This window comes from Streptomyces sp. NPDC014764, assembly GCF_043082785.1.
Lineage (GTDB): Bacteria > Actinomycetota > Actinomycetes > Streptomycetales > Streptomycetaceae > Streptomyces > Streptomyces althioticus.
Map to the genome: position 1 here is coordinate 1 of NZ_JBIBXY010000021.1, position 57,671 is coordinate 57,671.

A 57,671-nucleotide genomic window follows, 5' to 3' on the forward strand; every position below is an offset into this window, starting at 1 on the left:
ATCGTCGGGAACATCGGTCACTTCGACAACGAGATCGACATGGCCGGCCTCGCGAAGGTCCCGGGCATCGTCAAGGACGAGATCAAGCCGCAGGTCCACACCTGGACGTTCCCCGACGGCAAGAAGATCATCGTGCTGTCCGAGGGCCGCCTGCTGAACCTGGGCAACGCCACCGGCCACCCCTCGTTCGTGATGTCCAACTCCTTCGCGGACCAGACCCTGGCCCAGATCGAGCTGTTCACCAAGCCCGACGAGTACCCCACCGGCGTCTACGTGCTGCCCAAGCACCTCGACGAGAAGGTCGCCCGCCTCCACCTGGACGCCCTCGGCGTCAAGCTCACCACGCTGCGCCAGGACCAGGCCGACTACATCGGCGTGAAGGCGGAAGGCCCGTACAAGCCCGACCACTACCGCTACTGACCCGCCCGGCCGCCCTCCCGGTCCACCGGCCCCTGGCCGATTCGAGTCGTGCTCCAGGCACGTCCGCGAGGCTCGGACGCAGCCGATGCGCTCCCACCCACGGCGGCCGAGGAGGTGCGACACACCATGCGGGACGGCACGCCGGTCACGCTCTACTGCTTCGCGCACGCCGGGGCGGGCGTCTCAGGGTTCGCGCACTGGCGTGACCTGACCGGCCCCGGCGTCGTCACGGCGCCGCTGCTGCTGCCCGGCCGTGAGAGCCGGCGGCGCGAACCGCGGGCCACCACCCGCGAGGAACTGCTCGCCGCGCTCCTCGGACCCCTGGCCGACGAGGTGGCCGACGGCCGCCCGTACGCGTTCTACGGGCACAGCCTGGGCGGCGTCGTCGCCCACACCCTCGCCCGCGCGCTCGCCGACCGGGGACTGCCGGCCCCCGAGTTCCTCGCCGTCGGCGCCAGCCCGGCGCCGCACACCGTGCCGGTCCGCCAGGACGACGACATCACCGACGAACGGCTGCTGCGGTTCGTCGCCGACCTGGGCGCGGCGCCCGGCGGCGCGCTCGCCGACCCCGGCAGCGTGTGGCACCGCTCCGTCCTGCCCGTGCTCCGGGACGACCTCGTACTCGCCGCCGCCCTGCGCACCGCCGCGCTCACCGATCCCGCGTCCGGCCCGCTGCCGGTGCCCGTCCTGGCCGTCGGCGGCCGCGACGACCCCGTCGTCCACGCCGCCGCGCTGGACGGCTGGGCGCGCTGGACCACCGGCCGGTTCGTCCGGCGCACCGTCCCCGGCGACCACTTCTTCGTCCGCGGTCCGCACGCACCACGACTGATCGGGCGCGCCTGCCGCGTGGTGCGGCGCACCCGGCTCGTACCTGGGCCCATATCTGGAGGACAACTGTGAGGGACAACCGATGAGACGGGTCGTCATCACCGGCATCGGGGTCGTCGCCCCGGGCGGCGTCGGGACCCGGGCGTTCTGGGACACCCTGACGGCGGGCCGCACCGCCACACGCGGCATCACGCTGTTCGACGCGTCCGCCTTCCGCTCGCGCATCGCCGCCGAGGCCGACTTCGACCCGGCCGCCCACGGGATCGCGCCGCAGCAGGCGGCCCGCCTCGACCGCGCCGCCCAGTTCGCCCTCGTCAGCGCCCGGGAGGCGGTCGAGGACAGCGGACTGGCCGGCGCCCTCGACCCGCTGCGCACCGGCGTCACCCTGGGCAGCGCCGTCGGCTGCACCACCGGCCTGGACACCGAGTACGGCGTGGTCAGCGAGAACGGCAGCACCTGGGAGGTCGACCACACCCGCGCGGTCGCCCACCTCTTCGACTACTTCGTGCCCAGCTCCATGGCCGCCGAAGTGGCCGGCGCGGTCGGCGCCCAGGGCCCGGTGTCGCTGGTGTCCACCGGCTGCACCTCCGGCCTGGACTCCGTCGGACACGCCGTCGACCTGATCCGCGAGGGCAGCGCCGACGTGATGGTGACCGGAGCCACCGAGGCGCCGATCTCCCCGATCACCGTGGCCTGCTTCGACGCCATCAAGGCGACCAGCCCGCGCAACGACGAGCCGGAGACCGCCTCGCGGCCCTTCGACCGCTCCCGCAACGGCTTCGTCCTCGGCGAAGGGTCGGCCGTGCTGGTCCTCGAGGAGTTCGGGCACGCCCGCCGGCGCGGCGCCCACGTCTACGCCGAGATCGCCGGCTTCGCCGGACGCAGCAACGCCTACCACATGACCGGACTGAAGTCCGACGGCGTGGAGATGGCCGAGGCGATCCGCGCGGCCCTCGACGAGGCCCGCCTCGACCCCACCGCAGTCGACTACATCAACGCCCACGGCTCGGGCACCAAGCAGAACGACCGGCACGAGACCGCCGCGTTCAAGCGCAGCCTCGGCGACCACGCCTACCGGGTGCCCGTCAGCTCCATCAAGTCCATGATCGGCCACTCGCTCGGCGCGATCGGCTCGCTGGAGGTCGCCGCCAGCGCCCTGGCCATCGAGCACGACACCGTGCCGCCGACGGCCAACCTGCACGAGGCCGACCCGGCCTGCGACCTCGACTACACCCCGCTCACCGCGCGGGAACAGCGCACCGACACCGTGCTCAGCGTCGGCAGCGGCTTCGGCGGCTTCCAGAGCGCCATCGTCCTGACCCGGCCGCGACTGCAGGAGGCGGCATGACCACCGCGACACAGGCCCGCCCCGCCGCCTGCGCGGACGCGCCCGCCGTCACCGGCTCCGTCGTCACCGGCATCGGCGTCACCGCCCCCAACGGGCTCGGCGCCGAGGCCTGGTGGGCGGCGACCCTGCGCGGCGAGAGCGGCATCCGCCCGGTGACCCGCTTCGACGCCTCCCGCTACCCGGTGCGCCTGGCCGGCGAGGTCCCCGGCTTCGTGGACGCCGCACACCTGCCCAGCCGGCTGCTGCCGCAGACCGACCGGGTCACCCGGCTGTCGCTGGCCGCCGCCAAGGAGGCCCTCGACGACAGCGGCACCGACCCCGCCGCACTGCCCGACTACGGCGCCGGCGTGGTCACCGCCTCCTCCGCGGGCGGCTTCGAGTTCGGACAGCGCGAACTGCAGGCCCTGTGGTCCAAGGGCGGCAGCCACGTCAGCGCCTACCAGTCCTTCGCCTGGTTCTACGCGGTGAACACCGGCCAGATCTCCATCCGGCACGGGCTGCGCGGCTCCAGCGGCGTCGTCGTCGCCGAGCAGGCCGGCGGCCTGGACGCCCTCGCCCACGCCCGCCGGCAGATCCGCAAGGGCGCCGCGCTGATGGTCACCGGCGGCGTCGACTCGGCGCTGTGCCCGTGGGGCTGGGCCGCCCACCTCGCCGCGGACGAGCTGAGCCGCGTCACCGACCCCGCCCGCGCCTACCTGCCGTTCGACGCCGCCGCGAGCGGCCACGTCGTCGGCGAGGGCGGCGCCCTGTTCGTCCTGGAGAGCGACACCGCCGCCCGCGAGCGCGGCGCCCGCGTCTACGGCGCGTTCACCGGCTACGCGGCCACCTTCGACGGCCCCGGCGCACCGCGCCTCGCGGACGCCGCCCGGCTGGCCCTCGCCGACGCCGGGGTGCACCCCCAGGACGTGGACGTGGTCTTCGCCGACGCCGCCGGTGCCCGCGCCGCCGACCGCGCCGAGGCCGAGGCGATCGCCGCCCTGTTCGGCCCCCGGGGCGTGCCGGTCACCGCGCCCAAGTCGATGACCGGCCGGCTGCTGGCCGGCGGCGCCTCGCTCGACGTCGCCGCGGCCCTGCTGTCCCTGCGCGACCAGGTGATCCCGCCGACCACCGGCACCGCCGCGCCCGCCGCCGACTGCCCCGTCGACCTCGTCACCGCGCCCCGCCGGACCACCCTCCGCCACGCCCTCGTCCTGGCCCGCGGCCGGGGCGGATTCAACTCCGCCGCCGTCCTCGGCGCGGTCTGACCCCGCCCGGGCCGGTCCGCCGCGGGCCCGAGCCACCGAGAAAGGTGAACGATGACCGTTCCCAGCCGCCGCCGCTTCGTCGCCGGCTCCCTCACCGCGGGCGCCGCCGCCGGCCTGACCGCCGCCGGCGTCGCGCCCGCCGCCGCCCAGGACACGGCGGCGTCCGTGACGGACGCCGCCACCGTCACCCCCGGCGACCCGCGCTACGCCGAACTGTCCACCCGCGGCAGCAACAAGCGCTTCACCGCCCGCCCGGAGACGTTCCGGCTCGCCGCCACCACCGCCGAGGTCGTCGCCGCCGTCGACGACGCCGTACGCGCCGGCAAGCGGATCGCCGTGCGCAGCGGCGGCCACTGCTTCGAGAACGTCGTCGGCGACCCCGCCGTCCGCGTGGTCCTCGACCTCGCCGCGATGGACGCCGTGACCTACGACCCGCGGCGGCGCGCCTTCATGGTGGAGGCCGGGGCCCGCCTGATGGACGTGTACCGCAAGCTCTACTACGGATGGGGCGTCACCCTGCCCGGCGGCGCCAGCGCCACCGTCGGCCTCGGCGGACACGTCACCGGCGGCGGCTACGGCGCGCTCTCCCGCGCCTTCGGCCTCGCCGCCGACCACCTGTACGCCGTCGAGGTCGTGGTCGTCGACGCCCGCGGACACGCCCGCGCCGTCGTCGCCACCCGCGACGACCAGGGCCCCCTGGGCGAGCTGTGGTGGGCCCACACCGGCGGTGGCGGCGGCAACTTCGGCATCGTCACCCGCTACTGGTTCCGCTCGCCCGGCGCCCCGCGCGGCTGCGACGATCCGTCCCGGCTGCTGCCCCGCCCGCCCGGCACCGTCCTGTCCGGCATGGTGTACGTCCCGCGCGAGGGCCTGGACCGGGCCTCCTTCCGCCGGCTGGTGCGCAACCACGGCCTGTGGCACGAGCGCAACAGCGACGCAGCCTCCCCCTACGCCGGGCTCTTCGGCGGCCTGGTGATGTACGGACGGCCCGCATCCCCCGACGCCGAACCCACCCCGGCCGCCGTCAGCTTCGCGCACATGGACGGCACCCGCCCGGACGCGGAGCGACTGCTGCGCGCCTACGCCGAGGCGGTCGCCGACGGCGTGGGCGGCTCTCCGCAGATCTCGGAGATCACCGCACAGCCCTGGCTCACCGCCACGCAGGACCTCGCCGCCTCCCAGGACTACGAGGTGGGCCGGCAGAAGATCAAGTCGGCGTACCTGCGCCGCAGCTGGCGCGAGGACCAGGCCGACGTGCTGTACACGTACCTCAACAGCACCGGCCACCGGCACGACGCCGCCTCGGTCTCCCTGCAGTCCTTCGGCGGCCGCGTCAACACCGTGCCGGAACGCGCGACCGCCTCCACCCACCGCGACTCCGTCCTCAAGGCCCTGTTCATGAACACCTGGCAGGACCCCGACGCCGACGGCGAGTCCGTCGACTGGCTGCGCCGGCTCTACCGGGACGTGTACGGCGCCACCGGCGGCGTCCCCGTCCCCGGCCGCGACAGCGACGGCTGCTACATCAACTACCCCGACATCGACACCGCCGACGCCCGCTGGAACACCTCCGGCGTGCCCTGGCACCGCCTCTACTACAAGGACGCCTACCCCAGGCTCCAGCGCGCCAAGGCCGTCTGGGACCCGCGCGACGTCTTCCGGCACACCCTGTCCGTCCGCCCGCCGCACGGACGGTGAGCGCGATGAAGGTCCTGTTCGTCTCCTTCCCGCACCACACCCACTACTTCTCGATGGTGCCGCTCGCCTCCGCGCTGCGCACCGCCGGGCACGAGGTGCGCGTCGCCTCCCACCCCGACCTCACCGAGCAGATCACCGGCGCCGGACTCACCGCCGTACCCGTCGGCACACCGGACTGGTACTTCAACGACCCGCACGCCCCCGAACTGCTCGGGCAGATCCTCGAGGACGGCTCCGCCCACGTCCAGGGATTCGACTTCACCCGCGACGACCCCGGGCAGTGGACCCACGAGTCCCTGCTCGCCCTGGAGAACATCGCCGTCGCCTCCCTGTACGCGTCGGTCAGCAACGACGCGATGCTCGACGACCTCGTCGCCTACGCCCGGCACTGGCGCCCCGACCTGGTCATCTGGGAGCAGCACACCTTCGCCGGCGCCGTCGCCGCCCACGCCGTCGGAGCCGCGCACGCCCGGCTGCTGCACGGCGTGGACATCACCGTCCGGGCCCGCCAGGAGTTCCTGCGCCTGACCGCGGCCCTCCCCGGACCCGTGCAGGACCCCACCGCCGAGTGGCTCGGCCGGGCCGTACGGCGCTACGCGCCCCACCTCGGCTTCACCGAGGACATGGTCACCGGCCGGTGGACGATCGACATCACCCCGCCCGGCTCCCGCCTCGACCTCGGCCTGCGCACCGTCGGCGTGCGCCACGTACCGCACAACGGGCCCTCCGTGGTCCCGGACTGGCTGCGGGAACCGGCAGGCCGGCCGCGGGTCTGCCTGACACTGGGCCTGTCCGGCGAACTCGACCACGCGCCGTTCTCCTTCGGCGCGCTGCTCGACGGCCTCGCCGGCCTCGACGCGGAGATCGTCGCGACGCTCGGCGCCGACGCCCGCGACCAGCTCGGCCCGGTACCGGAGAACGTACGGCTGGTGGAGTTCGTCCCGCTGAACGACCTGCTGCCGACCTGCGCGGCGGTCGTCCACCACGGCGGCATCGGCACCCGCGCCACCGCCGAACTCCACGGCGTGCCCCAGCTGATGCTGCCCTACGGCTGGGACACGGTCGCCAAGGCCCGGCGCGTGGCCGAACTCGGCCACGGACTGTACCTGCCGGCCGCCGGCCTCACCGTCGACGCCCTGCGCGCGGGGGTCGAGCGACTCCTCACCGAGGAGTCCTTCACCAAGGCCGCCGACCGGGTGCGGGCCGAGATCCTCGCCGAGCCGACGCCCAACGAGGCGGTGCGCGAACTGGAACGGCTCACCGCCGAACACGCCGGTCAGACCACCGACGCACCGCCGTCCACGGTCACCACCGCGCCGTTCGCATAGGCGCCCTCGGGCCGGGCCAGCCGGACGACCCACCAGGCGACGTCCTCCGGCCGGCCCACCCGGCCCGACGGCGTGCGCGCGGCGGCCTCCGCCTGGTGACGGGCGATGTCCGCCGGACTCCAGCCCATGCGCTCGCCGATCCCGGTGTCCGTCTCGCCGGGCGCCACCCCCACCGCGCGGACGCCCCACGGCGCCAGCTCCACCGCCCAGGTCCGCACCAGGAAGTCCAGCGCCGTCTTGGTCGCCCCGTACAGCGACATCCCCGCGAAGGCGCGGCGCCCCTGCACCGCCGCCGTGCCCACCGCCACCACCGTGCCCCGCGCCGCGGCGAGCGCGGGCAGCGCGGCACGGGTCAGCAGCACCGGCGCGAGCAGATTGGTCTCCACCTGGAGCCGGGCGTGCTCCCGCGTCACGGCGCCGAACGGCTCGGGCAGCACGACCGCCGCGTTGTGCACCAGCACGTCCAGCCGGCCGAAGGCGTCCAGCGCCGCCGACGTGATCCGCTCCGGAGCGTCCTCGTCCGTCAGATCCGCCACCAGCGTCCGCACACCCTGGTGGCCGGCGGCCGTCCGCTCCAGCGTCGCGGCCGTACGGCCCACCACCAGCACCCGCGCACCGTCCGCCGCCAGCGCCCTCGCCGTCGCACGCCCGATGCCCGTGCCGCCGCCGGTGACCACGGCCACACGCCCCTGTCCCGTCCCGTCCTGACGTCGCGTCATACGGCGGACGTTAGCCACCGTGGCTCGAAGACGGCTCTAGCGGCCGTTGGGACCGTGTCCGGGCGCCGTGCACATGCCGTGGACCGTCAGAGCCGGGGTCCGCGGCCGTCGGGCGCCCCGCAACCGGCACGTCCCGTCCGACCACGTCCCCTGGAGGCACGGCATGTCCGCGCACGTCACCGAACCACCGGCGCTCGGCACGGCGCCGCCGAAACCGGCCCCCGCGGCCCGCGCCGGACTCGCGCTCGGCCTGCTGGCCACCTGCAACGCGATGATCATGATCGACGAGTCGATGGTGAACATCGCCCTGCCCGGCATGGGACAGGACCTCGGGCTCGGCCCGGTCGGCCTGGGCTGGGTCCTCAACGCCTACCTGCTGACCTTCGGCGGGCTGCTGCTGCTCGGCGGACGCACCGGCGACCTGCTGGGCCGCCGGCGGGTGTTCCTCGCCGGCGTCGCCCTGTTCACCGCCGCCGCCGCGCTGCGCGCCCTCGCGCCCTCCGGGGAGTTCCTCATCGCCGTGCGCGCCGTCCAGGGCGTCGGCGCGGCCTTCGCCGCACCCAGCGCGCTCGCCCTCGTGCTGAGCCTGTTCCCCGAGGGCGCGGGACGCAAGAAGGCCATCGCGGTGTGCACCGCGGTGGGCGCGCTCAGCACCGCCGGCGGACTGCTGCTGTCCGGCGCGCTGACCTCCCTCAGCTCCTGGCGCTGGGTGCTCCTGCTCAACGTGCCCATCGGCGTGGCCATCCTGCTCCTCGCCCCGCTCGTCATCGCCGAAACCCCCCGCAGCCGCGGCCGGTTCGACCTCGCCGGCGCGGTGCTGTCCACCGCCGGCGCCGCCGCCCTCGTGTTCGGTCTCGCCCGCGTCGCGGAACACCCGTGGAGCGACCCGCTGGTGGTCGGCACCCTCACCGCCGGCGTCCTGCTGCTCGTGACCTTCTGGTTCGTCGAACGGCGCGCCGAGCAGCCCGTCGTGGTGCTGCGCCTGTTCGCCGACCGCGACCGGCTGACCGCCTACACCGGCACCTTCGCCGTGCAGGGCGCCCTCATCGGCACCATGTTCTTCCTCATCCAGTACTTCCAGTACGTCGCCGGCCACGACCCGCTGACGTCGGCGCTGGCGCTGACCCCGGTGGCGGTCGCGATGATCACCATGTCCGGGGCGGCCGTCCGCATCGAGCGGGCCGTCGGCCCCAAGCGGCTGATGCTCACCGGCGCCGCCCTGCTCGTCGTCGCCAACCTGTGGCTGTCACGGCTGGAGGCGGGCTCCGTCTACTGGAACACCGCCCTGCCCGCGCTGCTCGTGTTCGGCACCGGCATGGCCTTCTGCGTACTGCCCACCACCGTCCTGGGTACCTCGGGCCTGCGCCGTGACGAGGCCGGCGCCGCCTCCAGCGTGCACAACGCGCTGCAGACCGTCGGCGCCTCACTCGGACTGGCCGTCCTGGTCACCGTCGCCGCCCGTGCGGGCAGCGCCGCCGCCGAGAACCCGCCGGCCGGCCTGCCCGAAGAGGCGGTCCAGGGCCATGTGTTCCTGGAGAGCATGTCCGCCAGCTTCACCGCGGGCGCCTGCTTCGCCGTGGCCGCGTTCGCCGTCGCGCTCTTCATCCGACCGGCCGGTGCCGCGCGCACCTCGGGCCGCTGAGACACGGGAGGAAACGCCGTGCGTTTCGACTCCGCGGCGCGCTTCGCCGCCGTCGCCCTCATGTGGGGCTCCAGCTACTTCTGGATCAAGATCGTCTTCGGGGGACTGAACTCCGCCCAGTTCAGCTTCTTCCGCATCCTCGTCGGGGCCGTGGCGATGCTCGGCATCCTCGCGTTCGGACGGGAGAGACTGCCACGCGGGGCGGGCGTGTGGGCCCGCCTCGTGCTGATCGCCTTCCTCGCCAACGCCCTGCCGGTGCTGCTGGTCGAGCTGGTCGACGACGCCGTCGGCGCCGACGCGGACATGGTGTCGGTCTTCAACGCCAGCGTGCCGCTGTGCGTGGTCCTGCTCTGCCTGGCGGCCCGGCGCGCCGACCGCGTCCCGGCCAGGGTGACCGCGGGCCTCGTCGTCGGCTTCGCTGGCGTGCTCGTGCTGTACGCGCCCTGGGGCGCCGAATGGCTGTCGGCCGGAGCGGCCGTGAACGCCGTCGCCGCCGTCGCCTACGGCTGGTCCATGCTGCTCATGGAGAAGCTCATGGGCGCCGAGAAGGGCGAAAAGGCCATGACGCCGCTGGTCCTCGCCACCACCCAGGCCGTCATCGGCGTCGGCTGGGCCGGCATCAACATGCCCAACGGCGGCTTCGACTCCACCCCGCACTTCTCCGCCTCGATCATCGGCGCCCTGCTGGTGCTCGGCGTCCTCAACACCGGCCTGGTCTACATGTGCTTCGCCTGGCTGATCCGCGAGGAGGGCGCCGCCAAGGCGTCCGGCGTGCTGTACGCGGTGCCGGTGGTGCTCACCCTCGGCATGGTGCTGCTGGAGGACCACGTGCTGGGCGCCCGCGAGATCCTCGGCATGGCCGTCATCGTGGCCGGCCTGGTCCTGACCCGCCTGCCGCGCCGCGCCGCCCCCGCCGGCCGCGCGGAATCCGCCCCCCGGGCGGCCTCGGCCGCCAAGTCCCCCGCGGCGGCGCGCTGAGGTCCGCCGCCCGGCCCACCGGAAAGGAGCAGCCGTGATCGTCTTCGTCAACCGCTTCACCGTCACCGGCCCGCAGGCCGACTTCGAATCGGCCTTCGCCACGACGTCGGAGTTCTTCCGCGCCCAGCCCGGCTTCATCAGCCACCGCCTGCTCAAGCACGCGGACGAGCCGGGCGCGTACGTCAACGTCGCGGAGTGGGAGGACCGCGCCTCCTTCGAACGGGCCCTGGCCCAGCCGGAGTTCGCCGCGCACCGCGCGGCGCTGCGGGAACTGGGGACGGGGGAGCCCAATCTTTATACGGTGTCGCAGGAACGCGCTGCCTGAGTGAGGGCTTGAGGTCCGTGGTCGTACCGGCCCGTGAGGTGGGGATGTGGCTGGCGGGTGGTTGGCGCCCTGCCGGGACAGGCCGCGCGGAGTGGAGGGGGCCGTCGCCTACCTCTTGGTAGGGCGTACGGGCTCACCTCCTCTCGCGCGGAGAGGACTCCGTCACGGTCTCCTCGGAGAACAGCGACAACGGCTCACCTCCGCTTGCGCGGAGAGGACAGGAAGCCCGTCGACTCGCTGAAGCCCTCGGTGGGCTCACCTCCGCTCGCGCGGAGAGGACTTCGACTTGGGTTTGCCGACGTCCTCGCCGACCGGCACACCTTCGCTCGCGCGGAGAGGACGGCAGCACCGGCAGCACGCCCCCGTCCCCTGCCGGCACACTTCCGCTCGCGCGGAGAGGACGCTGTCATCGAGCGCCTGATGGGCCTGGACGCCGGCACACCTCCGCTCGCGCGGAGAGGACCCTGCACCGCGCGAGCTGACGATGCCCCTCGGCGGCACACCTCCGCTCGCGCGGAGAGGACCAGATGTGGATCGACTCGCCGCAGGCCGAGCACGGCACACCTCCGCTCGCGCGGAGAGAACGCCCGGCCGCCCTCCTCGGCGGGGCCCATGAGCGGCACACCTCCGCTCGCGCGGAGAGGACGCCGACCCTGCCGCGACGCCGGACACGATCGCCGGCACACCTCCGCTCGCGCGGAGAGGACGCGGCGCCGTGCTCGCGCACGGCTTCCTGGTACGGCACACCTCCGCTCGCGCGGAGAGGACACGGTCACCTTGGCGACGGTGCGCATGGCGGCCGGCACACCTCCGCTCGCGCGGAGAGGACGTCGCCATCGCCGCCACCTGCGCCACTGGCTGCGGCACACCTCCGCTCGCGCGGAGAGGACGCGACCTCGAACGACGCCCAACTGCCGTCCGGCGGCACACCTCCGCTCGCGCGGAGAGGACACCCCCGGCGGTGACCACGACGGCGACGTCCGCGGCACACCTCCGCTCGCGCGGAGAGGACCCCGTCGGTCCGACGCCGCCCCAGATGTACGGCGGCACACCTCCGCTCGCGCGGAGAGGACAGCAGCAGGTTCCGCAGCGCGACGGTCTGCGCCGGCACACCTCCGCTCGCGTGGAGAGGACCTGAACGAGTTCGCCGACAGGGGCGTGCAGGGCGGCACACCTCCGCTCGCGCGGAGAGGACCTCCGGTTTCCCTCATCCTGCTTGAGGTGACGCGGCACACCTCCGCTCGCGCGGAGAGGACATGGTGAGGCCGTTCTCCCCGGACAGGGTGAACGGCACACCTCCGCTCGCGCGGAGAGGACGTCTTGCTGTCCTCGCCGTGCCAGCGGATCAGCGGCACACCTCCGCTCGCGCGGAGAGGACGACGCCGTGGGTGATGGCCTGGTCCCAGTTGCCGGCACACCTCCGCTCGCGCGGAGAGGACGGCAGCAGACACAGCGGCGGGCTGGCGGTGGACGGCACACCTCCGCTCGCGCGGAGAGGACGAACGCGCGAACGAGCGGAACGAGGCAGAGGCCGGCACACCTCCGCTCGCGCGGAGAGGACTTTTCCGCGATGGCGTTCGCCCGGTTGATTTCCGGCACACCTCCGCTCGCGCGGAGAGGACGAGGTGGGGGGAACACCCGATCCAGAAGATGGAGGCACACCTCCGCTCGCGCGGAGAGGACCGCATTGCCCCCCTCAGGATTAGCCCAACTGACGGCACACCTCCGCTCGCGCGGAGAGGACGCGTTGAGGGGTCTGGCCTTCGGGTTGGGCCCCGGCACACCTCCGCTCGCGCGGAGAGGACCCCGGCGAGGACGGTCTGTGGCTCGGGCCCGACGGCACACCTCCGCTCGCGCGGAGAGGACCACTGTTCAACCTCATAGGAGAGACCTCATGGCGGCACACCTCCGCTCGCGCGGAGAGGACGGGTGAGACCCGCCGCCAGCTCGCCTACAAGACGGCACACCTCCGCTCGCGCGGAGAGGACGAAGAAGAAGTCTCCTGCCTCGGCAAAACCCGCGGCACACCTCCGCTCGCGCGGAGAGGACGACCAGGAGGAGCCCGTGTCTGACGGAGCGGGCGGCACACCTCCGCTCGCGCGGAGAGGACACTTCCTGACCTGCAACGTCAGGGGGAGTTTGCCGTTTCTTGGCTTTCTCCCTGGAACGCGATGAGGGTGAGGCCGTCGAAGTCGATTGGGCTGCGGCGCTGTTGTCCGGCCGTGCGGAGTTCGAAGCCCTGCTCGTTGTCGCTGGGGTAGGCGAGGACGGCGGTGCCGTTGCCGACGCAGGCGGTGGCGGAGGCCCAGAGTTCGTCGCGTACGCGGGCGGAGACGGTGCCTACGTAGAGCTCGGGGGTGACCTCGAGGAGCCATCGGGTGAGGGCGCCGCGGAGGTGGTCGGGGACGGCTGTGGTGGCGAGGACGGTCATCGAGGCCATGACTGCCGTGCCTTCCGGTTGAGGGATGTCATGAGGCTCCGCCGTGGTTGGTGCCGCCGGGGAGGGTGCCGACCACGGGGTCCCACAGGTCGACGAGTTCCTCCTCGGGGTCGGGTTCCTCGCGGTCGCTGTCAGGGTCGAGGAGGGACTGGATGTCATGGACGATGCGCGGCAGGAGCCGGAAGAGGCGTAAGCCGTTGCGGAAGGAGCGGCGTGCCTCCGCCTCCGGGTTGGTCGAGGCGTTGAGGGAGAAGGCCAGTGGGATGGTCAGCTCGGCCTTGTAGAGGTCGGCAACGTCATAGACGAATGCCTGCTGGTTGCCGTTGTGGACGAATCCCAGGGCAGGTGAGCAGCCAAGGGCGAGTACGGCCGCGTGGACGATGCCGTAGAGGCAGGTGTTCGCGGAGGAGAGAGCGAGGTTGACGGGGTCCTGGGTGTCCCACTGTGCGGGGTCGTAGCTACGGCGGAAGCGGCCGATCTTGTACTGCTGGGCGAGGAGCCTGTACTGCGCCTTGACGCGCTGTCCTTCCATGCCGCGAAGCTGGGCAAGCGAGGTGCCGGGCGGTACGGAGCCTGTGCCGAAGCGCCGTTCGTACATGGCAGTGGCGACGGCGAGCCGTCGGTTGTCGTCGGCCCAGGACCGGGCCTGGCGCTCGAGCCAGACAGTCGTAAGGGAGTCCGGTTGGGTGGCGGCGTAGCAGCGGACGCCGCCCGAACCGGTGACGACCACGGTGGTGCCGTGACGGGCCAGGGTGGCCATGGCACGGGCGGTGATGGAGGTGCCGGGGCCCAGGAGCACGCAGCTGAGGGCGGCGGTGGGCAGGTGGACGGTCTGTCTGCCTCGCCGGTCGCTGGACACTTCGGCCAGGACTCCGGTGTCGTCCTGCAGGACGCGGACGACGTCCAGGTAGAGGAACGACAGGGAGTCCGCGAAGCGGGGCAGCATGGCCACCGTAGGGGCGGCGAGTCTGCGGCGCCCGGCGGGGGCGGAAGGCGCGGTCATGCTCGGGTGGCGCCTTCCCGGGATCGGGCGGGGGCGATGGTGAGCAGCCCGCAGCCGTAGGCCTTGCCGCGCCCGATGCCGTCGGCCAGCTTCGCCCGGAGCTGGTCGGGATCGATGACGGCGGCGGTGCCGTCGAAGCGGGTCCGGGCGTGGCGGATGCGCTGCTGGTCGGTGCCGCGCCGCCCGCGCAGGCCGGTGGCGCTGTCGAGCGGCTGGGAGCGCAGGGTCAGCACCTTCAGGCCGGCGGTGCCGGCCTGGCGCATCCACCATTCGTCGGCGTGGGCGCCGGTGAGGGGTACGACGGCGGGCAGGTTGTAGAGGCTGCGGGTGCTGGCCCCGGGCTTGCGTACCGGGCTGGCGACGCAGCGGAAGTGGATGGTCGCGCCGGGGCGGAGGGCACTGAGGAGGGGGCTGGTTTCCCGGACGGCCGTTGTGCCGTAGTCCTTCGGAAGCTTGCCGAGGTCGGGCTGTTGACGGGACTGCATGAGGATGTACGGGCCGGTGGGGGAGTCCTCGACACGGTGGAGAACACCCAGGGCCGCCCTCGGGTCGGGGCCGGCTCCGTCGGGGAAGAGGGACATGAGCCGGCGGTGCAGTCCGACGGCGTTGCCGAGGTCGCCTCGGGCGTCGCGGGAGGAGGCGTGAGGGACGATCCGGGTCAGCCAGATGTCATTCATGGACAGCTCCCTCGCTGGTGCGGAAATGACGATGCGCATACTCGCCGAGGGCCTGGAGGTAGTCCGTTCCGAGCCCGCCCCACTGGTCGGCGGGCGGGGTGACGGTGCGGCGGAACAGGGGCCGGGCCCGGTAGCTGCGCCGGGTGGGATGGAAGGTGACGGGCTGGTCGTTGAGGCTCGTCGATGGGTGGGCGGCCTCTGCCGGGTCGCCGGCGTGGACGCCGTCGGGCAGTGGCAGCCGGTCGAGAGGGCTGTCGGAAAGGAAGTCCACAGTTGGGGTGATGCGGCCTGTCCGGGGTGTCGGGGCGGCGAGGGGGAGGCGCACCAAGTGGTGCAGGGCGTCGTCGACGAGAGCGAGGAAAAGAGGGCCGGTGGGCGGGCAGGCGCGCCGGCCCAGGAACAGAGGCCATCGCGGAGCGCGCAGGGCTCTTTCGCAGTCGGTGAGCAGGCCGCTGGGGCTGGGGCTGGTGACGGCGATGGTGAAGGCGGCGTCGGCGAGGTAGTAGCGGTGGGACAGCAGTGTGGTGGTGTCCCCGGAACGCTTCTTGCCCTGGGCGGTGGTGACCGTGGCAGCGGCCGGCAGCCCGCCGCCGACGGTGTGCAGGTCCCGCAGGAGAACACCGGGCCGGTCCACGCGCACGGTCAGACCGAGCCGCGCCAGGTCGTCGACGGGCTCGTCGCGGTCGCGGCCGAGCGCTGCGGCGAGGAGACCGAGGATGCCGGAGCGGGTCGGGAACGCGGCGGTGTCGCGCTGGTTGAAGTGGCTGTGGTGACCCCAGGATTGCAGGGGTCCGGCGCAGAGCAGCAGCAGTCCCGGCACCGCCGGGGCCGGCGCTTGCACAGCAGTCCCGGCTGCGCCCTGCACGGGGACGGTGGACGGGGTCACGCGGCGGCCCCGGACGTGGTGGTGAAGGCGGTGCGGACGGCGGAGCCGATCAGGTCGTTCAGGCCTGCGTGGCGCTCGCCGAGGCCCGGGTGACCCTTGGGGTCGAGGCCGGCCCAGCCGGACTGCACGATGCCGGTGGTGCCCATGAAGGAGTTCACGGCCTCCGCGTAGGCGGACAGGGTGTCGCGGGAGGTGGCCGCGTAGCCGCCGTCGGCGGCCACCTGCACCGGCTTCTCGAAGGCCGCGGCGAGGGAGAGGGGACGGTCGGAGCGGACCGTGAGGTGGACCAGGTCCGGGACGGTGTGCGGGGCGGTGGAGTTCTTCTTCGCCTGCGGCAGGGACGTGACGAAGGACTGCAGGAACGCCTCGGCCAGTTCGCGGGCCGCAGCCAGGTCGCCGTCGAGGTTGCCGGCGAGCTCTTCCAGGTCCACGGTGGCGTACCGGTAGAAGGTGCCTGCGCTGAATTCGGTGTGGCCCATGTGGGCGCTGCCGGTGGAGTCGTTCCAGTCGGCGGTGACGTCGTCGACGGCGGAGAAGTAGTCGATCTCGACGTCGGTCTGGTGCGTCGTCATGGCGTGCGCGACCTGCACGGCACCGTCCACACCGGCGTTGTCGACTTCGGCCAGCATGCGGCCGAAGAGGTTGATCACGCCGTTGCGGGACCGCAGGATCGCCGTGACCCGCTCCTTGGGCACGATGCTTTTGTCGGTGGTCTTCTTGATGTCCTTCGCGGCCTCGAGTTCGGCCCTCATCTCCTCGGCCAGGTCGGCGAGTTCGGCGACGGCGGTCTGCGGCACGTAGACCATGGCGTTGCCGATCACCTTGTTGGCCTGGACCTGCTTCTCCTTTTCCTCCAGCTCGAACTTGATGCCGCTGGCGGCCGCCAGATGCCCCCCGGCCCGCGCGGCGAGCTCCGTGGGCCAGCCGCGCTCCTCGGTCAGCAGGCGGCTCACCCGCTCACCGATCCGGCGGGTGCGCAGCGCGGCCTGGCCGACGCGCTGCTCGAAGTCCAGGCGGATCGCCCGCTTCCAGCACTGGCTGGAGACGCGGGTACGCAGGACTCCTCCGTACTGGACGGTCTTGACGGAGTTGGTGTCGTCGCGGTTGAGACAGGCGAACGGAACGGTCTGCAGGACGTGGGCGCAGATGAAACGGGCGGACAGCTTCTGGGACACGGGAACTCCTCGGAGAAGACGGGTGTGGATGACGCGTGGTGGTGTGGCGGCCGGAGTGGCTGCCTGAGGCGGGACCAGCTCAGTCCTCGGCGCCGGGCGACGGTGCCTGGGCGTCTGCCTGGTCGCGCCGTCGGCGCTCCTCCTCCTGGAGGAGGCGGTAGAAGTCCTGCAGCCAGCGGCGGGTGATCCGGCCGGAGTGCCGCCGCCAGTCGACGAGATCCCGCAGCAGCCGCGCCCAGTCGACGGGCACGTCCAGCGAGCGCAGGTACCGGACCGATGCCGGAAGATGCCGGTGCAGCCCCGACAGGCCCTGCTTGCACAGCAGGTTCAGCCGGTTCTCCGCAGTGCCGCGCCGCATGGTGCGCTCGTGGCCGGGGCTGCGGACGACCGCCAGCGCGAAGGCCGTGCCGAGACTGGAGCCGTAGTCCCGTTCCCTGTCGGACTCCTTGGCGGCGACCACAGTCTCTGCTGCCTCGGCGGCCTGGGCGGCCTCTTGCGTGGCTGTGGTCTCATCGGCGTCGGTGGCATCACCTCCGCGGCGTGCCTGCTCGGCGATCATCGCGGCAACGGCGTAGTACGCACGCTGGGTGTCCTCGGACACGTTCTGCGGCACCAGATGGGCGATCACCCGGTGCATGCGCGGTACCGAGTCGAGATCCTTGCGCACGCCGGACCGCAGTGCGCTTCTGGCGCCCGGGTCGCTTGCGCACTTCGTCAGCACGGCCCGTGTGAAGGTGCGGTAGCGGCTGATGCGGGTGGGCTCCTCGCCGGAGCGTGGCGCCGGCACGTGGGCGGTCGGCGGGGCCGGTGTGGTCACAGGGGTCTCCTTCGGATCAGACGGGCAGGTTCATGCCGCGGAGCCCTTGGCGGGCTTACGGGGGCGGGGATCGCCGAACAGTTCGACACGGGCCTCCTCCACGGCCCGGGCCCCGCGCTGGGTGCGTGTCACCGACGTGGTGACCTCGTCGAAAGCGCGGATGGCGAGGCTGAGGAAGACCGTGCGGGCCGCGCCGGCGTCGAGGCCTCCGTCCAGGGCGGTCCCGGCCCGGTCCAGCGCACGGAACCGGTTCCAGAACTCGGTTTCCGCCGCGGGCCAGTACCGGGCGGCACCCTCCTGAGCCCAGGCTTCCGCGCTGTCCTTCGGGTCGTTCACATAGGCCCGCCAGGCCCGGCGCAGAGCACGGTCCAGACGGTTGCCGAACCGCTCACCCATCGCGCGCAGCCGTCCGACGGCGGGCTTGCTGCGGGCCGAGCGCCTCTCGGCGAAGGCAAGAACCGGCGGCGTCACGGAGTCGACGAACTGGGTGTCCTTGGCCTGGCCGTCCTGTTCGAATCCCAGAGCATGCACGCTCAGGTCCAGCGGCAGCTCGACGGCCCACTCGAACACCTTCGGCCGTCGCGGCTGCGCGACGCCGGGCGGGTCGATCAGCAGCAGTGCGTCCACATCCCGCCACAACGCCCGCTGGGAGTCCGCCGGCCTCGGATAGACGTTGCCCTGCTTACTGATCTGCCAGATCAGATAGTCGTCCTGCGGCCGTGCACCGCGGCCCTTGCGGTATGCCCAGGTGATGTAGGCGTCCCGCACCAGGCGGGGGTCGTCCTCGTCGGGCACCAGGAGCAGGGCGTGGGCCGAGGCGGCGGTCAGCCGCGAGCACGGCCCGGTCAGGGCGGCAGGCGGACCCTCGGGGTCGGGAAGCTCGTCCCATTCCCACGGGCACCGGTCCTGCTGGGGGTCGACGGTCTCCTCCGGCGGAACCAGCCCGGCCAGCAGCGTCTCGAAGAGCGTGGAGCCTTCCGGGTGGTACGACAGCGCGGACCGCAGAGGACCGGCCGTGGCGCTGGCGCTCTTCGCCCCGTTGACCTCCCGGGACGAGCAGCGGCCGGACGGGCCGTAGTAGTGCCAGGTCAGCAGATTGAGCAGGGCCTCGGACGCGGACAGTGGTCCGGGACGGGTGTCCAGGGTGTGCTTCCACCAGGCGTGGTTGTTGCCGGACGGCCTGGTCACCACCAGTTTGTTCACCCCGGCGGTGCTTGCCGCGTCACACTGCTGCACCAGCCGCGGATCCTGCATCCAGGGGCGGCCGTCCGGGCTGGTGTCGAAGAGGAAGAACCGGTCGCGGTAGGTCTCGGCGTACGCCGTGATTCTGTCCTCAGGCAGCGCGCCGTCCGCCAGAATCTCTTCCCGCCGCTCCAGCCAGTCGTCCGGCCCGTTCCTTGCTTCATCCAGTCCCGTCACGCGGCTGGTGAGCGCGTACAGGACCCGCAGGAGTGCCGAGTGCGCAGGCGCCTCCGCGATGGCCAGGCACTCGATGTCGTGACTGCGCAGCAGCAGCTCCAGCACACCGATCTCGGCGGGCAGCTGTTCGGCACCCTGCTCCGACTCGGCGTGCGAGGTCCAGCGGACGGGGATGAGAGGTTCTTCGAAGATGTTCTGTGTCGGCCGCATGGGTCTCCAGACGGAAGGCAGAATGGGACAGGGCCCCGTGTGAAGCGGGGGTGAACCCGTAGCGGCTCTGAGAGACGTGACGAGGCGTTCCCCCTGCCCGCGAGAGCGGGTGGTCCGCTCCAACGTCGGTCAGGTGTGCACTGTGTCCGACCGGTTGGAGCGGCATGTCCGACGGTAGGAGAAGGTAGCTGCTCTAAGAGGCGAAATCTGACAGTCGGTCAGAATCGCTCAAGTCCGGTCACGGAAACGCCAATCGTGTGCCCGCCACGAGAACACGCCCACCGCCCATCCCCAGCCCTGCGCATGGGAAGCAGGACGACATCCCGCAGCGTGGAGACCTGCTGCCACGAGGCAGGGTGATCCCTCTCGGCATCGGCGCCCTCCCGGACCCACGTGCCGGGCACCGGCGCGGTATGAGCAGCGACGGCAGCCACGTCCTCCCGGCTCAGAGACCCGCCGCCCAGACCAGGCACCGCACCGCCGCTGCCGTCGCGGGCGAGTGTGAGGGAACCGTCCTCCTGCACGTACGCGCACAGCACTCGGCCCGTGTCCGCTCCCAGCCGTGTGGTGAGCAGCTCCTCCGTGACGCCTTCGATCCGCTGGCTGATGAGATGCAGCTGCCCTCCGATGCTGCCGGGACCCTTGATCCCCACCATCCTGGCGAGGTCGGTCTCCGCCATCTCGGACGCCAGACGCTCCACGTCCAGAGACTCCAGCTCCCGCTGCGCCGCCGCATCCAGTTTTTCGACGAAGTCCGGCGCGTACACGGCGTCCACGAGTTCCTGCACACCGTCCGGCACCACGATGCCCCCCGCAGCCCGTTCGCTCAGCAGCAGCGAGGTACGGATCAGCAGACTCGCGTCGTACACCGACCCCCAGGTCGCCGGCGTGTCCGCTTTCTGCGGGCGGCGAAAGGGATCGAGAACGACCAGCTTCGGCCGGTCCTCGGCCTGCGCCCACGCCGGCCGCCCGCCCGGACCCCGGAGGTGGCGACGGCCGCGGCCCGCACGCTGCAACAGCTGAGCCAGCGGGGCGAGATCACTGACCACCAGGTCGAAGTCGAGGTCCAGAGACTGCTCCACCACCTGCGTGGCGACCAGGACCGACGCCGGCCGCACCATCGGCGGCTGATCCGATCGCGGCTTCCCGTAAGCGGCTTCACAATACGCGGTGATCCGCTGACGGTCATTCGCAGGAAAACGGGAGTGGAGCAGCCGGATCCCGCCTTCCTGCCCCGCGAGATCAGGAAAGGCAGCGCACAGGTCCCGGTAGGTGGCCTGTGCCTCAGGGACCGTCGTGCAGCAGACGAGAGCCGTCCCGCCCGACTCCGCAACCGGCCGCAGCGCCTCACGAAGGGCCACCCGGCGGCCTCCCGGCTGTAGTGGATCAGTCGGCTTCGCGGCGACGTCCCACTTCACCTGGCGCACCGTCACGTCGAGGGTGCGGGGGCGACCGCTGGTGGTCCGGCGGGGAGACGACACCTCTCCGGTGATCGCGCTCGCGTACAGCCAGCCCGGATAGCGCGGGGCGACGACGGCAGGCTCCAGGAAGCCCGCACCGCGGCGGTAGGCGTTGACCAGCGATGCGGCAGTGCTGCCAGTCAGCGTGGCCGACAGCAGCACCACCGGCGAGCGCAGAGCCCCGAGCCACTCCAGCAAGGTGAGCAGCAGCTTGTGCATCCACGGCCCGTACGCGTGAGCCTCATCGACGACGAGAACCTTCTCGTGCAACCCGAACAACGGCAGCACGTTGTATCGAAGCGGCAGCACCCCGCGCAGTACCTGGTCGATCGTGCCCACGGACAGCGGAGCGAGAAAACCGCGCCTCGGCCCGCGCAGCCAAGCGTCCGCGGTCACTGCCGTCGCCGCGTCCGCACTGACCTCACCCGCCTGGCCGCCGTCGACCGCCGTGGCCGCAGCGTCCTTGGCCGCCTGCCCGTACAAGGGGTTCAACCAGGCCATGGAATGCAGCAGGGTGAGCGCCCGCTCCCCGACCAGCGAGGACTCGGCGAACCTCCTCACCCGCTTGTACATCGCGTCCGCCGTGGCCATCGTCGGCAGCGCCACATACATGCCCCGGGCTCCCGCCGCCGGACCCAGGACCGACGAGGCATACAAGGCCGCCTCCGTCTTTCCGTCCCCCGTGGGCGCCGTCACCAGCACCAGACCCGCCCCTCCCTCGGCGACCAGGCCCGGTAAATGCTCGACGAGGTCCCCCTGCAGCGGGTTCGGAGAGAACGGGAACATCTGCCCGAAACTCCCCACCTCGAACATTGCTCTGCCCAGCCGCGCTTCCTCCACCAGCGTCGACGCGGCAGCGCACGTCCGCCGCCAGTGGGCGTCGATCTGCACCGGCGTTCCCTGCCAAACGCCATCAGCCGGCTGCACCTGCTCAATGGCACCCACCTGGCTGGCCAGCCAGTCAGCCGTGACGACCAGACCCGTCAACACCACAGCCAGGTCCGCGGACAGGACGCCACCCGGCACGGCGTCCCCGCCGGTCACGCGCCTCAACTCCTCGAAGTGCAACCGCCGCTGCTCCGCCCAGCCGTCCTCCCCAAGCCCCGGCTGATACTGGCTCGACAGCCGCAACCGCGCCGGCTGCACCTTCGCACCGAACACCCCGTGGTGGCCGCCCAGTAGCTGGCCCACCCAATGGGCTGCCGGAGCCGTCGCACCACCCACGCCAGTCGACCCCCGCCGCACCGAATAACCTTCTTCCGCCAACAGCGAGGCAAGCGACCAGTGCGTCGCCATCTCGTGACGGAAGCCTCGGTCCCGTTCGGCACCCGGCGCGAAGAGATACGCCGCTTCGTTGCGCACCTTGTCGAACAGCGACGGCACCTGTGCCTGGAAGACCGGCGTGATCTTCCCCAGGTCATGAAGACCCGCCCAGAACGACAGCACCGCTCGGCAGGCCTTCTCGTCCAGAGCCAGCTGCTCGGCGAACCGCTCCCGAGCCGCAGCGGACAGCAAGACGTCCCACAGAACGCCGAAAACCGCAGCCACGTCCAGTAGATGGCACATCACCGGGTACGCGCGCTCAAGACCGTGCTCCTTCCCCCAGAGCCGGGGGTCAGGACATGCACAAGACGTGGCGCTGCCATGCTGTTTCGTCACAGCGATACTGCTACCAGGTGGCACCGACAACGTGCCCTGATCAGGAAGAATGCCGCGTCTGCGCCGGTCAGCTGCCTCATTTTGGAGAGGGCATGTTCGTGATCGGCTCCTCAAGGCAGTCGGTCCGGCTCACGTCCGCTCGCGCGGAGAAGACACGGAGGACGAGCTGTTCGACCAACTCCACGGCGGCTCAGCTCCGCTTGCGCGGAGAGGACAGGTCGCCCACGGTCATCCGGTGGGGGTGGGGCGGCTCACCTCCGCTCGCGCGGAGAGGACTCCAAGGCGATCCTGGACGAGGTCGCCCGGATCGGCTCACCTCCGCTCGCGCGGAGAGGACACGTCGGAGCGGACCAGGGGCGTGGCGTTGCGCGGCTCACCTCCGCTCGCGCGGAGAGGACCCCGGATTTGTTCCGCACGCGCTTCATGTCGTCGGCTCACCTCCGCTCGCGCGGAGAGGACCCCGAGCCGCGGGACGGAGACGACGCCCCGATCGGCTCACCTCCGCTCGCGCGGAGAGGACCATGCTCGCAAGCGTCGGCCCGGCATGGTTCCCGGCTCACCTCCGCTCGCGCGGAGAGGACGTGCGCCGTCCCGTGATCTGTCTCGCCGTTGCCGGCTCACCTCCGCTCGCGCGGAGAGGACCGCGTCACCCTGCGCACCACCGCCGGCGGCACCGGCTCACCCCCGCTCGCGCGGAGAGGAACCCGTCACGCCACGCGGTGGCCTTCGGGTAGGGCGGTTCACCTCCGCTCGCGCGGAGAGGACGGCTACGCGAGCAGCAACCCGGAGGGTGACAACGGCTCACCTCCGCTCGCGCGGAGAGGACACATGTGGCAGGTGGTGACGCGGATCGCCTGGCGGCTCACCTCCGCTCGCGCGGAGAGGACGGCGGGTGCGGGATCTGGAAGGGCGAGCACGGCGGCTCACCTCCGCTCGCGCGGAGAGGACCTGCTCGACCGCCTCTCGCACGATCGCGAGTACGGCTCACCTCCGCTCGCGCGGAGAGGACCGGACGATGATGCCGGCGCCCGGCCGGACCGACGGCTCACCTCCGCTCGCGCGGAGCGGACTACTCGTCCGCGGGTGTCGAGGAGTCCGTCGGCGGCTCACCTCCGCTCGCGCGGAGAGGACGCCGAGAAGCGGCGGATGCGGCGCTCGGCCTTCGGCTCACCTCCGCTCGCGCGGAGAGGACGATGGCCTCGTATTCGTAGTCGGGGGCGCGGACGGCTCACCTCCGCTCGCGCGGAGAGGACGAGGACACGTGTATCAGATTGATCGCAGTTTGCGGCTCACCTCCGCTCGCGCGGAGAGGACCCTCTTTCACCTGCGCTGTTGTTAGGGCTTTGCCATTGCTTTACTGATGATTCTTGACAAGGGATGGGCCTCGGTTGTGTCGGTCCGGCTGACTCAGGCTACGCGGTGTGACCTGGTTGAGGGCAGACTGCCTGGATCCCTTTGCCGTCTGGGGGCCAGATTTCCCTGGTCCGGGAGCATCGGCGGGTGGCGTCCCGTCAGGTTCCACGACGTGGGAACACGACCTCCGGCGGGACGGAAGGCCTATCGGCGCGTACGCCGACCGAGTCGGCACCGTCCCAGCAGCACGGGGGATGACTGCTGGGACGCCACTCTCAACGTAGGCGTTGACCGTCACTACCAGGGACCGGAGCGCCGACATGGCGGCCCGGGCCCTCGTTCGTGTTCGGGTCAGCGCTGCGTCGGCTTGTGCGGCTGTGACTCGGCGCGGCCCCGGCGTAGGTGTCCGGCCTGCTCTGGGGCTGAACGCACCGCGCGGCCGCCAGGGAGCCGCTGCGGGAGTGCAACCGATCCGTCCGCTGGGCCTCGGAGCCGAACACGGCGGACACCGACTATGACCGGCCGGTGGTCGGTCCGCAGGACGCCCCGCTGGTCTCAAGTGTCGCTTGGCGGCTTCGATACGCCTGTCCCCGCGTAGGGTCGTTCGGCTGCTGGGGTCCGATCAAGCCGAGATGCCCGTAAAGTGGGTGGCGCCTTCGGGGTTGCCGACAGCTCCCCCGGAGGCGCCACCGTTTCAGGCCTTGGCCGCTGCGACTTCACGCACTCGGACGGACAGCTCCCGCACCGCGCGCATCTTGGCGTACGGCGTGAGTTCCTTGCGCATCGTGGCGAAGTGGTCGTCACCACGTACAGACGAGACGTGCTCGTACTCGTCCAGGAACCGCCCCCACGACTCGCACGACGCCTCAACATGCCCGTACCGAAGCTGCCGCTGCGCCAGGAGGGCGTAGGCGTGAACCCGGCCCTGCCGTTCGTTGGCAGGCTGTACCTTGATGGACTGCCGCAGAGCGGCGATGCTGCCGGGCAGGTCGTTCTCCTCCAGCAGAACGTGGGAGACGTGGAAGAGGTAAGCGGTCCGGTCGTAGCCGCCGATCGCGTCGCGCCGGTTGTCGGCCTTTGCGAGGGCCGTCTCGGCTTCACGGAGCCGGGTGTGGGCCTGGCGGCGGTCCCCGACCATGCTCGCCGCGTGTGCCTGCTGCCCGCGCAGGAACGCCACCAGACGCGGACCGGCCGACGGTGCGGCCTCTGCTGCGGAGTCCGCCAACTCCAGCGACATCCGACCGTGTCGCAGATTCGACGCCTGAAGAGACATACCGCGCAGCGTCCGGCAGTACGTCACGTGGTCGCTCGCCTCGTCAGCGAGCTTGAGCGCCTGAACGTAGTACCTCTGTCCCAGGCCATGAGCTTTCTCGTACATCGCCATCCACCCGGTCAGATACGTCAGGTCTGACGCGGCGGCGAGCATGTCCCGCTTCACCGGCTCGGATGCCTGCGCCTTGAGCCACGGGCCGACGGTGTTGACTAGGAACGCGGCTGCCATGGGCCGGGCATGGCCGGCGCCGAACTCATCGAGGATGTCGGCGATGCGTTCCGTCATGGACCGCACTGACGCGACTTGAGATGCACCTATACGGGTGGTCGCCTTACCTGGGCTGACCGGATCACTCGCCGCCCGCGCCGTGTTCTGGAACGCGGGAACGGACAGCGCTGCAGAGAACAGAGTCGCGGCCAGGACGCCGCGACGGGATGGGTCCATATCCGCCCTTCCTAGGTCGATCAACTCCTCCACAGTGTCAACTGGTTGGGAGCCGTCGGCGGAGACAGCGGGTTGCAGGCCGGCCTCCGCGTGAGTGACCGGCCCCCTAACCGAGCGGACAGTGCTTCAAGGATCAGGGGCCTGACCTCGGGTTTCGGCGGTGTCCCGGCAATCCAGTGTGAAACAGCTGTTCGGTCGTACGAAAGTTGGAGTCCTGCCTGCGGGCCGAGCCTGTTCACCTGCTGGGCTAGCTGCGTGCGTGTCCATCGTGCCTGATCAAGCAGCTTGTCCAAGGCAGGGTTTGGCGTGCGTTTTCTCGTGGCCATGTCCTCAACTCCCGACAGCTCCATGGCGTTCACGGTGTTCACGGTCCCACCTGTTGTTAACGGTACCTGCAGACAGTGACCGCGCGGTTACCTCTTACGAGTCAAGCACCAATCTCGGCCCTTGGGAGCAGAGGTGACCAGCGCACCACAATTGAGGAGAGGCGCGGACGAGGCGGCGGACGACCCCCGCCGCGAGCGCCAACTCCGACGCCCTCGTCCGACCGACGTCCGGATGAGCGTGTGTTTCGAGGTCTGCCCGCCCCGCCCTGGGGGCGAGATCCCCGACCGGGACGCGCGCCGCGTGGGGACGGCCCGGAAGCTGGCCGTCGCCTGGCTGCGGTTCTGCGGTTTGGAGGCGCTGGTCGATGATGCCAAGCTGATCGTCTCCGAGCTGGTCACCAACGCCATCCAGCACGGTGACGGTCAGCAGATCACCATGACCATGACGGTGCGGGACGGCCTGCTGCACCTGGCCGTCCACAACGAGACACCCGGTCGGCCTGTCGCCCGCGATGCCCCCAGCGATGCCGAGCGCGGCCGCGGCCTCTTCCTCGTCGACTTTCTTGCCGCTGCTCACGGCGGCACTTGGGGAACCGATCACGACGGCGCCACCATCTGGTGCACGCTCGCCGTGGACGGCAGATCATGACGGCGCCCGGCACCGTCCCCGGCCCTGTGAGCCCGTGGGCGCCGCCCCTGGACAGTGGGCAGCTCACCACCGTGCTGAACCGGCTCCGCGGCTGGACCGCATTCGATGGCGGCACGCTCCTGGGCGACGTCGCCGCCGCCCTGGACGACGTTCCCCCGCCCGAGGAGGGCACCGCCCAGCTCGCCGAGCGGCTCCGCGGGCACCTGCCCGGCTGGTCAGCATCGCCGTGGCGAGCGAGGCCGGACAGGACACGACCGCCGCGCAGCTCGCGTTACAGGCCCGCCCGCTGCAGACCGAACCCTTGCCCGGCGAGCGCCGGGCGGCGACAGCGAACCTGCGCCGACTGGGGTGGATCGCCAACGAACTCCACGACCGGCTCACCGCCATCCGCTGCCTCAGGGAGGCCGCGTGACCACCACCCGCACCACGAGAAAAGACCACCGTGCGCCCCGACTCGCCCCTGATCCCGTTCGTCATCCAGCGTGAGGGCGAGGAAGCCGCCCCGGACAACCTGCGGCTCACCCCTCTCGGAGGCGGCCACTGCCGGCTGCGCTACGCCGACGAGGACCCCCGCGACCGCGACCTGCGGGGCGTGCTGTGGGCCCGCTGCGGACTCGGCCCTGTCGATGACCAGGGACGGCCGACGGGACGGCCGCAGTGGCGGATGATGCACCCCCTGCGTCAGCGCGGCTGCATGCAGATGCTGCGCTGCCAGGTGTGCGCCGGGCCGGCGCGGACCCCGCTCGGCTGGAGCTTCCTCGCGGGCCCGAGCACCGTGGACCCGAACAACGAGCCGGTGCTCACCAACCAGCCGCCCGTGTGCCCGGAGCACGCCCGCACCGCCGCCGAGCTGTGCCCGCACCTCACCGCCGAGCCGATGGTGTTCCTCGCCCGCAGCGCCCCCCTGTACGGGGTGATCGGCGCCGGTTACGGCGTCCGCGAGGGGAACGTGCAGGTCGTGGAGCGCCCTGCCGGGCCGATCCCGTACGGCCATCCGCTGATGCCGACCGTGCTCGCCTCGCAGATGGTGCGCAGGCTCGGCGGCTTCCGGCTGCTCACCCTCGGCGAGCTCTTCACCGAGCTGGAGGACGCCTCGTAGAGCTCCTGCCCGGCGGCCCGGAAGCCCCTTCAGCTTGGGCTGCCGGTGCAGGTCCAACTCCCGGCGTGGGGGCAGCCCCTCGTGTTAGCCCACGGTAACGGCGCTGCCCCGCGCCGGGGTCCTCGGGTAAGTCAACCGATCAACGAGGAGACGCACCATGGCCGGGCGGGCTCCGTAGGCGGTCACTCTTCCGGTTCGGTGGGCGAGACCTCGAGATCGGCCCGTTCGCCGGTGACGAGGGCTCCAGGAATTTCGGCGCCCTCCAGGAAAGTGACGTCGCTGAACTCCGCACCCTCGCGGAATGTGACCCCCTGGAATCCGACGTACCCGTGAAAAAAAAGGCCCCTACAGTTGAGAGGGCGCAGGAAGGTGGAGAAGTCGAAGGACACCGTGCTTCTGAACTCCCCACCGGCCAGCAGGACCGGGCCGTCGAAGGTCGCGTAGGCGAAGGAGGCGCGGTCCTCGAACAACGCCTCAAGGGATCCCAGGCCGTCGAACGTGCTGTAGTCGAACGAGACCCGCTCGAGGAAGTGGACGCGGTCGAAGCCGGTGCGCCGCTGGAACGTCGCGTAGTTGAAGGCGACTCGGCGGCCGAACTCGGCCCGGGTGAAGAACGAATGCCCTTGGAACGTGGCGTAGTCGAAGGAGAGAGGGCCCCGGAAGGCCGCCGCTTCGAATGTGGCGTGGTCGCCGAAAGTGGCGTATTGGTACGTGACCTCCCCTTCCGCCGTGAGGTCACCCATGTCCACGTCACCGCCGAAGGTCGCGAAGTCGAAGGAGGCGCCCCCCTCGAACCGTGCGCCGCTGAACAGGGCACTGCTGAGGAACATCGCGTGTCCGAAATCCGCGTCCGACCGGAATACCGCCTCGTCGAAGAGGGCCCGGCCACCGAACGTCGCCCCCTTGAACGACGCCTCGTCGAAGAGGGCCTGCTGCAGAGTCACCCCGGGCAGTACCGCCTCGTTGAAGATCGCACGGCCCAGGCGGACCCGGCCTCCTTCGGCCTCCCGGACCGCCGACACGACCTCGTTCAGCAACTCGGGCGTGAACGTCGTCCCCGAGAAGTCGACCGACGCGCCCGGCGCCAGCGTGGTGAGGAACGCGGCCCGTTCGGAGTCGGACACGTGGGGCAGGCACTTCTCGTACCCAGGGAGCTTGATTCCGGTGCAGCCGACCGGATCCTCCGCAGTCGCCCCGGTGCCGCAGCACACCCAGGACAGTCCCGGCCCCGTCCGGCCGCCCTCCTCCGCCGCGGCGGCGGCGATCGCTCGCCCCAGTTCCTCGACGGGACCCTCGTAGAGCCAGCCGCCCCCGGGCTCCGGTTCCGCACGCGCCCCGAGCGGCACGAATCCGTCTTCCCAGGCGGGACCCAGCATTACGGCGATCCGGTCGCGCATGGCGTCGGACACGGCGAGGTACACGGGCGAATCGACAAAGCGCGCAGCTTGGCGCAGCTGGGCGTTCAAGAACGAGTCGTCGACGAGCCGGGCGGCCTCCGACACCGCGCCACCGACGAGCCCCAGGCGAGTGTCCGTCACCTCACCGATGGAGACCGCGACCGCGACCGTCATATCAGGGTGCCCGGCCGCAACGGTCTGCAGTTCGGCCAGCACGCGGCCCACGTCCTGTACGGCCGTCGGGCCGTCCAGCATCATCAGCAGATCCGCCGCTCTCTCATCCCCCGCCCCCTCGGTCAGGACACCGTCGATGCCTGCCTGACGCATAATCGCAGTCAGGGACTCCCTCATGTCATGCGCCAACTCCGGTTCCAAATAAGGCGCGTCGGTGCCCCACCGACCGCTGATGACCGCTACATCGATGGCCAGGCACACGGCAGGGCTTTCCCGCGACGGACCCGCGGCCGGCCCGCCGCCCATGTCCTCGATCTCGTACGGCGTCGTCATGTGCGCCGCCAGCGCCCGGCGGAAGCCCGTGTCCTCGAGCAGCGCGGCAGCGGGCACCACCCCGATCCGGGGGCGCTGTACGTGCCGCCGGGCGACCGTTCCCACGAAGAAGCCGTCACAGGAGACGAGGGCGCCCGACATCCCCGCCAGCCCGCCTCCGTCGAAGGGCCCCGTGAGTTCGACGGTGATCGTCCCCGCTGTGGGCAGCGCCGTCCCCAGTAGTTCCCTCCGTTCACCCGACCGTCCGAAGCCGCTGATACGCACGGGCATCGGACCGCTGTCGGACATGCGCCCCCATCTGAGCCGTGACGGAAGGAGACGCTCCCACTCCTCGCCGTCGAGAAGGTTCTCCTCCGCGAGCACCAGGGCGGCGTCCAGCGGCCCCTGACCCGTCCACACGGTTGTGCAGGCGATCTCCCTGCCGTCCCTGCTCACGGTCCACATCGCTGTGCCCGCGTCCACCACGTGGGCACAGGTCAGCACAAGACGAGGTGTCAGCAGAACACCGGCACCGGCATTCATGCCCGAGCCGTGCCCTCTTCTCAGCACGACGACACGAGCGGACGGTGCGAAGTCCGTGCCACGTTCCGTACCTTGGGACTCGGACGCCGCCTCGGTGTCCGTCGGCGGAGCCGCCACCGGCAGCGCCGGTTGCTCCGCGAACGGTTGCTGTCCCTCGTCCACGCGGCGGCTGCCGGCCGCCCCGCCGGTCACCCGCGTCGCGGAGAACTCCCGGCCGCCAAAACGGCTGCGGGCGATGTACTCCCACACGCTCCGCCGGACCAGCTCACGCACCGTGGCGACGTCTCCGCGGAGTTGGGAGCCGAGCAGAGCCTCGCGGACACCGGGCAGGAAGTCGAAGTGCAGGTCGTCCGGCGCCGTGTCGGCGGGTTGTGCGCTCCAGGGCTCGAGTAGCCCTCCGAGGGCGACCTCTGCCAGGTGGCCGTGGTCGGAGTCCGTCAGCAGGGAGCGGCGGACGAGCGTCATGACGGGCAGTGTCAGCGGCACGGCCGCCAGGTGTGCCGCGAGCTGCTGGGCCGTGGGGGACGCGGAGGCCCGGAAGCGCTCGACCGCGTCCAGTCCGACGGCCGTGGGTGCAGGGGCGGCCACCGGTTCCTCCGGCGGGGCGGCGGCGTCGAGTCGGAGGCAATGCATGTTCCACCACCGGCCGTCCCCGGAGACCAGGTGGGCCAGCCGGGCGAGGCTGTCCGGGGACGCGGACACGACGGGTACGACCGCCGGAGCTGCGGCCGCCGACTGTCGTCCGCGCCGGTGCGGGCGCCGCGCGGTGGCCATGTGCTGCCAGGACCGGCCCGCCGCGGCGGGCCGGTCGGCCCGGACCGCGAAGGGGACGGGCCGGATGGCGCCCCGGGTCCACAGACGTTCGGGGAGTACGTTCAGCACAGCCACGGCGTTATGCCTGCCCCACTGGCGGAGCACGCTCTGCACACCGGACTCCCGCCAGCCGCCTGCCACCAGGTCCGTGCACACGAGGATCAGCCGGCGTCCGGACGGGTCGGCGAGCTCCCGCGGATGGCGCGGCGCCGCTCCGCGCCGGTGGGCGACCATGGGCGTCCCACCGGCCGCCGTGCCCGTCAGGAACCACGTGCGGACGTCGCGGAACACACCGCTGCGCGTGAAGGCCCGGCGCAGCTCCTCGGTGAGGTCGTCCCACAGCAGCATGGAGTGGTGGGCGTCCACGACGAGCGTGAGGTCCGACCCGCGCGTCCGGGCGGGACGCAGTACCGGCGAGAGCATCAGCTGCTCGATGCTCTGTTCCACGGTGAGTTGTTCGTCAAGCTCCTCCCCCGGTCCGCCGTTGGAGTGCCTCCCGACCGGGCGCAGGGAACGCATCACGGCCAGGGGCTCGTGCAGCACCTCGGCGCGGGGCAGGCGCAGCGGGACGCCGCGGGGCCTGTCACCTGCTCCGGGGCCGTCGTCGCCGTCGCTGTCGGAGCGCTCGCGCACGGCGGCCGAGAACAACTGGTCGGCTGGCTGCGTCGACGTCGTCGGTGTGCCGTGACGCGTACCCTCCCGCCGTGCCGCCGCGTCGTGGCCGTGGGTCGCCGGGCCGTGCGGTCCGGGGACCGGCCGCCGGTGCGCGGCGTCCACCCGGGCGGCCAGCCACAGGATGTCCGCGATCTCGTCCGGTCCTGCGTCCGGACCGCCGTCGGCGAAGGCGGCGAGCAGTTCCTCGATCACCGGGCGGCCCGGGGAGTGCGGACGGAGCTCATGCCGACGGCCCGGTGAGGTGGTGCATCACGGTGGCGAGGAAACGTTCGCGGTCCTCCTCGCCGGTCCACGCCCTGCTGAGCCTGAGCTGGATCGCGTTGAGGAGCTGGTCGGTGGCCAGGTCGCCGTCCGCGCTGCGGTCGATGAAGGTCCGGACGAGCTGCCGGTACTCGTCGTGCTCGGCGATGTCCACGCCGAGCCGGCCACGGATGATGCGGGCCAGCTTCTCCGCGTCCGGCGCCTGCAGATGGAGGCGGACACAGCGGCGCAGGAAGGCTGGCGGGAAGTCCCGTTCACCGTTGCTGGTCAGGACGACGACGGGGAAGTGTCGGCACTGGACCCGACCGCTTTCGATCGTGACCCGCTCGCCCTCGGCATCGTCGGTCGCGATCTCCATTGTGGGCTCCTCGCCCGCCATGCGGGCGAGTTCGGGGATGGTGAAGCCACCGTCCTCGAAGACGGTGAGCAGGTCGCCGGGCAGGTCGATGTCGCTCTTGTCGATCTCGTCCACCAGCAGCACCCTGGGCCGGTCCTGCGGCAGCAGGGCCGTTCCCAGCGGTCCGAGCCGCAGGAAGCGGGAGATGGACGCGGCACTCGGCGGCGCGACGTGGTCCGCGCGGGACCACCGAAGGCCGCCTTCGGAGGCGGGCGTGCGCAACTGCTCCAGGTTCGCCTCCTGGAGGCGGCCGATGGCGTCGTAGAGGTAGAGGGCGTCGCGCAGGACGCTGCGGCTGGTGACGGGCCAGTGCAGCACCGGCCCGAGGCCGAGGTCGGTGGCGATGCTGTGGGCGAGGGTCGACTTCCCGACGCCCGGCTTACCGGTGATCAGCAGCGGTCTGCGCAGGTAGAGAGCGGTGTTGACGACGTCCTTCTCCAGCTCGTCGGGCACATAGCCCTCCCCGCGGTCGACCGTCCGCTGCCAGGCCGCTCCGGAGCAGCCGGGCGGGGTGTAAGCAGGGTCGGGGATACCGGAGAAGTCCCGCCAGGGTGGTGGCGGCGCCTCCATGAGGCGGTTGAGCCTCTCCTCCCGGCTGCCGGGCCCTTGGTAGATCCACCAGTCCTTCACCACTGTCTCCGTCGCTCCTCAGGCCAGGGACCGGTGGTCCATCGTGCAGTCGGGATCGTCCCACAGCAGGACCAACTGGTCCGCTCCGTCGGAGGATCGGCCGGCCGCTGCGCCGCGCCGTAGGTCGCGGATGGTGCCGGGCAGTGCCAGCACGTCGAGATCCGCGGGCAGTGCGCGGTCCGGGGACAGCAGTGCGGCGACCTCCTGCGCGCTGTCGCGGGCGGGTCCGTCGCGCCGCCACACGGCCACGGGCACACCCCCTTCGAGGAGGGCGTCCACGACGTCCTGCGTGCCCGTGCCGGTGGTGTGGGCGACCACGCACGCGGGGTCGGCGCGCACGCCCAGGTCCACGGCGAGGTCGTCGTTCACCTCGGTGTCGTCCACCACGCGCACGGCGGCGGGGTGCCGCCCGCCATGGGTGAGCAGCCAGGTCCACTTGCGCCGCCAGGGCGCTCGGGCGTCCTGGCGTTCGTCGGGGCAGCGGACGACGACCTCGTGGAGCACCCCGAGCGGACGCAGGCGGCTGCCCGTCCGGCCGCGCGGGACCGGCCACTGGTCGAAGGGGATGTCGAGCAGGTCGAACGGCACATGGAACTCCACTCGTTCCACCACTGGATACTCGCCGTCGGCAGCGTTCGCGCCCAACGTGGCCGAAACGCGGCCCAGTTGCCGGACCAGTTCGTCCCTGACGTCATCGAGGGTGAGCGGCCGCCCCGCTGACTCCCAGATGACCTCGGTCGTGTCGCGGCGCAGCCACATCCGGACGAGGTGGCGGTCCCCGTCGGCAACCGGATCGAGGCGCACGTGCAGCACGGTGCTGCGCGGCGGCGGTGGGGGCGGCGGCAGCGCCGGCACCCCCAGACGCTTCCGCGTGAGCTCCTCCCATTCCCGCAGCTGCCTCGACCACGCCCGGTCCGCGGATCCGCACCGCTGCGCGAGAAACCGCACGAAGGGCACGACGAGGGGTACGTCCAGGCGTCCGCCCTGCCGTTCGTCGAGATCCTGAGCCACCTCTATCAGGGTGTCGGCGGGCAGGCCGGCGCGCACCGGTGTCGTGCACCCGGCGGCCTTGAACGCCCAGGTGTAGGCGTCGTACGTGCAGCGGGGCAGGGGCCGGTCGCCGAACGCCTCCCCGAGTCCGTCCCAGGCGCTCTGGTCGAGTCGGCCCGCCTTCGGCACCGGGCCGTCGGTGTCGCCGGGGACGTCGAGGAAGGAACAGCCGTCCCAGCCCCGGTCCACCACGAACTCGGGCAGCTGCCAGCCCTCACCCCGCTCGTGAAGCTCCTTGAAGTGGTGGTGGACGGCACGGCCGATCTCCGCGAGTTCACTCGTTCCCTCGGGCAGCGGCCGGTTTTCCAGTTCGGCAAGCAGGGCTTCGGTGAACTGCCCGGCAGCGCGTTCCCTGTCGTTCTTCGCCGCTTCGCCCTCGCGGGCCGCGTAGAGCCGGAACTGGCGCCGCCACGGCTGAGTCAACCCGCCCGCGTAGTCGGTGCTGCCGAAGTTCCAACGGTCGTCGCGGGGTGCGTCGATACGGCAGGCGTCCACCAGGGCGGCCTGGAACGTGAAGCGCGGCCTGCGGACGGTGTCCGTGCGCCACCAGCGCAGCATCGAGTCGAGATTGAGATGCCGGATCAGTCCCGCGCTGGCGTCCTCACAGGGCAGGATCATGTCCCGCCCCAGCAGGTACCCGTGTCCGGCCCAAAAGATCCACAGCAAGTCGCCGTCGCACTGCGGGAGGTCGTCCACCAGCGCCGTTTTGACGTTCTGCTCGGTCGCTGGGCGGTACGTGTCCTTCAGGGCGGCCAACCGGGGCGCGGCAGACCAGTCGAGCGCGTCCGGTTCAAGCGGCGACAACAGCAGCCGGATGTTCTCGTGCGGCACCTGCGCGGTCCCGGTGAGCCACCCGGTGAAGCGCAGGGCGTCGCGGGCCGCGCCGCGCAGATCCCACTTGCCGCTGATCCCGTACTTCTCGACCCCTGCCACGAAGGCGAAGGTCCGCTCGGGGCGTACAGCCGCCGGGAGCGTCGTGCGAGCTGTCACGCGATCTCCGCGACGGCGTGCGCGATCCGGTCGTAGACGGCGCCTAGTTTCCAATAGGCGCTGTGGCAGGGCAGGAACGGCTGGCGACTGCTGACTTCGTGGTCGGTGACCCTCGGGTCCGCGGGGAACACCGGCTCCGCCATGAAGGCGAGGAGGTCCTGCCGGTCGTAGATGTTGAGCCACCGAGGGAAGCCGGCCGGCAGCGGCTCACCGGGTGCTAGCGCGGTCAGGGCGCCGAGTTCGTACAGGAACGGCGCCTGCGAGCCGACGGTCACGACCAGTTCGACGCCGGGGACCGGCTCGCCCCGGGCCGCGGCGAGGGCGAGCAGATCCACGAGCGCGATACCACCGAGGCTGTGGCCGATCACCACCGTAGGTCCGGGCTCCGCCGTGATCTGCTCGTGGAGGAGGTCCCGCAGCGCCGCGCCCCTGGCCTGGTAGCGGAGGATGTCGCCGATGAACGGCGTGGACTTGGTGGTGAGGGGACCGCGCCACAGGTTGAGGGCAGGCTGGGTCGTCATGCGCAGGGCGAGATTGCCGAGAACGGCCCCCGCGCGGCCGGCGACGCCGCGGGCGTCGCCACCCAGGCGCGCCGTGAGCAGATCCACCAGCCGGTCACGCTCGTCGCCGGTGCAGTCGGCATCGGCTCCGGCCACTGCCAGCGCCGCCGCGACGACGGCTCTGGCAGCGGCGACGGCAAGTTCCCTCGCAGAAGCGTCGTCCTCGGCCCGGCCCGCGGCACGGGTCATCTCCGGTGCGTGGGCGATGTCCGTAAGCGCCTGCGGATAGGCCCCGTACAGGCCGGTGTCGCGGAGCAGTCGGCCGAGCTCGTCGGTCTCTTCGGGGCAGGGCGGCAGTCCGGACAGCAGTTCCAGGACCTCGACGCCCGCGGAGCGGACACCCGGCATGGCGAAGTCGTCGCCCGCCTCCCAGCCCATCTCGGCCAGCACTCTCACCTCGCAGAGCGGATCGGTCAGCAGCAGCGCCCACTCGGCAGCCTCCCGGTCCGGCGGAGCGACGGCGAGGAGATTGTCGGCGGCGCCGCGCGTCTGCTGAAGGCCGGGCACCGAGAGGCCCCCGGCGCTCAGGGTCGCGCCGAAGCGGTCGCCCCAGTAGCAGGACGCCACGTTCGCATCGGAGAACCTGGCGGTGAGAGCGTCATGGATCCGCGTGAAAAGTACGTCGTGCCGTGCACGCCGCACACCCGTGCCGTGGACAAACAGAAAACGCATGGCCGCCCCCCTCGCGTACTCGGCCGCATCCGAACCATAGCGTCGATACTCGAAGTGATCCCGTAGAAGAGCGAGTTCTGACCGCTCCCGACCGGACGCGCCCGGTACGCGGGCGCGGCGCAGCGGTGTCGCCCGCGCCGACTCTGCCGGCTTCTGCGCGACAGCACCATTTCGCCAGCTGATGCCCAGCCGGGCCTAGTACTCCAGTCAGACTTCGTGTCCTGAGCTGGTTCTTCTTCGATAGTGGCATCGTCGGGCGGTGGTTTGGTGGCGTCGCGTCCGGCCGGCCCCGTAGGCGCGTGCGCGCCCCTACCCCGCCACCCGGGCCGGAATCCGCTCCAGCCCCCATGTCACCGGCGAGCGCCCCAGCCGCACCGCCCCGCCCGCCGCGGCTGGCACACCGCCCGCCGCCGCCAGCACGTCACCCGCCGCCGTCGGCAGACCTCCCGCCGCTGCCAGACCCCCCACCCCGGCCACCGCCGCCACCACCGCCTCCGCCATCCCGCGCGCGAAGGACCCCACAGCCACCCCATGCGGCGCGGGCACCAGCGGCTCCGGCACGCCGCCCGCCGCGTAGCGGTCCGGGACGAACCGGTCGGGCGCGGTGAACGCCTCCGGGTCGCGGTTGGCGGCCGCCACCAGCACCGCCACCTGCTCACCGGCGGCGACCCGCTCCCCGGCCGCCTCCACGTCCTCCGCGAGAGAGAACGTGTGCAGCTTCACCGGCGGATCGTGCCGCAGCGTCTCGGTCACCAGCAGGGCCGGGTCCTGCCGCACCGCCGCACCGGCCGGCCCCGGATCGCGGAGCAGCGCGTGCAGCGCACCGGCGATCAGCTCCCGCGCCGCGCGCACGCCCACCACCGCGGCCCGTGCCGCCCCGTCCCCGAGCAGGTCCCTCAGCGCGCCGACCGCGTCGAGCAGCCGCACGGCGTCGTCGTACGCGGGAGGCGCGAGGGCCGCGTCCAGGGCGCCCGCCGCGCCCGCGCAGGCCTCGGCCAGCCGGACGCGGTCGGTCCCGGTCAGCCCGTGCACGTCGGCGAGCACCTCCACCGGCACCCGCGCGGCCACGGAGGCCACCAGGTCCACCTCGCCCCGCAGTCCGGCCAGGGCCCGCTCGGCGGCCCGCGCGGCTGGCTCCCGCACCCGGCCGGCGCCGGGCAGTTCCCCTCCGTCCGGCAGCCCCTCGTCCCAGGCGAGCGCCGACCGCGGCTGCGCCACGGGCCCCTCGGCGGTACGCGCCGCGAGCAGCCGACGGGCCGGCGCGTACCCGGTGCACACCCGGACGCCCAGCCTGCTGCGCCACAACGGGCCCGCGGCCCGGGCCCGTTCATAGGCGGGGTGGGGTTCGCTTCCGTACCCCCGCAGCAGGGCCGCGTACGCGTCGCCCTGTGCCCCGTACAGCCAGTGGATCCCCTGGACGAGCTGAAGCCGTCGCCCCAGCTCCCTCTCCGCCGTGACCAACGCCATGGACGGCACCTCTCTGCTCGTGGCCTGCGTGGCAGGCGCAGGCTAGGCCGCGACGGCGGAGCCCCGGTCGAGCCGCCCGCGGGTGCGTCCGGGGCACCCCCGCCCGCGCACCCCGCCCGCGCACCCCGCCCGCGCACCCCGCCCGAGCACCCCGCCGGTCCGCCCCCGCTCCACTGCCGCTCCACCCGCCCCCGCGACCATCGGCCCCACAAGCCCCATGCCGTTGACCGGCTGCCCGAGCTGCGGAGGTGACCGAAGGCCGTGCCGACCTCGAACACACCGGAGGAAGCGGTGGCGGATCCGGCCGCCCTGCTCCGGGACATGGTGCGCATCCGCTGCGTCGAGGAGGAACTCGCCGACCTGTACCGCGACGAGCAGGAGATGCGCACCCCCGTGCACTTCTCCGTCGGGCAGGAGGCCGCCGCCGTCGGGGTGTGCGCCGCGCTGCGCGCGGACGACCTCGTCTACACCGGCCACCGCAGCCACGCCGCCTATCTCGCCAAGGGCGGCGACCTGCCCGCGATGGTCGCCGAGCTGTACGGCAAGGAGACCGGCTGCGCCCGCGGACGCGGCGGCTCCGTGCACCTGACCGACCGGGCCGCGGGCTTCGCCGGGTCCGCCGCGATCCTCGGCGAGATGATCTCGGTGGCGACCGGCGCCGCCTGGGCGCTGCGCCGGCAGGGCTCCCGGCAGGTCGTCGTGACGTTCTTCGGGGACGGCGCCGCCGAGGAGGGCGTCTTCCACGAGTCGCTGAACTACGCCGCCGTGCACCGCGCCCCGGTCGTCTACGTCTGCGAGAACAACGCCTACTCGATCTCCTCGCCGATCGCCGCCCGCCAGCCGGCGGACGGCTCCGTCACCGCCCGCGCCCGCGCCTTCGGCATCACCGCCGAACGCGTCGAGGGCAACGACGTCGCCGCGGTGCACGCCGCCGCCCGCCGGGCCGTCGCGGCCTGCCGCGCCGGACAGGGCCCCTCCTTCCTGGAGCTGGACACCTACCGCTGGCGCGAGCACGTCGGACCCGGCCACGACACCGGCGTCGACCGCCCCCGCGAGGAGGTCGAGAGCTGGCTGGAGCGCTGCCCGGTGCGCCGGGCCGCGGACGCCCTGCGCCCCGGCACGCCCGACGTCGAGGAGCGGATCGCGGCCTGGGACGAGGAGTTCCGCGACGAGACGCGCCTCGCGGTCGCCGCGGCCAAGGCCGCGCCCTTCCCCGCCGTCGACCGCCTCACCGACGGCGCCTACGGCAGCCCCGTCCACGCGAGCTGACCACGCGAGAGCTGACAGGAGAACACCCGATGGGACGGACGCTCACGTACTGGCAGGCGATCGCCGAGGCCACCGTGCAGTGCATGGAGGCGGACCCTGCCGTCGTCGTCGTGGGACAGAACGTCGACGACGCCAAGGGCTCCTACGGCACCACCCGCGCGGCCTACGAGCGTTTCGGCGCCGCCCGGGTCGTCGACACCCCCAACAGCGAGAACGCCGTGGCCGGGATCTGCATCGGCGCCGCCGACCAGGGACTGCGACCGCTGGTGGTGCACACCCGCGCCGACTTCATGTTCCTGGCCATGGACGCGCTGATCAACCTGGGGTCCAAGTGGCGTTACATGTACGGCGACCAGGGCGGGGTGCCCGTCGTCATGCGCGGTGTCGTCGGCCGTGGCTGGGGTCAGGGCGCCACCCACTCGCAGAGCCTGCACTCCGTGTTCGGCCACTTCCCCGGCCTGTACGTGGCCGCGCCCGCCTCGCCCGCGGACGCCAAGGGCCTGCTGATCTCCGCCCTGCGCGCCGACACGCCCGTGGTGCTGATGGAGAACCGGTCGCTGTACGCCACCGAGGGCGAGGTCCCCGAGGAGCCGTACACGGTGCCGTTCGGCAAGGGCCGTGTCGTGCGCCCCGGCACCGACGTCACCGTGGTGGCCGCCTCGCTCATGGTCCACGAGGCGCTGCGGGCCGCCGAGATGCTGGCCGGCCAGGGCGTCGACGTGGAGGTCGTCGACGTGCGCAGCGTCCGGCCGCTCGACGAGGACGTCATCTGCTCCTCCGCCGCCCGCACCGGCCGGGTCGTGATCGCCGACACCAGCTGGGCCCGCTACGGCTTCTCCGCCGAGGTCGCCGCCGTCATCGCCGAGCACGTCCCTCATGCGCTGCGCGCCCCGGTCCGCCGGGTGACGCCCCCGGACTGCCCGGCGCCGGTGTCCTGGCCGCTGGAGGAGGCGTTCCACCCCGGCGCGCAGAAGATCGCCGACGCCTGTCTCGAGCTGGTCGGCGGCGACCGCTCCGCGGTGCCCGCCCTGGCCGGCGTGGACGCCGGGTTCATCGGGCCCTACTGAACCGGACCGCCCGGCGGCCGGTTGTCCCACGACGAAAGGAAGACACGTGGAATCGAGCAAGTCGGCCGTGGTCGCCGAAGGGCTCCGCAAACGCTACGGGAAGGCCACCGTGCTCGACGGACTCGACCTCGTCGTGCCCGAGGGCTCGGTGTGCGGCCTGCTCGGACCCAACGGCGCCGGCAAGACCACCACCGTGGGCATCCTGTCCACCCTGCTACGCGCCGACGGCGGCCGGGCCGAGGTCGCCGGCTTCGACGTCGCCCGCCAGGCCGCCCAGGTCCGCTACCGGATCGGGCTGGTCGGCCAGCACGCCGCTGTCGACGAGGTCCTCAGCGGGCGGCAGAACCTGGTCATGTTCGGCAGGCTCTACCACCTGTCCCCGGCCGCGGCCCGGCGCCGCGCGGACGAACTGCTGGAGCGGTTCCGGCTCACCGACACCGGCAGCAAGCCGGTCAAGGCGTACTCCGGGGGCATGCGCCGCCGCCTGGACCTCGCGGCCGGCATGGTGCTGGCGCCGCCGGTGCTCTTCCTGGACGAGCCGACCACCGGCCTGGACCCGCGCAGCCGCAACGAGGTCTGGGACGCCGTCCGCGCCCTCGTCGACGGCGGCACCACCGTGCTGCTCACCACGCAGTACCTCGAGGAGGCCGACCAGCTCGCCGACCGGATCTCCGTCATCGACTCCGGCCGGGTCATCGCCGAGGGGTCCCCGGACGAGCTCAAGCGCCGTATCGGCGGCGACCGCGTGGACGTGGTGGTGCGCCGCGCCGGCGACCTGAGGGCGGCCGGCGGGGTGCTCGCCCCGGTCGCCTCCGGGGAGGTCGTCACCGACGAGGACACCCGGCAGATCTCCGTGCCGGTGCGCGACCGGGCCGCCGCCCTCGCCGACGTGGTCCGCGTCCTGGACACCGCCGGCATCGCGGCCGAGGACATCGCGCTGCGCCGGCCCACCCTCGACGAGGTCTTCCTGCACCTGACCGGTTCCGCCGCGGGAGCCTCGGCGGAACACCCCGAACCGCACACCAGCGACGAGAAGAAGACGGAGGGCGCAGCGGCATGAGCGTCGCGATCCCCGACCTGCCCCGCGGCCCCCTCGGGCGGCTGCGCTGGGCGCTGGCCGACGGCTGGACCGTCACCCTGCGCGGCCTGACGCACTGGTCCCGCGAACCCGGCACGGTGATCGGCGGACTGCTGTTCCCCGTGATGATGGTGCTGATGTTCGGCTACTTCTTCGGCGGCGCCATGCAGGTGCCCGGAGGGGGCAACTACCGGGAGTTCCTCATCCCGGGCATGTTCGTGATGACCATGGTGTTCGGCATGGGTGAGACCGTCACCGCCGTGTCCGCCGACAAGAACCGCGGCGTCACCTCCCGCTTCCGCTCCATGCCGATGGCGCCCTCCGCCGTGCTGGTCGGCCGGTGCGTCACCGACATGCTCAACTCGGTCCTCGCCCTGGCCGTGCTCTTCGCCGTCGGTCTCGCCGTCGGCTGGGAGGCCCACGGCAGCGTCGCCGACACCGTGTTCGCCGTCGGCCTGCTCCTGCTGCTGCGGTTCGCGCTGACCTGGATGGGCATCTACTTCGGCCTGCTGATGAAGGGACCGGAGGGCATCACCCTGGTGCAGACCCTGGAGTTCCCGGTCGGCTTCCTCACCAGCGCCTTCGTCGCCCCGTCCACGATGCCGGGCTGGCTGGGGACCATCGCCGAGTGGAACCCGCTGTCCTCGACCGTCGCCGCGAGCAGGGAACTGTTCGGCAACCCCGGCTGGGGCGGCGACTCCTGGATCGCGCAGCACGCCACCCTCATGGCCGTGGTGTGGCCGGCCGTCATCTTCGCCGTCTTCTTCCCGCTGTCCGTACGCCGGTTCCGCACCCTGACCGGCTGACCCCTCCTCCCACCCCCCACCTGCGGAGACGACACCATGCCTCTGCGCCTTCGAGCCAGGCTGACCACCGCGGCCTCAGCGGCCGCGCTCGTGCTGACCACCACCCCCGCAGCGGCGGCGGAAGGCGGCCCCCGCGCCCACGCCCCCGTCCGCTGCGCGCCCTTCTCCGCCCAGATCCCCCTCGGCCCGGACGCCCACGGGACGCAGCGCATCGCGGGCACCCTGTGCGAACCGCTCGGCCGGCGCGCCAGAACCGCCCAGCTCCTGCTGCACGGCGGAACCTACGACCACACGTACTGGACGATCCGGGGAGACGCCCGCAACCCCTCCTACGCCGAGGCCGCCGCCCGCGCCGGCCACGCCGCCCTGGCCGTCGACCGGCTGGGCACCGGCCACAGCTCGGCCCCGCACAGCTCCCGCTTCACCGACGACACCCACGAGAAGGTCGTGCTGCACCTGACCCGGGTGCTGCGCGAACGCGGCCACCACAAAGTGGTCCTGACCGGCAACTCCTTCGGCGCCACCGTGGCCCGGATGGTGGCCGTCCGGAACCCCGGCGCGGTCCAGGGACTGATCCTGACCGGTGAGGGGGCGCCGCCCGACGAGGGCGCCTTCGAGAAGATGGGCGCGCTCTACCGGACCGCCTCCGGGCATCCGCTGCTCGCCCGGCGCGGGCTGGACGACGGCTATGCGGCACTCGCGCCGGGCGGGAAGGCCGCCTGGTTCTACGACCACACCACGGCCGACCCCCGCGTGGTGCTGCACGACGAACTGCATCCCGAACCGGACGTGTACCCGGCCGACCCCGGCTACGGGGACGTCGCGCTCAACCGGCGCATCACCGTCCCCGTGCTGGTCGTCGTCGGCCAGAACGACCGGCTCATCTGCGGCGGGTCGGGCAGCGACTGCTCCAGCTCCGCGGCGCTGCGGGCCTCCGCGGCCCCGCTGTACGGGCCGAAGGCCCGGCTGGAGGCCATCTCCGTGCCCCGCACCGGGCATGTGCTCAACCTGCACCGCACCACCTCCCACTGGTACGACCGCGCCCAGGAATGGGTCGAGCGCCGCGTGGACGGCGCCGGCTAGACCACCACGACCCCCCTCCCAGGTGCCGTGGACACATCCCCCCTGTGTCCACGGCACCGCCCCTTCCGGGCCCTGCACCGCGACTCGAACGCCGCTCCAGGGGCCGGCCCGAGCATCGAGGCGGACGACGCCTCCCGCACCGGGCAGGACGAGGCGTGACCCGGCGACGACGACGGCAGGGGAGCAGCGCATGAACGCCACGCTGGTGGACGGCTTCCTGGCACAGGCCCGGCGCCGGCCGGACGCCGTGGCACTGACCGGGGACTGCGAGGAGGTCACCTACGGCACGCTCCTCGCCCGCGCCACCGCCCAGCGCGGGCGCGTCGCGGACCTCGGCCTCGCCCCCGGCGAACCCCTCGGCGTCCTCGCCGTCAAGTCGCCCGCCACCGTCGCCCTGGTCCTCGCCTGCCTGCTGGAACGCCGGCCGGTGCTGCTGCCCTCGCCCACCCTCGGCCAGGACGTCCGCGCCCGGCTCACCGAAGCGGCCGGCGTCCCCGTGCTGCTGACCGCGCGGGAGGACGACACCGCCGTCGCGGAGCCCTACGCCCCCGCCCCGGACGACCGCCGGGACGACGCCGCCTTCATCCTGACGACGTCCGGCTCCACCGGCGTGCCCAAGGCGGTTCCGCTGCCCGCGGCGGCGGTCGACCGCTTCACCGGCTGGGCGGCGGACGCCTTCGGCATCGCCGAGGACACCCCGGTCCTCAACCACGCGCCCCTCAACTTCGACCTGTGCCTGCTGGACGTGTGGACCACGCTCGCCCGCGGCGGCAGGGTGGTGCTCGCCGACCCCGGCCGCGCGACGCGCGGCGCCCATCTCTTCGACCTGCTCCACCGGCACCGGGTCGAAGTCGTCCAGGCGGTGCCCCTGTTCTACCGGCTGCTCGCGGACGCCGCCGCCGGACGCGCGCTGCCCGCCGTACGGCACGCCCTCACCACCGGCGACGCCCTTCCCCCGCCCGTGCTGGCCGCACTGCCCCCGCTGCTGCCCGCCGCCCGCCTGCACAACGTCTACGGCTGCACCGAGACCAACGACAGCTTCCTGCACGAGATCGACCCGGACCGGGACGCCGGCCCCGGCCCGCTGCCCATCGGCCGGCCGCTTCCCGGGGTGCACGCCCTGATCGTCGCCGAGGACGGCTCCGTCGTCGACGGCGAGGGCCGCGGCGAGCTGTACGTCTCCACCCCGTTCCAGAGCGAGGGCTACCTCGGCGCGTCCGCCGGCACGGCCTTCGCCCCCCACCCGCTGGGTCTGCCCGGCCGGCGCTACTTCCGCAGCGGCGACCTGGTGCACCGCGCCGCCGACGGCACCTGCACCCTCCGGGGCCGCACCGACTTCCAGGTCAAGGTGCGCGGCGTACGCGTCAACCCGCAGGAGGTCGAGGCGGTCCTGCTCACCCACCCCCTGGTGCGCGAGGCGGCCGTGCTGGCCCTGCCCGACCCGCTGGCCGGGAAGCTGCTGCACGCCGTGGTCCGCGGCGCCGACGGCCTCGACGGCCTGGCGCTGCGCGGCCATCTGGCGCGCGGACTGCCCCGCGCCGCGATCCCCACCACGGTGCGCGTCACCGGGCGCCCCCTGCCCAGGACCAGCACGGGCAAGGTCGACCGCGAACGGGTCGCCCGCACGCTCCTGCCGGGGTGACGGCCGGCACCGAGCCGGTGTCAGCCCCCCGACCGCCCACCGTCCGCCAGAAGGAGCCCTCATGCCCCACGCCGAGCCCTCGGCGGTCCCTGCCGCCGCCGCGCCCCCGACGCCGGGCTTCTTCCCCCGGCGCGACGACGCACGGCCGGGCCTCGCCCTCTTCCTCAACGCCGGCGACCCGCCCCTGGACCGGCTGCCCGACGTGGCCGCCGCGCTCGACGACAGCGGCGTGGAGTGCCTCGAACTCGCCGTGCCCTTCCCGGACTCGGTCACCGACGGACCGGTCGTGCGCCGCTCGGCCCGCCGCGCCCTGGACGCCGGCGTCACCGCCGCCGCCGTCCTCGACGCGGTCGCGGCCGTGCGACCGCGCCTGCGCCGGCTGCGCATCGCGCTGCTCGCCGACTTCGCACACACCGTCAAGAGCCCCGGGCTCACCGCCTTCACCGCCCGGGCCGCCGACGCCGGCTGCGACGGCCTGCTGCTGCACGGTCTGCCGCCGCGGCTGCGCGAGCCCTACCTGGACGCCGCCGCCCGGGCCGGCCTGCCGGTCGTGGCCACCTGCTACGCCGTCTCCAAACCCGATGCCGTCGCCCGCGCCGCCGCCGACGCCTCCGCCTACCTCTACCTGGTCGCGCACTACGGCCGCAGCGGCACCGCCGCACCCCCCGACCAGGACGCGCTGACCCGGACCCTCGCCGCACTGCGCCCGGCCGCGCGGGTGCCCGTCGCCGTCGGTTTCGGCGTGCGCACCGCCGCGAACGTCGAGCGGCTGGGACGGCTCGGGGCCGACGCCGTCGTCGTCGGCAGCGCGGCCGTCGCCCAGGTCGAGCAGGCCCTCGACGCGGGTGACGACCCGGTGGCACGGCTCGCCGTGTTCGCCGGCGGCCTGCGTCCGGCCACCCCGGCCCCGACGGAAGGATCCTCCGCCGTGACCGCCCCCACCTCCGAGCCGGCGACCGCCGGGACCGGGACGGTGTGACATGCGTTTCAGCGACGACGACGAAGCACTGCGCCAGGGCCTGCGGCCGTGGCTGGACAAGCTGAACGACGGCCACGCCGAACGCGACGCCGACGCCGTCTTCTCCCGGGCCGCCTGGGAACTGGTCCGGCGCACCGGCATCCTCGGCCTGCCCTTCGAGGAACGCTTCGGCGGCCTCGGACGGTCCCTGCCCACCACCATGCACGTCCTCGAAGGACTGGGGGAGGGGTGCCGCGACGCGGGACTCAGCTTCTCGGTGTGCACCAGCATGGTCAGCACCGGCGTACCGCTGCAGCGGTACGGCTCCGCCGCGCTCAAGGAGCGCTACCTGCCCGGCGTCTGCTCCGGGGAACTGATCGGCGCCCACGCCATCAGCGAACCCGACAGCGGCTCGGACGCCCTGGCGATGCGCACCCGCGCCGAACGCGACGGCGACTCCTTCGTCCTCACCGGGGGCAAGGCGTTCGTCAGCAACGGACCCGTCGCCGACGTGTTCGTGGTGTACGCCAGGACCGATCCGCGCGGCGGTCCGCTGGGCATCACCGCGTTCCTCGTCGACCGGGACACCCCCGGCCTCGGCGTCGGCCGCCCGGTGTCCAAGATGGGCCTGCGGTCCTCGCCGCTGGGCGAGCTGTTCCTCGACGGCTGCCGGGTCCCCGCCGACCGGGTCCTCGGCCGCGTCGGCGGCGGCTTCCTGGTCCTGGACCACGTGATGAAGTGGGAGATCCTGTGCTCCTTCGCCGTCACCGCCGGCGAGATGAGCCACCGTCTGGCGCGCTGCGTCGAACACGCCCGCACGCGCAGCCAGTTCGGCCGTACCATCGGCTCCTTCCAGGCCGTCTCCCACCGCATCGTCGACATGCGGATCGGCGTGGAGACCGCCCGCCGCTGGCTGTACGGCACCGCGGAGAAACTCGTGGCCGGCGAGAACGTCACCGAGGACGTGGCGATCGCGAAGCTGGTCACCAGCGAGGCCAACGTCGCCTCCGCGCTCTCCGCGGTCCAGATCTTCGGCGGCAACGGCTACATGACCGAATACGGCATCGAACGACAGCTGCGCGACTCGGTGGCCGGGACCATCTACTCGGGCAGCTCCGAGATCCAGCGCAACCGCATCGCCACCATGCTCGGCCTGTGAGCGGGCACGCGCCCCGAGGCCCCCGAGGACCCGAAGGACACCCGATGACCGAAGCCGCCCTGCGCGCCACCGAGTTCCTCGACCACACCTCCCCGGAGGTGACCGCGTTCGTCCGCACCGCCCTCGCGGACGCCGCCCCGGACGCGACCCCGACGGAGCGCGCCGTGGCGCTCTACCACGTCGTGCGCGACGGCATCCGCTACGAGGTCTACGGCGCCGACCTCAGCCGCGAGGGCCTGAAGGCCAGCAGCGTGCTGCGCGCCGGCTCCGGCATGTGCCTGCACAAGTCCGTCGTCTACGCGGCGGCGCTGCGCTCCGTCGGCGTGCCCGCCCGGCTGGTCCTCACCGACGTGCGCAACCACCTGGCCTCGCCGCGCCTGATCCGGCTGCTCGGCGGCGACGTGTTCCACCAGCACTGCCTGACGTCGGTGTTCCTGAACGGCCGCTGGGTGAAGGCCACCCCGGTGTTCAACCGCACCCTGTGCCGGCTGTACCGCATGGCGCCCCTCGACTTCGACGGGACCGCCGACAGCGTCCACCACCCCTACGACGCCGAGGGCCGCCGCCAGATGGAATTCCTCCGCCATCACGGGGAGTTCGACGACCTGCCCTACGAGTTCGTCCTCGCCGACCTGCGCGCCGCGCACCCCGGCCTCTTCCGCGGGGACGGCACCCGTCTCGCCGCCGGCTCCCTGGCCGGCGAGGCACGGGACGGGAGCGCCGCGTGACGCTGGTGAAGTTCTGCGGGGCCGTCACCCGGCAGGAGGTGCGTGAACTGGCCGGGGCCCGCGCCGACCTGGTCGGCCTGTGGCACGGCGTGCCCGGCGGCCGGGCGGAGCTGCCGCGGGACCGGCTCGCCGGCCTGGCCGCCGCGGCACGCGACAGCGGTCCGGCCCCGGTGCTGGTCACCTTCAGCGCGGACCGCGACGAGCTGACCGCGGTCCTCGCGGCCACCGGGATCCGCTGGATCCAGCTGCACGGCCACCAGCCCCCGGCGCTGGTCCGCGCCCTCAAACGGCACGGACCGCCGGACCTGACCGTCGTCAAGGTGCTGCACCTGCGCGGCGGCGGCTGCCTGGAGTCGGGTCTGCTGAGCGCCTACGAACGCACCGGCGCCGACGTGTTCCTGCTGGACAGCGCCACCGCGGACGGCGCCCTGGGCTCCACCGGGCGGCCCCTCGACGCCGTGGCCGCCACCGCCCTGGCGGACCGGCTCACCCGGCCCTTCCTCCTGGCCGGCGGGCTGGACGCGGAGAACGCCCCGGCCTACGCGTCCCTCACCGCCCATCCCCGCTTCCTCGGCGTGGACGTCGACTCCGCCGTCCGCGGCCCCTCCGGACGGCTCGACGGGGCCCGGGCCCGTGCCGTGCGCGAGGCGTGGACCGCGGCGGCTCTCAGTCCCGCCCCCGCAGGAACAGCCCGAGCACCACACACGTGCCCACCACCCCCGACACCCCGATGACCAGGCCGGGCGCGGCCACCGTGCCGGCCGCGCCGGCCAGTGCGATCGCCGCGCCCTGCGCCGTCATCATCCCGCTGGTCTGCACGGTGAACAGGCGTCCGCGGTAGGCCGGTTCGGTCGCCGCCAGGATCAGCGGGTCGATTCCCTGGTTGCAGGCGAAGCCGGCCCCGGAGAGGGCGAGCAGCGCCACCGCGGCCGGTACGGGCGGTCCCAGGAGGAACGCGGCCAGCGGGGCCTGGGAGCACACCAGCAGCGGGACGACCAGCCGCCGCCGGCGTGCCGGTGCGAGCCGGGCCACCGTCATCTCGCCGAGCACGGTGCCGGCCGCGTATCCGGTGAAGAGGGCGCCCGCGGCGGTGGCGGGGGCGCCGGCCTGGGCGGTGTAGGCGACGGCCAGGCCGTCGCCCACCGCGGAGAACCCGGGCACGGCCCAGGTCAGCAGGACGAGCCGGCGGACCCCGCGGTCGGCGAACAGGCGCCGCAGGCCGTCGGCGGAGTCCGCGAGGACGCCGGCGGGGGAGCGGCGGCCGTGCGGGGCGAGGGCGGGCGTCGCGGGTGTGCACAGGCCGACCAGGGCGGCGGACACCAGCAGGCCCGCGGCGTCGGCGGCGAGCATCCAGTACGGGCCGACCGCGGCGACCAGGACGCTGCCCAGGGCGAATCCGGCGACGACGGCGGTCTGGCTGATGGTCCGCAGCAGCGACCGGCCGACCGGGAACAGGTCGTCGTCCAGGAGCTGGGTCAGGCTCGCGGCGCGGGCCCCCTGCGTGACGGGCGCGACGAACCCGGTGCCCAGCAGCAGGAGCAGCAGCGCGGCCACGGGCAGACCGGGCAGCAGCATGGCGGCGACGCAGGCGGCGGCGAGCAGGTCGCAGCCGGCCAGGACGCGGCGGGGTGGGAAGCGGTCGGCGAGTGCGGACAGGGCGGTGCCGCCGACGGCGTGCGGCGCGAAGGCGCAGACCAGCACGAGCGACGACAGCAGCGGGGAGCCGGTGCGCTGGTAGACGAGGATCGACAGGGCCACCTCGGCGGCCAGCTTCCCGGCCATCGAGACGGCGTGGGCGGCGAACACGGCCCGCATGCCCGGGGCCCGCAGCACCGCCCGGTAGCCGGGCGCCGCAGCCGCGGGGGCCGGCGCCGGCTGTGCTCCGGTCCGTCCCACAGGTGCTCTCCTCGCTCGTGCGCGTACCGGTCGTGCCGACGCCACGGGCCCGCCGGGCGGGGGCTCCCGTACCCGGCGGACCGCGTGCTCGGCTCAGTCCCACATGTGGGGGACTCGTCCCGCGTCGCGGGGGATTCAGTGGGCGTGACGCATCGCTGTCACCTCCTTGGGGGTTCGGGGACAGGGGGCTCGTTCCGGCGGCGCGTGCGCGTGCCGCGGTCCGTCAGAACGAAACTCGGAGGGAGTGCATCCCGTGTTCGGTCACGTTGGGCCGGGGCACCGGTTCGGCCAGCAGCCGCGCCCGGGGGAACCGGCGGCCGACGGTGCCGAAGACGTGGCGGGCGACCTCCACGGCCACCTGGGCGCCGAGGCAGGCGTGCGGGCCCCGGCCGAAGCCCAGGTGGCGGTTGGGGGTGCGGTCCCAGACGAGTCTGTCGGGCTCGGGGAAGACGGAGGCGTCCCGGTTGGCGGCGCCGAGGAAGCAGGAGACGATCTGGCCCCGCCGGATGCGCTGCCCGCCCAGCACGGTGTCGCGGACGCAGGCGCGGCTCTCCACGTGCACGGGACCGGAGTGACGGACCAGTTCGTGGACGGCCTTGTCGGTGTCCACCACGACGCGTTCGCCCGGGGGGATGCGCAGCAGGGTCAGCAGTCCGGCGGCGAGGAACCGGCTGGCCGTCTGGAACCCGGCCTGCAGTACCACCCGCAGCGAGTTGAGCACGACCTCGTGGTCCACGCCGGCGTCCGGCGCCTCAGCCAGGACGTGCCGGGCGAACCCGTCCGGCAGGGGTTCCCCGGCCCAGCGGCTCACCAGCTGTGACAGCTCGGCGCGCGCCGCGACCCCGGGTTCGTAGCACTCGGGGCGCAGGCTTGCGTCCATGCCGTCCACGATCGTGTTGGACAGCGGCACGAACCAGTCCCGGTCCGGCTGCGGCACGCCCAGGAGCGTGGTGACGGCGCGCAGGGCGACGGGCTCGGCGACCAGCCGTACGAAGTCGAAGCCGTCGTCCTCCTTCTCCGCCGACGCCAGTTGTTCGTCGAGCACGGTGCCGACCGCCTCGGTCAGCCGGCCCGGACCGGCCGCCTTGAAGCCGTCGAGCATCAGCTTCCGTATCCGGGTGTGCTCCGGCGGGTCCAGGGTCTGCAGGCTCAGCAGGGCGGGCGGGGTGTCCACGCCTACCCGCCGCCAGTCCTGGCAGAAGGTCTCGGCGTCGCGCAGGGTGGTGAACGCCTCCTCGTACCCCGTGACGAGCCAGGCCTCGATTCCCGAGTCCCAGACGACGGGGCCCTGTTGCCGCCATTCCCGGTAGAGGGGGTGCGGGTCGACCAGCGCGCTCGGCTCGAGCAGACGCAGGATCCGGGTGTCCGTCACGTGCTCCCACACTCCCTCGTGCGTCGCCGTTGTCGCAGAAACAGAGGGGGCGGGGGGAGCCCTGGATACATTCCGGGCCGAGAAGTTCTACCCGCCGTTCCCGCGGGCCCGCTCGGCCTCCAGCCGGGCTTCGGCCCACTCGGCCCAGTCGGCGATGGCGGAGGAGATGCGCACGCCCAGCTCGGCGGCGTAGACCCCGAAGCCGGTGCTCTGCGGGTCGCGCAGCATGTCCCGCTGCCGGGTGATCTCCTCGGTGCGCCGCTGGTAGTACTCGGCTTCCTTGTGCACCAGCCGGGCGGCGTCCTCGCGGTCCAGGGTGGGCAGCAGGAAGGCGCGCAGCGCGTTCTCGTTGCGCACGGTGCGGTTCGGCTCGACCTCGGTGAGCCAGTGACGCAGCGCGTCCCGCCCGGCGTCCGTGACGGTGTAGCGCTTCTGCCCGCGCGGGCCCTCGTCCTCGACCGTGACCAGTCCGGCCTCGGCCAGCCGCGCAAGCTCCGGGTACACCTGGCTGTGCTGGGCCGACCAGACGTGACTCAGGGAGTCGGCGAACGTCCTGGTCAGCGCGTAACCGTTGGTCGGGCCCTTGGTGACCAGCAGACCGAGAAGAGCCATCCGCAGCGACATGGCGCCGTCACCCCATCCATCGTTTTTGCGTCACCCCTGAGTGACACCCTTGACATGTAAATATTGACACTGTTCCCTCGATCATGTCAACGTTGACATGTCAGTTGTGACAGTGCTGAGGGGAGAGTGCCGATGATCACGAGTGCCCCTTCCGGGTCGTTCCTCCCGGGCGCGGGGACCGAGGCGCCGGAGACGACCGAGGCCGAGGTGCGGGCCGCCGCGGCCGAGGCGGCGGCCGCCCAGCCCGGATGGGCCGCCCGTGCCCCCGGGGAACGGGCCGCGGTGCTGCGACGGGCCCTCGCACTGCTCGCCGCGCCCCCGCCGGACCTGACGGACCTCTTCGTCCGGGAGTCCGGGGCCGTACGCCCGAAGGCCGAGATGGAACTGGGCGCCGCCATGGGCGAGCTGGCCTTCGCGGCCGGGCTCGCCGGGCAGGCCGCGGCGCCGGCCGCCCTGGACAGCACCGTCGAGGGCCGCACCGCCCGCGCCGAACGGGTGCCTCTCGGCGTCGTGGGCGTCATCACGCCCTGGAACATGCCGCTGATGCTGGCCCTGCGTTCGGTGGCCCCCGCCCTCGCGCTCGGCAACGCCGTGCTGCTCAAGCCGGACCCGCACACCCCCGTCGTGGGCGGACGGTTCGTGGCGTGGCTGTTCCGGCGGGCCGGCCTGCCCGACGGCCTGCTGCACGTCCTGCCCGGCGGAGCCGCGACCGGCACGGCCGTCGTCGAGGCGCCGGAGGTGGCGATGGTCTCCTTCACCGGCTCCACCGAGGCCGGACGGTCCGTCGCCCGCACCGCGGGCGGACTGCTGAAGAAGGTCTCCCTGGAACTCGGCGGCAACAACGCCTTCGTCGTCCTCGCCGACGCCGACGTGGACGCCGCGGCCTCCGCCGGCGCCTTCGGTTCCTTCGTCCACTCCGGCCAGCTGTGCATCGCCGTCGGCCGCCACCTCGTCCACCGCTCGGTCGCCGAGCGGTACACCGCCGCGCTCGCGCAGAAGGCCGAGGCCCTCACCGCGGGCGACCCGGCCGACCCGGCCACCCGGATCGGACCGCTGATCGACGAGCGCCAGCTGGCCAAGGTGCGCGCGATCGTCGCCGACACCGTCGCCGCCGGAGCCCGCCTGGTGTGCGGCGGCACCACGGAAGGACGGGTGCACCGGCCCACGGTCCTGGACCGCGTCCGCCCCGGCATGCGCGCCTTCGACGAGGAGATCTTCGGACCGGTCGCCCCCGTCACCGTCTTCGAGGACGACGACGAGGCCGTCGCCCTGGCCGACGCCACCGGGCACGGGCTCGCGGCGGCCGTGTACGCGGGCGCGCCCGAGGCGGCCCGCGCCGTGGCCGCCCGGCTGCGCGCCGGGATGGTCCACGTGGGCGACCAGACGGTGGTGTCCGAGCCGCAGCTGCCGTTCGGCGGCGTCGGCAGCTCGGGCAACGGCGGCCGCTTCGGCGGGCCCGCCGCCGTGGAGGCCTTCACCCAGTGGCGGCTGACCACCGAGAGCACCCCGCCGCGCCGCTACCCCTTCTGAGGGCGGCGCCCCGCCGGCCCCCACCGCGCCGCCGGCCCACCCACCACCCCCACGATCCGAAGGAGCGTCCGACATGGGGAAGAAGGTCCACCCCGGCCGTTACGCCGCCGCGCCGCCCGAGGGAACGGTCGTCTTCCTGATCGGGATGCGCGTCAACGCCTGGTGGAAGATCCACCGCTGGCTGCCCGCGTTCCGCGCCATGGTGCCCATGCTCAAGGAGGTCAGCCGGCGCCAGGAGCACGGCTTCCTCGGCTACCACGTGTGGTTCGGCCGCACCACCGTGGTCCTGCAGTACTGGCGCAGCCTCGACGACCTGATGGCCTACGCCCGCAACGCCCAGGCCGAACACGTGCCGGGCTGGCGGAACTTCAACCGCAGCGTCGGCAACAGCGGCGACGTGGGCGTCTGGCACGAGGCCTACGTGACCCATCCCGACCGGATGCACGTCATCTACCGGAACATGCCGCTGTTCGGCATGGCCAAGGCGACCGAACACGTCCACCGGGGCGGCGACGGCCCGGTCGTGGCGACCCGCCCCCCGCAGGGCCGGGCCGCCGCCTGAGAGGAGGAAGCCGTATGACCACCACCCCCAGCCCCCCGGCGGACACCGCCCCGGGGGGCGCCCCGCCCGGCGCCGCACCGCCGCCCGCGCGCCCCCGGCTGCTGCTCCTCGCCAGCTGCCTGGGCCTGTTCATGTCCTTCATCGAGGTCACCGCGGCCATCTCGACCCTGCGCGCCATGCAGGTCGACCTCGGCGTGGCACCGGCCGACCTCAGCTGGGTCTCCAGCACCTACACCCTGGTGGTGGCGGCCGGGGTCCTCTCCGGCGGAGCCTTCGGCGAACGCTACGGCAGACGCCGCGTGTTCCTCCTGGGCGTCGCCGCGCTCGCCGCCGGATCCCTGGTCGTGGCCATGAGCGACGGCTACGCGCAGGTCCTGGCCGGCCGGGCGCTCAGCGGCGTCGGCGGGGCCCTGGTCCTGCCCACCTCGCTCGCCCTGATCACCACGTCGTTCACCGACCCGCGGGAACGCGGACGCAAGATCTCGGTGTGGGTGTCGGTCTCCGGCTTCGGGCTGGCCCTCGGACCGCTCATCGGCGGCGCCCTGCTGGAGGCGTCCGGCTGGCACGCGGTCTACCTCGTCAACGCGGTCCTCGCCGTGGCGACCGCGGCCGTCACGCTGTACGCCGTCCCCGAGAGCAAGGTGCCGGGCCGCCCGCTGGACTGGCCCGGCCAGGCCCTCGCCGTGGTGGGCCTGGGCTGTCTGGTGACCGGCGTCGCCGTCGGCGGCCGGGTCGGATACGGCGACCCCCGCGTCGTCGCCGCGCTGCTGGCCGCCGTGGCCGCGCTCACCGCCCTGGCCGTCGTCGAGGCCCGGGTGCCGGTACCGATGCTCAACGTGCGGATGATGCGCTCGGCGCCCTACACCGTGGCGCTCGTGGTGGCCGCCGCCGGACTGTTCGCGTTCGTCGGCGTGATCTTCCTCGAGGTGCAGTTCCTCCAGCGGGTCCAGGGCGCCGACGCCCTGGACACCGGAGTACGGCTGCTCGCCGCCATGGCCGCGTTCGTGCTCTCCACCGCCCTGGCCTCCCGCCTCGCCGGCCGGCTCGGGGCCGCCCGGCTCCTGGTGGCCGGCTGCGCGCTCACCGGCGTCGCCGGCCTGGTCCTGCTGCTGCAGCGGCCCGACAGCCCGTACGGCGTCACCGCGGCGGGCCTGGTGCTGGCCGGGCTCGGCTCCGGTCTGGTGGTGGCGCCCTCCACCACCGCCGCCCTGGCCGTCGTACCGCCGCCCGCCGCGCCCGCCGCGTCGTCGGCGGTGACCGCCTTCCGGCAGGTCGGCTCGGTGCTGGCCACCGCGGCACTCGGCGCGGTGCTGTCCCTGCGCTTCCTGGACACGCTGCCCGCCGAACTGGACGCCGCCCGGGTGCCGTCCGGGGTCGCGGCCGCCGTGCTGGAGCGGGCCGGCAGCGGCTCCGACGGCGCCGGTCCCGCACCCGGGGAGGTGCACGCCGCCCTGGGCCGGGCCTTCACCGACGGCATCCACGCGGGAATGCTCGTCATCTCGGCGGTGTCCTTCGCGGCCGCCGCCCTGGCCGCGCTGTTCCTGCTGCGCCGGCCGGCCACGGCCTGACCGGCAGGAGGGGACGCGGCACGGGGCCGCCGGAACGCCACCACGGCGTCCGGCGGCCCCGCACCGCGCTCACTCCTGCCCGACGAGCTCGCCGTGCAGCTTGGCGAGGATGCGGCGCCGGGTGGGACCTATGGACCCGCGGGCGATGCCCAGGGTCTGCGAGATGTGGTCGTAGCTGAGGGGCGGCTCGGCGAAGAGCAGCCCCAGCAACTCCCTCTGCTGCTCGGGCAGATCCTCCAGCACCGCCTGAAGCCGCTCCCCGTCCGCGCGGGCGAGCACACGCTCCTCCGGCGCGGGCATCGCATGCTCGGGATCCGCGGCCCGCACCAGGTCGGCGGGTTCCGGGACGCTCACCACCCGCCGGGACTGCCGGGCCCGGGCGAGCGCCTCCCGCTTGGCCACCGTGACCAGCCAGGCCGCTATCCGCCCCGGCTGCTTCAGCGTGTGTATGTGCTCCACCAGCCGCTGCCAGGTCAGCTGATAGGCGTCCTCGCAGTCGGCGTGGCCGAGACCGTGCGAACGCACCACGGTCCACACGGCCGGACTGTAGAGCCGGATCAGCCTCTCCCACGCCCTGACGTCACCCGCCCGGCACTGCTGGATCAGCTGCTCCAGCCCGACGGCGGGCCCGCGTTCGGGGCGCCGCCTCTCACGGTCGGGCTTGTTTCTTCGGTCGACAGGACGTACCACCACAGGCCGCCATTCCTTTCCGGAAGGGTCGTGCGTGTTCCTGAGCCAGGGCGGCGACATTAGGGTTCACGCCACACACCCGGCAAAGAAGCGACCTGTCCGAAAAGCGACGAAGGCTTTCCGGCGGCTCGTATTTCCACAGTGCGCAACTCGACTGCCTGCGGTTTTCCCCTGCACAAAACAGAACTGACAGAAGACCGTCAGCTTCCGGGACAACTGTCAGCGGATTGTCAGCCGGCCATTGCGCGCTTCGTTCGACAGGCCGTTCCGGAAAAGGAATCGGAACCGGTCGGCCGGTTTCCGTCCGGACTCCAGCGGCACCTGTGACCCTCGGCCCCGTCGACCCCCCCACCGACACGAAGGGAACGTGAGGTCATCGTGTCCACCTCCGCACTGGACCGGCCGGCGCCCCGGCCGCCACAGCGTCAGGAGCAACCCCGGCCCCAGGAGGAGCCGGACGGCGGGAAGCGGAAACGGCGCGGACGGCGAGGGGAGTTCCGCCTCGGCGCGCGGGGGCGGAAGCTGACGCTCGCACTGCACATCACGTCGTCGGTCGGCTGGATGGGCCTGTCGATGTCGATGGCCACCCTCGCCCTGATCGGCTACCTCACCTCCGACCCCGGCGTCGCCGAAGGCGCGTACTACGCGATGTACGTCTTCGACGAGACGACGGTGTCCCTCGTCAGCCTCGTCAGCGGCGTCACCGGCGTCCTGCTGGGCTGCGGCACCCCCTGGGGGCTGCTGCGCCACTGGTGGGTGCTGGTCAAATGGGTGCTCGCCCTGTCCGTCGCGGTGTTCGCCTGGGTCTACACCCACCCCCTGGTGCTGACCGCGGCGGAGCGCGCCGGGGAGACCCGCGGCGACACCTACCGGCCCGGGACCGAGGCGGCCGTGCTGGCCTGGACGGTCCCCCCGGTGTTCGCCCTGCTGGTGTTCCTCTCCCTGCTGTCGGTGTACAAGCCGTGGGGCCGCACCCCGCGCGGCCGGCGCCACGCGGAGGCCGGCGCCCGGCGCAGGGCGTCCACGGCCGGCGCCCCCGCGGACACGCCGGTGACCGTGGCGGCCGTCGACCGCCTCGCCGACGACGTCGTCGGCCTGCGGCTCGAACCCGTGCCGGGCGGGCCGGTCGCCCCGTGGACGGCCGGCGCGCACATCGACCTGGTGCTGCCCTCCGGACGGATCCGGCAGTACTCCCTCCACGGCGACCCGGACGACCGCTCCTGCTACCGGGTGGCGGTGCTGAAGGAGCCCGAGGGCCGCGGCGGATCGCTGGAGGTGCACCGGCTCACCGCCGGCGACCGCATCGCCGTGCGCGGACCGCGCAACCACTTCCCGCTGGCCGACGCGGAGCGGCACCTGTTCGTCGCCGGCGGCATCGGCGTGGTCCCCTTCCTGCCGATGATCGAGGAGGCCGAACGGCGCGGCGCCGACTGGCGGCTGGTCTACGTCGGCCGCCGCAGGGCCGGCATGGCGTTCCTGACGGAGCTGGAGCGGTACGGGCCCGACCGGGTGCTCGTCCACGCCCGCGACGAGTCGGAACGCCCCGACCTCGCGGCCCTGCTCGCCGCCTCCCCGGCCGGCACCGCGGTCCACTGCTGCGGCCCGGACGGCATGATGCGCGCCGTGGAGGACCTCATGGACCGCGCCTGCCCGCAGGGCACCCTGCACCTGGAACGGTTCACCCCGAGCGCCCGGCCGGCCTCGCCCGAGGCCGACCGGCCCTTCGAGATCGAGCTGAGCAGCACCGGAGAGGTCGTCCACGTGCCCGCCGGCCGGTCCGCCCTGGAAGCCTTGCGCGAGTGCGCCCCGCAGCTCGCCGCCTCCTGCGAGGACGGTCTGTGCGGCTCCTGCGAACTGCGCGTCCTCGCGGGGAACCCCGACCACCGCGACGACGTGCTCCCCGCCGCGGAGCGCGGCCGCACCGACATCGTCTACCCGTGCGTGTCCCGGGCCCGCGGCGCACGCCTGGTGGTCGACCTGTGAACCGGGCGGCGGTCCGCGGGCGCGCCCCGTCGCCCGGCGGACCGCCGCCGTCCCGCCCGCCGGCCCCCGCTCACGCCGTCCAGTCCGCCGACGCCCGTACCCGGACCGGCCAGTGGGAGAACAGCCGGCCCTCCTCGTGCAGACCGCTCAGGACCCCCGCCACCCGGTCGACCACGGCCGCGTCCGTGACCGTCTCCGTCGGACGGAACTGACGCCACACCCGTTCCAGGCACAGCAGCAGCACCGCCGGGTCGGGGAAGCCCTCGCCCAGCGCGTCCTGCGAGCGCACCGCCAG

45 protein-coding genes, 1 pseudogene and 2 CRISPR repeat arrays (1 of these 48 running past the window's edge) are annotated in these 57,671 nt (G+C 73.0%); of the genes and pseudogenes, 26 read left to right on the plus strand and 20 right to left on the minus strand.

The annotated features are described in order from the left end of the window. From ACF1AG_RS30635 to ACF1AG_RS30660, 6 genes are all read left to right on the plus strand, one after another. The coding region (locus ACF1AG_RS30635) for an adenosylhomocysteinase (RefSeq protein WP_391810721.1) at window positions 1–420 on the plus strand (420 nt) is incomplete at its 5' end. Window positions 421–546: 126 nt separating this feature from the next. Next, window positions 547–1,320 (plus strand): thioesterase II family protein, encoded by a 774-nt coding sequence (locus ACF1AG_RS30640; protein ID WP_391810722.1) that lies wholly within the window; start codon window positions 547–549, stop codon window positions 1,318–1,320. Between the two features lie 10 nt (window positions 1,321–1,330). Further along, window positions 1,331–2,596: a beta-ketoacyl-[acyl-carrier-protein] synthase family protein gene (locus tag ACF1AG_RS30645; RefSeq protein ID WP_359602491.1), complete on the plus strand. Its 1,266-nt coding sequence runs from the start codon at window positions 1,331–1,333 to the stop codon at window positions 2,594–2,596. Continuing rightward, window positions 2,593–3,840, plus strand: a complete 1,248-nt coding sequence (locus ACF1AG_RS30650) for a ketosynthase chain-length factor (RefSeq protein WP_359602492.1) — start codon at window positions 2,593–2,595, stop codon at window positions 3,838–3,840. The genes ACF1AG_RS30645 and ACF1AG_RS30650 overlap by 4 nt, the downstream gene beginning before the upstream one ends. A gap of 51 nt (window positions 3,841–3,891) precedes the next feature. Then, window positions 3,892–5,538 (plus strand): FAD-binding protein, encoded by a 1,647-nt coding sequence (locus tag ACF1AG_RS30655; RefSeq protein ID WP_391810723.1) that lies wholly within the window; start codon window positions 3,892–3,894, stop codon window positions 5,536–5,538. 5 nt (window positions 5,539–5,543) lie between these two features. Continuing rightward, window positions 5,544–6,866, plus strand: a complete 1,323-nt coding sequence (locus tag ACF1AG_RS30660; RefSeq protein ID WP_391810724.1) for an activator-dependent family glycosyltransferase — start codon at window positions 5,544–5,546, stop codon at window positions 6,864–6,866. On the opposite strand, the gene ACF1AG_RS30665 is transcribed toward ACF1AG_RS30660, so the two are convergent. After that, on the minus strand, window positions 6,815–7,585 hold the full coding sequence (locus tag ACF1AG_RS30665; protein WP_359602497.1) for an SDR family oxidoreductase: 771 nt from the start codon (window positions 7,583–7,585) through the stop codon (window positions 6,815–6,817). The two genes, ACF1AG_RS30660 and ACF1AG_RS30665, sit on opposite strands and share 52 nt — an antisense overlap. A gap of 163 nt (window positions 7,586–7,748) precedes the next feature. On the opposite strand from ACF1AG_RS30665, the gene ACF1AG_RS30670 reads away from it, so the two are divergent. Genes ACF1AG_RS30670 through ACF1AG_RS30680 form a run of 3 tightly spaced genes read left to right on the plus strand, consistent with a single transcriptional unit; the run spans window position 7,749 to window position 10,530 of the window. After that, complete coding sequence (locus ACF1AG_RS30670) at window positions 7,749–9,227, plus strand: MFS transporter (RefSeq protein WP_359602498.1); 1,479 nt, start codon at window positions 7,749–7,751, stop codon at window positions 9,225–9,227. A gap of 18 nt (window positions 9,228–9,245) precedes the next feature. Then, window positions 9,246–10,205 carry a DMT family transporter gene (locus tag ACF1AG_RS30675; protein WP_391810725.1) on the plus strand — a complete coding sequence of 320 codons (960 nt, stop codon included), beginning with the start codon at window positions 9,246–9,248 and terminating at the stop codon, window positions 10,203–10,205. A gap of 34 nt (window positions 10,206–10,239) precedes the next feature. Then, window positions 10,240–10,530, plus strand: a complete 291-nt coding sequence (locus ACF1AG_RS30680; protein WP_391810726.1) for an antibiotic biosynthesis monooxygenase family protein — start codon at window positions 10,240–10,242, stop codon at window positions 10,528–10,530. Between the two features lie 129 nt (window positions 10,531–10,659). Beyond that, window positions 10,660–12,640: a CRISPR direct-repeat array (repeat unit 29 nt; unit sequence CGGCACACCTCCGCTCGCGCGGAGAGGAC). Window positions 12,641–12,658: 18 nt separating this feature from the next. Here ACF1AG_RS30680 and cas2e read toward each other — a convergent pair. The 9 genes and pseudogenes from cas2e to ACF1AG_RS30725 all read right to left on the minus strand — a co-directional run bounded on the left by cas2e (window position 12,659) and on the right by ACF1AG_RS30725 (window position 25,672). Next, window positions 12,659–12,970 (minus strand): type I-E CRISPR-associated endoribonuclease Cas2e, encoded by a 312-nt coding sequence (gene cas2e / locus ACF1AG_RS30685; RefSeq protein ID WP_391810727.1) that lies wholly within the window; start codon window positions 12,968–12,970, stop codon window positions 12,659–12,661. 28 nt (window positions 12,971–12,998) lie between these two features. Beyond that, a complete protein-coding gene (gene cas1e, locus ACF1AG_RS30690; RefSeq protein ID WP_391810728.1) occupies window positions 12,999–13,973 on the minus strand; it encodes a type I-E CRISPR-associated endonuclease Cas1e in 975 nt (324 codons plus the stop codon). Further along, on the minus strand, window positions 13,970–14,650 hold the full coding sequence (gene cas6e, locus ACF1AG_RS30695) for a type I-E CRISPR-associated protein Cas6/Cse3/CasE (protein ID WP_391810729.1): 681 nt from the start codon (window positions 14,648–14,650) through the stop codon (window positions 13,970–13,972). Before cas6e ends, cas1e begins: the two co-directional genes overlap by 4 nt. Then, complete coding sequence (gene cas5e, locus ACF1AG_RS30700; RefSeq protein ID WP_391810730.1) at window positions 14,643–15,491, minus strand: type I-E CRISPR-associated protein Cas5/CasD; 849 nt, start codon at window positions 15,489–15,491, stop codon at window positions 14,643–14,645. Before cas5e ends, cas6e begins: the two co-directional genes overlap by 8 nt. A gap of 41 nt (window positions 15,492–15,532) precedes the next feature. After that, window positions 15,533–16,711, minus strand: a complete 1,179-nt coding sequence (gene cas7e, locus ACF1AG_RS30705; RefSeq protein WP_391810731.1) for a type I-E CRISPR-associated protein Cas7/Cse4/CasC — start codon at window positions 16,709–16,711, stop codon at window positions 15,533–15,535. A 79-nt stretch (window positions 16,712–16,790) separates the two neighbouring features. After that, window positions 16,791–17,528: a type I-E CRISPR-associated protein Cse2/CasB gene (casB, locus tag ACF1AG_RS30710; RefSeq protein ID WP_391810732.1), complete on the minus strand. Its 738-nt coding sequence runs from the start codon at window positions 17,526–17,528 to the stop codon at window positions 16,791–16,793. A gap of 30 nt (window positions 17,529–17,558) precedes the next feature. Continuing rightward, complete coding sequence (casA, locus tag ACF1AG_RS30715) at window positions 17,559–19,157, minus strand: type I-E CRISPR-associated protein Cse1/CasA (protein ID WP_391810733.1); 1,599 nt, start codon at window positions 19,155–19,157, stop codon at window positions 17,559–17,561. Window positions 19,158–19,375: 218 nt separating this feature from the next. Beyond that, complete coding sequence (locus ACF1AG_RS30720; RefSeq protein WP_391810734.1) at window positions 19,376–22,165, minus strand: CRISPR-associated endonuclease Cas3''; 2,790 nt, start codon at window positions 22,163–22,165, stop codon at window positions 19,376–19,378. A gap of 236 nt (window positions 22,166–22,401) precedes the next feature. Beyond that, window positions 22,402–23,590: direct repeats of the CRISPR family, unit length 29 nt; unit sequence CGGCTCACCTCCGCTCGCGCGGAGAGGAC. Between the two features lie 733 nt (window positions 23,591–24,323). Beyond that, window positions 24,324–25,672 (minus strand): annotated as a pseudogene (locus tag ACF1AG_RS30725) (hypothetical protein). Window positions 25,673–25,805: 133 nt separating this feature from the next. Here ACF1AG_RS30725 and ACF1AG_RS30730 point away from each other — a divergent pair. The 3 genes from ACF1AG_RS30730 (at window position 25,806) to ACF1AG_RS30740 (ending at window position 27,420) form a co-directional block, all read left to right on the plus strand. Continuing rightward, on the plus strand, window positions 25,806–26,321 hold the full coding sequence (locus tag ACF1AG_RS30730; protein WP_391810735.1) for an ATP-binding protein: 516 nt from the start codon (window positions 25,806–25,808) through the stop codon (window positions 26,319–26,321). A 226-nt stretch (window positions 26,322–26,547) separates the two neighbouring features. Continuing rightward, on the plus strand, window positions 26,548–26,733 hold the full coding sequence (locus ACF1AG_RS30735) for a hypothetical protein (protein ID WP_391810736.1): 186 nt from the start codon (window positions 26,548–26,550) through the stop codon (window positions 26,731–26,733). 30 nt (window positions 26,734–26,763) lie between these two features. Then, window positions 26,764–27,420 carry a hypothetical protein gene (locus tag ACF1AG_RS30740; RefSeq protein ID WP_391810737.1) on the plus strand — a complete coding sequence of 219 codons (657 nt, stop codon included), beginning with the start codon at window positions 26,764–26,766 and terminating at the stop codon, window positions 27,418–27,420. Window positions 27,421–27,602: 182 nt separating this feature from the next. Here ACF1AG_RS30740 and ACF1AG_RS30745 read toward each other — a convergent pair whose 3' ends face one another. The 5 genes from ACF1AG_RS30745 to ACF1AG_RS30765 all read right to left on the minus strand — a co-directional run bounded on the left by ACF1AG_RS30745 (window position 27,603) and on the right by ACF1AG_RS30765 (window position 37,361). Then, entirely contained in the window at window positions 27,603–31,526 is a 3,924-nt protein-coding gene (locus ACF1AG_RS30745) for an SAV_2336 N-terminal domain-related protein (RefSeq protein ID WP_391810738.1), read from the minus strand. A gap of 28 nt (window positions 31,527–31,554) precedes the next feature. Then, a complete protein-coding gene (locus tag ACF1AG_RS30750; protein WP_391810753.1) occupies window positions 31,555–32,622 on the minus strand; it encodes an AAA family ATPase in 1,068 nt (355 codons plus the stop codon). An 18-nt stretch (window positions 32,623–32,640) separates the two neighbouring features. Next, a complete protein-coding gene (locus ACF1AG_RS30755; RefSeq protein WP_391810739.1) occupies window positions 32,641–34,662 on the minus strand; it encodes a hypothetical protein in 2,022 nt (673 codons plus the stop codon). Beyond that, complete coding sequence (locus ACF1AG_RS30760) at window positions 34,659–35,789, minus strand: hypothetical protein (RefSeq protein ID WP_391810740.1); 1,131 nt, start codon at window positions 35,787–35,789, stop codon at window positions 34,659–34,661. The genes ACF1AG_RS30755 and ACF1AG_RS30760 overlap by 4 nt, the downstream gene beginning before the upstream one ends. Window positions 35,790–36,203: 414 nt before the next feature. Then, window positions 36,204–37,361, minus strand: coding sequence for a cytochrome P450 (locus ACF1AG_RS30765; RefSeq protein WP_391810741.1), 1,158 nt, complete (start codon window positions 37,359–37,361; stop codon window positions 36,204–36,206). A 261-nt stretch (window positions 37,362–37,622) separates the two neighbouring features. On the opposite strand from ACF1AG_RS30765, the gene ACF1AG_RS30770 reads away from it, so the two are divergent. The 10 genes from ACF1AG_RS30770 to ACF1AG_RS30815 all read left to right on the plus strand — a co-directional run bounded on the left by ACF1AG_RS30770 (window position 37,623) and on the right by ACF1AG_RS30815 (window position 47,885). Continuing rightward, on the plus strand, window positions 37,623–38,630 hold the full coding sequence (locus tag ACF1AG_RS30770) for a thiamine pyrophosphate-dependent dehydrogenase E1 component subunit alpha (RefSeq protein ID WP_391810742.1): 1,008 nt from the start codon (window positions 37,623–37,625) through the stop codon (window positions 38,628–38,630). Window positions 38,631–38,659: 29 nt separating this feature from the next. Beyond that, the gene (locus ACF1AG_RS30775) at window positions 38,660–39,697 is read left to right on the plus strand and encodes an alpha-ketoacid dehydrogenase subunit beta (protein ID WP_387798397.1); all 1,038 of its coding nucleotides are present in this window, start codon (window positions 38,660–38,662) and stop codon (window positions 39,695–39,697) included. A gap of 46 nt (window positions 39,698–39,743) precedes the next feature. Further along, on the plus strand, window positions 39,744–40,757 hold the full coding sequence (locus tag ACF1AG_RS30780; protein WP_359602519.1) for an ATP-binding cassette domain-containing protein: 1,014 nt from the start codon (window positions 39,744–39,746) through the stop codon (window positions 40,755–40,757). Continuing rightward, window positions 40,754–41,581, plus strand: a complete 828-nt coding sequence (locus ACF1AG_RS30785) for an ABC transporter permease (protein ID WP_359602521.1) — start codon at window positions 40,754–40,756, stop codon at window positions 41,579–41,581. Before ACF1AG_RS30780 ends, ACF1AG_RS30785 begins: the two co-directional genes overlap by 4 nt. 36 nt (window positions 41,582–41,617) lie before the next feature. Beyond that, the gene (locus ACF1AG_RS30790) at window positions 41,618–42,664 is read left to right on the plus strand and encodes an alpha/beta hydrolase (RefSeq protein WP_359602522.1); all 1,047 of its coding nucleotides are present in this window, start codon (window positions 41,618–41,620) and stop codon (window positions 42,662–42,664) included. 190 nt (window positions 42,665–42,854) lie between these two features. After that, complete coding sequence (locus ACF1AG_RS30795; protein WP_359602524.1) at window positions 42,855–44,306, plus strand: AMP-binding protein; 1,452 nt, start codon at window positions 42,855–42,857, stop codon at window positions 44,304–44,306. A 61-nt stretch (window positions 44,307–44,367) separates the two neighbouring features. Then, window positions 44,368–45,285, plus strand: a complete 918-nt coding sequence (gene trpA / locus ACF1AG_RS30800; RefSeq protein ID WP_391810743.1) for a tryptophan synthase subunit alpha — start codon at window positions 44,368–44,370, stop codon at window positions 45,283–45,285. 1 nt (window position 45,286) lies between these two features. Further along, window positions 45,287–46,423 carry an acyl-CoA dehydrogenase family protein gene (locus tag ACF1AG_RS30805; protein ID WP_359602527.1) on the plus strand — a complete coding sequence of 379 codons (1,137 nt, stop codon included), beginning with the start codon at window positions 45,287–45,289 and terminating at the stop codon, window positions 46,421–46,423. 44 nt (window positions 46,424–46,467) lie between these two features. Then, window positions 46,468–47,151, plus strand: coding sequence for a transglutaminase family protein (locus tag ACF1AG_RS30810; RefSeq protein WP_391810744.1), 684 nt, complete (start codon window positions 46,468–46,470; stop codon window positions 47,149–47,151). Beyond that, window positions 47,148–47,885: an N-(5'-phosphoribosyl)anthranilate isomerase gene (locus ACF1AG_RS30815; RefSeq protein ID WP_391810745.1), complete on the plus strand. Its 738-nt coding sequence runs from the start codon at window positions 47,148–47,150 to the stop codon at window positions 47,883–47,885. Before ACF1AG_RS30810 ends, ACF1AG_RS30815 begins: the two co-directional genes overlap by 4 nt. Here the strand turns inward: ACF1AG_RS30815 and ACF1AG_RS30820 are convergent. From ACF1AG_RS30820 to ACF1AG_RS30830, 3 genes are all read right to left on the minus strand, one after another. Further along, a complete protein-coding gene (locus ACF1AG_RS30820) occupies window positions 47,818–49,047 on the minus strand; it encodes an MFS transporter (RefSeq protein ID WP_359602533.1) in 1,230 nt (409 codons plus the stop codon). The genes ACF1AG_RS30815 and ACF1AG_RS30820 overlap by 68 nt on opposite strands. A 223-nt stretch (window positions 49,048–49,270) precedes the next feature. Then, complete coding sequence (locus ACF1AG_RS30825; RefSeq protein WP_359602535.1) at window positions 49,271–50,419, minus strand: cytochrome P450; 1,149 nt, start codon at window positions 50,417–50,419, stop codon at window positions 49,271–49,273. An 87-nt stretch (window positions 50,420–50,506) separates the two neighbouring features. After that, entirely contained in the window at window positions 50,507–51,043 is a 537-nt protein-coding gene (locus ACF1AG_RS30830; RefSeq protein WP_359602537.1) for a PadR family transcriptional regulator, read from the minus strand. A gap of 132 nt (window positions 51,044–51,175) precedes the next feature. Here ACF1AG_RS30830 and ACF1AG_RS30835 point away from each other — a divergent pair, with 132 nt between their 5' ends. The 3 genes from ACF1AG_RS30835 to ACF1AG_RS30845 all read left to right on the plus strand — a co-directional run bounded on the left by ACF1AG_RS30835 (window position 51,176) and on the right by ACF1AG_RS30845 (window position 54,703). Next, complete coding sequence (locus ACF1AG_RS30835) at window positions 51,176–52,573, plus strand: aldehyde dehydrogenase family protein (protein WP_387798382.1); 1,398 nt, start codon at window positions 51,176–51,178, stop codon at window positions 52,571–52,573. 73 nt (window positions 52,574–52,646) lie between these two features. Beyond that, entirely contained in the window at window positions 52,647–53,135 is a 489-nt protein-coding gene (locus ACF1AG_RS30840) for a DUF4188 domain-containing protein (protein WP_359602541.1), read from the plus strand. A gap of 14 nt (window positions 53,136–53,149) precedes the next feature. Then, window positions 53,150–54,703 carry an MFS transporter gene (locus tag ACF1AG_RS30845; RefSeq protein WP_359602542.1) on the plus strand — a complete coding sequence of 518 codons (1,554 nt, stop codon included), beginning with the start codon at window positions 53,150–53,152 and terminating at the stop codon, window positions 54,701–54,703. 69 nt (window positions 54,704–54,772) lie between these two features. Here the strand turns inward: ACF1AG_RS30845 and ACF1AG_RS30850 are convergent, their stop codons facing one another. Next, window positions 54,773–55,396, minus strand: coding sequence for a sigma-70 family RNA polymerase sigma factor (locus ACF1AG_RS30850; RefSeq protein WP_359602544.1), 624 nt, complete (start codon window positions 55,394–55,396; stop codon window positions 54,773–54,775). 375 nt (window positions 55,397–55,771) lie between these two features. Here ACF1AG_RS30850 and ACF1AG_RS30855 point away from each other — a divergent pair, with 375 nt between their 5' ends. After that, window positions 55,772–57,376 (plus strand): PDR/VanB family oxidoreductase, encoded by a 1,605-nt coding sequence (locus ACF1AG_RS30855; protein WP_359602546.1) that lies wholly within the window; start codon window positions 55,772–55,774, stop codon window positions 57,374–57,376. Window positions 57,377–57,446: 70 nt separating this feature from the next. On the opposite strand, the gene ACF1AG_RS30860 is transcribed toward ACF1AG_RS30855, so the two are convergent. Continuing rightward, window positions 57,447–57,671: the 3' end of an acyl-CoA dehydrogenase gene (locus ACF1AG_RS30860; protein ID WP_359601239.1), read on the minus strand. Its footprint extends 1,560 nt past the window's final position; only the last 225 of its 1,785 coding nucleotides appear in the window; the start codon falls outside the window, past its right edge; the stop codon is at window positions 57,447–57,449.

Coding starts and splice junctions, on each gene's coding strand:
- casA (WP_391810733.1), bottom strand. CDS start 19,157: ATGCGGCCGACACAGAACATCTTCGAAGAACCTCTCATCCCCGTCCGC.
- ACF1AG_RS30835 (WP_387798382.1), top strand. CDS start 51,176: ATGATCACGAGTGCCCCTTCCGGGTCGTTCCTCCCGGGCGCGGGGACC.
- ACF1AG_RS30785 (WP_359602521.1), top strand. CDS start 40,754: ATGAGCGTCGCGATCCCCGACCTGCCCCGCGGCCCCCTCGGGCGGCTG.
- ACF1AG_RS30640 (WP_391810722.1), top strand. CDS start 547: ATGCGGGACGGCACGCCGGTCACGCTCTACTGCTTCGCGCACGCCGGG.
- ACF1AG_RS30650 (WP_359602492.1), top strand. CDS start 2,593: ATGACCACCGCGACACAGGCCCGCCCCGCCGCCTGCGCGGACGCGCCC.
- ACF1AG_RS30845 (WP_359602542.1), top strand. CDS start 53,150: ATGACCACCACCCCCAGCCCCCCGGCGGACACCGCCCCGGGGGGCGCC.
- ACF1AG_RS30805 (WP_359602527.1), top strand. CDS start 45,287: ATGCGTTTCAGCGACGACGACGAAGCACTGCGCCAGGGCCTGCGGCCG.
- ACF1AG_RS30840 (WP_359602541.1), top strand. CDS start 52,647: ATGGGGAAGAAGGTCCACCCCGGCCGTTACGCCGCCGCGCCGCCCGAG.
- ACF1AG_RS30795 (WP_359602524.1), top strand. CDS start 42,855: ATGAACGCCACGCTGGTGGACGGCTTCCTGGCACAGGCCCGGCGCCGG.
- ACF1AG_RS30665 (WP_359602497.1), bottom strand. CDS start 7,585: ATGACGCGACGTCAGGACGGGACGGGACAGGGGCGTGTGGCCGTGGTC.
- ACF1AG_RS30775 (WP_387798397.1), top strand. CDS start 38,660: ATGGGACGGACGCTCACGTACTGGCAGGCGATCGCCGAGGCCACCGTG.
- ACF1AG_RS30810 (WP_391810744.1), top strand. CDS start 46,468: ATGACCGAAGCCGCCCTGCGCGCCACCGAGTTCCTCGACCACACCTCC.
- ACF1AG_RS30660 (WP_391810724.1), top strand. CDS start 5,544: ATGAAGGTCCTGTTCGTCTCCTTCCCGCACCACACCCACTACTTCTCG.
- ACF1AG_RS30790 (WP_359602522.1), top strand. CDS start 41,618: ATGCCTCTGCGCCTTCGAGCCAGGCTGACCACCGCGGCCTCAGCGGCC.
- trpA (WP_391810743.1), top strand. CDS start 44,368: ATGCCCCACGCCGAGCCCTCGGCGGTCCCTGCCGCCGCCGCGCCCCCG.
- ACF1AG_RS30655 (WP_391810723.1), top strand. CDS start 3,892: ATGACCGTTCCCAGCCGCCGCCGCTTCGTCGCCGGCTCCCTCACCGCG.
- cas1e (WP_391810728.1), bottom strand. CDS start 13,973: ATGACCGCGCCTTCCGCCCCCGCCGGGCGCCGCAGACTCGCCGCCCCT.
- ACF1AG_RS30670 (WP_359602498.1), top strand. CDS start 7,749: ATGTCCGCGCACGTCACCGAACCACCGGCGCTCGGCACGGCGCCGCCG.
- cas6e (WP_391810729.1), bottom strand. CDS start 14,650: ATGAATGACATCTGGCTGACCCGGATCGTCCCTCACGCCTCCTCCCGC.
- ACF1AG_RS30830 (WP_359602537.1), bottom strand. CDS start 51,043: ATGTCGCTGCGGATGGCTCTTCTCGGTCTGCTGGTCACCAAGGGCCCG.
- ACF1AG_RS30765 (WP_391810741.1), bottom strand. CDS start 37,361: ATGGCGTTGGTCACGGCGGAGAGGGAGCTGGGGCGACGGCTTCAGCTC.
- cas2e (WP_391810727.1), bottom strand. CDS start 12,970: ATGGCCTCGATGACCGTCCTCGCCACCACAGCCGTCCCCGACCACCTC.
- ACF1AG_RS30645 (WP_359602491.1), top strand. CDS start 1,331: ATGAGACGGGTCGTCATCACCGGCATCGGGGTCGTCGCCCCGGGCGGC.